The 44,201-nt window shown below is 61.7% G+C and carries 40 protein-coding genes and 1 pseudogene; 28 read left to right on the top strand and 13 right to left on the bottom strand.

The window, feature by feature from the left end; translation table 11 throughout:
- Nucleotides 1–632 (top strand): gamma-glutamyl-gamma-aminobutyrate hydrolase family protein (locus MPJ51_RS00435; protein ID WP_298381021.1); only part of this gene is annotated, 632 nt, incomplete at its 5' end.
- A 33-nt stretch (nucleotides 633–665) separates the two neighbouring features.
- Here MPJ51_RS00435 and MPJ51_RS00430 read toward each other — a convergent pair.
- A complete protein-coding gene (locus MPJ51_RS00430; RefSeq protein ID WP_298381020.1) occupies nucleotides 666–2,906 on the bottom strand; it encodes a molybdopterin cofactor-binding domain-containing protein in 2,241 nt (746 codons plus the stop codon).
- A 3-nt stretch (nucleotides 2,907–2,909) separates the two neighbouring features.
- Complete coding sequence (locus tag MPJ51_RS00425) at nucleotides 2,910–3,374, bottom strand: (2Fe-2S)-binding protein (protein WP_298381019.1); 465 nt, start codon at nucleotides 3,372–3,374, stop codon at nucleotides 2,910–2,912.
- A gap of 100 nt (nucleotides 3,375–3,474) precedes the next feature.
- Between MPJ51_RS00425 and MPJ51_RS00420 the strand changes: the two genes are divergently transcribed.
- Nucleotides 3,475–4,053 (top strand): TetR/AcrR family transcriptional regulator, encoded by a 579-nt coding sequence (locus tag MPJ51_RS00420; protein WP_298381018.1) that lies wholly within the window; start codon nucleotides 3,475–3,477, stop codon nucleotides 4,051–4,053.
- On the opposite strand, the gene kynU is transcribed toward MPJ51_RS00420, so the two are convergent.
- Entirely contained in the window at nucleotides 4,046–5,239 is a 1,194-nt protein-coding gene (kynU, locus tag MPJ51_RS00415; RefSeq protein ID WP_298381017.1) for a kynureninase, read from the bottom strand. The two genes, MPJ51_RS00420 and kynU, sit on opposite strands and share 8 nt — an antisense overlap.
- Nucleotides 5,240–5,416: 177 nt before the next feature.
- Here kynU and MPJ51_RS00410 point away from each other — a divergent pair, with 177 nt between their 5' ends.
- From MPJ51_RS00410 to MPJ51_RS00385, 6 genes are all read left to right on the top strand, one after another.
- Complete coding sequence (locus MPJ51_RS00410; RefSeq protein ID WP_298381016.1) at nucleotides 5,417–5,866, top strand: isoprenylcysteine carboxylmethyltransferase family protein; 450 nt, start codon at nucleotides 5,417–5,419, stop codon at nucleotides 5,864–5,866.
- Nucleotides 5,867–5,996: 130 nt separating this feature from the next.
- On the top strand, nucleotides 5,997–7,568 hold the full coding sequence (locus MPJ51_RS00405; RefSeq protein WP_298381015.1) for a Re/Si-specific NAD(P)(+) transhydrogenase subunit alpha: 1,572 nt from the start codon (nucleotides 5,997–5,999) through the stop codon (nucleotides 7,566–7,568).
- A 13-nt stretch (nucleotides 7,569–7,581) separates the two neighbouring features.
- Nucleotides 7,582–9,036 (top strand): NAD(P)(+) transhydrogenase (Re/Si-specific) subunit beta, encoded by a 1,455-nt coding sequence (locus MPJ51_RS00400; protein WP_298381014.1) that lies wholly within the window; start codon nucleotides 7,582–7,584, stop codon nucleotides 9,034–9,036.
- A 173-nt stretch (nucleotides 9,037–9,209) separates the two neighbouring features.
- On the top strand, nucleotides 9,210–9,566 hold the full coding sequence (locus MPJ51_RS00395) for a VOC family protein (protein WP_298381013.1): 357 nt from the start codon (nucleotides 9,210–9,212) through the stop codon (nucleotides 9,564–9,566).
- Between the two features lie 108 nt (nucleotides 9,567–9,674).
- The gene (locus MPJ51_RS00390) at nucleotides 9,675–10,952 is read left to right on the top strand and encodes a DUF3422 domain-containing protein (RefSeq protein WP_298381012.1); all 1,278 of its coding nucleotides are present in this window, start codon (nucleotides 9,675–9,677) and stop codon (nucleotides 10,950–10,952) included.
- Nucleotides 10,953–11,018: 66 nt separating this feature from the next.
- Nucleotides 11,019–12,155 (top strand): MFS transporter, encoded by a 1,137-nt coding sequence (locus MPJ51_RS00385; RefSeq protein ID WP_298381011.1) that lies wholly within the window; start codon nucleotides 11,019–11,021, stop codon nucleotides 12,153–12,155.
- 5 nt (nucleotides 12,156–12,160) lie between these two features.
- Here MPJ51_RS00385 and MPJ51_RS00380 read toward each other — a convergent pair whose 3' ends face one another.
- The 3 genes from MPJ51_RS00380 to MPJ51_RS00370 form a co-directional block, all read right to left on the bottom strand.
- Nucleotides 12,161–13,141, bottom strand: coding sequence for an ABC transporter permease (locus MPJ51_RS00380; protein WP_298381010.1), 981 nt, complete (start codon nucleotides 13,139–13,141; stop codon nucleotides 12,161–12,163).
- Nucleotides 13,134–14,141, bottom strand: a complete 1,008-nt coding sequence (locus tag MPJ51_RS00375) for an ABC transporter permease (protein WP_170573004.1) — start codon at nucleotides 14,139–14,141, stop codon at nucleotides 13,134–13,136. Before MPJ51_RS00375 ends, MPJ51_RS00380 begins: the two co-directional genes overlap by 8 nt.
- Nucleotides 14,142–14,237: 96 nt before the next feature.
- Nucleotides 14,238–15,944 carry a peptide ABC transporter substrate-binding protein gene (locus tag MPJ51_RS00370; protein WP_298381009.1) on the bottom strand — a complete coding sequence of 569 codons (1,707 nt, stop codon included), beginning with the start codon at nucleotides 15,942–15,944 and terminating at the stop codon, nucleotides 14,238–14,240.
- Nucleotides 15,945–16,228: 284 nt separating this feature from the next.
- Here MPJ51_RS00370 and MPJ51_RS00365 point away from each other — a divergent pair, with 284 nt between their 5' ends.
- From MPJ51_RS00365 to MPJ51_RS00345, 5 genes are read left to right on the top strand one after another with little or no spacing between them, the layout of a single operon-like run.
- Nucleotides 16,229–18,049 (top strand): ABC transporter ATP-binding protein, encoded by a 1,821-nt coding sequence (locus MPJ51_RS00365; RefSeq protein ID WP_298381008.1) that lies wholly within the window; start codon nucleotides 16,229–16,231, stop codon nucleotides 18,047–18,049.
- Nucleotides 18,050–18,054: 5 nt separating this feature from the next.
- Entirely contained in the window at nucleotides 18,055–19,221 is a 1,167-nt protein-coding gene (gene argE, locus MPJ51_RS00360; RefSeq protein ID WP_298381007.1) for an acetylornithine deacetylase, read from the top strand.
- A 22-nt stretch (nucleotides 19,222–19,243) separates the two neighbouring features.
- Nucleotides 19,244–20,410 (top strand): M20 aminoacylase family protein, encoded by a 1,167-nt coding sequence (locus MPJ51_RS00355; RefSeq protein ID WP_298381006.1) that lies wholly within the window; start codon nucleotides 19,244–19,246, stop codon nucleotides 20,408–20,410.
- Nucleotides 20,411–20,426: 16 nt separating this feature from the next.
- Entirely contained in the window at nucleotides 20,427–21,590 is a 1,164-nt protein-coding gene (locus tag MPJ51_RS00350; RefSeq protein ID WP_298381005.1) for a M20 aminoacylase family protein, read from the top strand.
- 22 nt (nucleotides 21,591–21,612) lie between these two features.
- Nucleotides 21,613–22,776: a M20 aminoacylase family protein gene (locus tag MPJ51_RS00345; protein WP_298381004.1), complete on the top strand. Its 1,164-nt coding sequence runs from the start codon at nucleotides 21,613–21,615 to the stop codon at nucleotides 22,774–22,776.
- Between the two features lie 76 nt (nucleotides 22,777–22,852).
- Here MPJ51_RS00345 and MPJ51_RS00340 read toward each other — a convergent pair whose 3' ends face one another.
- Both MPJ51_RS00340 and moaA read right to left on the bottom strand, forming a co-directional pair.
- Nucleotides 22,853–24,145 (bottom strand): 3-deoxy-D-manno-octulosonic acid transferase, encoded by a 1,293-nt coding sequence (locus MPJ51_RS00340; RefSeq protein WP_298381003.1) that lies wholly within the window; start codon nucleotides 24,143–24,145, stop codon nucleotides 22,853–22,855.
- A 10-nt stretch (nucleotides 24,146–24,155) separates the two neighbouring features.
- Nucleotides 24,156–25,163: a GTP 3',8-cyclase MoaA gene (gene moaA, locus MPJ51_RS00335; protein ID WP_298381002.1), complete on the bottom strand. Its 1,008-nt coding sequence runs from the start codon at nucleotides 25,161–25,163 to the stop codon at nucleotides 24,156–24,158.
- A gap of 90 nt (nucleotides 25,164–25,253) precedes the next feature.
- On the opposite strand from moaA, the gene MPJ51_RS00330 reads away from it, so the two are divergent.
- A complete protein-coding gene (locus tag MPJ51_RS00330; RefSeq protein ID WP_298381001.1) occupies nucleotides 25,254–25,670 on the top strand; it encodes a hypothetical protein in 417 nt (138 codons plus the stop codon).
- Here MPJ51_RS00330 and MPJ51_RS00325 read toward each other — a convergent pair.
- From MPJ51_RS00325 to glmU, 4 genes are read right to left on the bottom strand one after another with little or no spacing between them, the layout of a single operon-like run.
- Entirely contained in the window at nucleotides 25,658–26,341 is a 684-nt protein-coding gene (locus MPJ51_RS00325) for a DNA alkylation repair protein (protein ID WP_298381073.1), read from the bottom strand. The two genes, MPJ51_RS00330 and MPJ51_RS00325, sit on opposite strands and share 13 nt — an antisense overlap.
- Nucleotides 26,342–26,343: 2 nt before the next feature.
- Nucleotides 26,344–26,886: a pyridoxamine 5'-phosphate oxidase family protein gene (locus MPJ51_RS00320; RefSeq protein ID WP_298381000.1), complete on the bottom strand. Its 543-nt coding sequence runs from the start codon at nucleotides 26,884–26,886 to the stop codon at nucleotides 26,344–26,346.
- A gap of 3 nt (nucleotides 26,887–26,889) precedes the next feature.
- Nucleotides 26,890–28,713, bottom strand: coding sequence for a glutamine--fructose-6-phosphate transaminase (isomerizing) (glmS, locus tag MPJ51_RS00315; protein WP_298380999.1), 1,824 nt, complete (start codon nucleotides 28,711–28,713; stop codon nucleotides 26,890–26,892).
- Between the two features lie 2 nt (nucleotides 28,714–28,715).
- On the bottom strand, nucleotides 28,716–30,068 hold the full coding sequence (gene glmU, locus MPJ51_RS00310) for a bifunctional UDP-N-acetylglucosamine diphosphorylase/glucosamine-1-phosphate N-acetyltransferase GlmU (protein WP_298380998.1): 1,353 nt from the start codon (nucleotides 30,066–30,068) through the stop codon (nucleotides 28,716–28,718).
- 133 nt (nucleotides 30,069–30,201) lie between these two features.
- Here glmU and MPJ51_RS00305 point away from each other — a divergent pair, with 133 nt between their 5' ends.
- The 3 genes from MPJ51_RS00305 to MPJ51_RS00295 all read left to right on the top strand — a co-directional run bounded on the left by MPJ51_RS00305 (nucleotide 30,202) and on the right by MPJ51_RS00295 (nucleotide 33,454).
- A complete protein-coding gene (locus MPJ51_RS00305; RefSeq protein WP_298380997.1) occupies nucleotides 30,202–30,873 on the top strand; it encodes an HAD-IA family hydrolase in 672 nt (223 codons plus the stop codon).
- Nucleotides 30,874–30,913: 40 nt separating this feature from the next.
- Nucleotides 30,914–32,104: a DegT/DnrJ/EryC1/StrS family aminotransferase gene (locus tag MPJ51_RS00300; protein WP_298380996.1), complete on the top strand. Its 1,191-nt coding sequence runs from the start codon at nucleotides 30,914–30,916 to the stop codon at nucleotides 32,102–32,104.
- A gap of 186 nt (nucleotides 32,105–32,290) precedes the next feature.
- The gene (locus MPJ51_RS00295) at nucleotides 32,291–33,454 is read left to right on the top strand and encodes an isovaleryl-CoA dehydrogenase (RefSeq protein WP_298380995.1); all 1,164 of its coding nucleotides are present in this window, start codon (nucleotides 32,291–32,293) and stop codon (nucleotides 33,452–33,454) included.
- A gap of 45 nt (nucleotides 33,455–33,499) precedes the next feature.
- Here MPJ51_RS00295 and MPJ51_RS00290 read toward each other — a convergent pair whose 3' ends face one another.
- Nucleotides 33,500–34,102 (bottom strand): OmpW family outer membrane protein, encoded by a 603-nt coding sequence (locus tag MPJ51_RS00290; RefSeq protein WP_298380994.1) that lies wholly within the window; start codon nucleotides 34,100–34,102, stop codon nucleotides 33,500–33,502.
- 135 nt (nucleotides 34,103–34,237) lie between these two features.
- Between MPJ51_RS00290 and MPJ51_RS00285 the strand changes: the two genes are divergently transcribed.
- From MPJ51_RS00285 to MPJ51_RS00235, 11 genes and pseudogenes are all read left to right on the top strand, one after another.
- Entirely contained in the window at nucleotides 34,238–35,764 is a 1,527-nt protein-coding gene (locus tag MPJ51_RS00285) for an AMP-binding protein (protein WP_298380993.1), read from the top strand.
- Nucleotides 35,761–36,267 (top strand): hypothetical protein, encoded by a 507-nt coding sequence (locus MPJ51_RS00280; protein ID WP_298380992.1) that lies wholly within the window; start codon nucleotides 35,761–35,763, stop codon nucleotides 36,265–36,267. Before MPJ51_RS00285 ends, MPJ51_RS00280 begins: the two co-directional genes overlap by 4 nt.
- Nucleotides 36,268–36,274: 7 nt before the next feature.
- A complete protein-coding gene (locus MPJ51_RS00275; RefSeq protein ID WP_298380991.1) occupies nucleotides 36,275–37,882 on the top strand; it encodes a carboxyl transferase domain-containing protein in 1,608 nt (535 codons plus the stop codon).
- Nucleotides 37,883–37,960: 78 nt separating this feature from the next.
- The gene (locus MPJ51_RS00270; RefSeq protein ID WP_298380990.1) at nucleotides 37,961–39,892 is read left to right on the top strand and encodes an acetyl/propionyl/methylcrotonyl-CoA carboxylase subunit alpha; all 1,932 of its coding nucleotides are present in this window, start codon (nucleotides 37,961–37,963) and stop codon (nucleotides 39,890–39,892) included.
- A gap of 78 nt (nucleotides 39,893–39,970) precedes the next feature.
- Entirely contained in the window at nucleotides 39,971–40,825 is an 855-nt protein-coding gene (locus tag MPJ51_RS00265; RefSeq protein ID WP_298380989.1) for a hydroxymethylglutaryl-CoA lyase, read from the top strand.
- A gap of 9 nt (nucleotides 40,826–40,834) precedes the next feature.
- A complete protein-coding gene (locus tag MPJ51_RS00260) occupies nucleotides 40,835–41,623 on the top strand; it encodes a crotonase/enoyl-CoA hydratase family protein (RefSeq protein WP_298380988.1) in 789 nt (262 codons plus the stop codon).
- 187 nt (nucleotides 41,624–41,810) lie between these two features.
- Nucleotides 41,811–42,176 carry an NADH-quinone oxidoreductase subunit A gene (locus MPJ51_RS00255; RefSeq protein WP_050602775.1) on the top strand — a complete coding sequence of 122 codons (366 nt, stop codon included), beginning with the start codon at nucleotides 41,811–41,813 and terminating at the stop codon, nucleotides 42,174–42,176.
- The gene (locus MPJ51_RS00250; RefSeq protein ID WP_010442777.1) at nucleotides 42,167–42,700 is read left to right on the top strand and encodes an NADH-quinone oxidoreductase subunit B; all 534 of its coding nucleotides are present in this window, start codon (nucleotides 42,167–42,169) and stop codon (nucleotides 42,698–42,700) included. Before MPJ51_RS00255 ends, MPJ51_RS00250 begins: the two co-directional genes overlap by 10 nt.
- Before the next feature lie 13 nt (nucleotides 42,701–42,713).
- Nucleotides 42,714–43,313, top strand: a complete 600-nt coding sequence (locus tag MPJ51_RS00245) for an NADH-quinone oxidoreductase subunit C (protein WP_298380987.1) — start codon at nucleotides 42,714–42,716, stop codon at nucleotides 43,311–43,313.
- A gap of 5 nt (nucleotides 43,314–43,318) precedes the next feature.
- Complete coding sequence (locus MPJ51_RS00240; RefSeq protein ID WP_298380986.1) at nucleotides 43,319–43,495, top strand: hypothetical protein; 177 nt, start codon at nucleotides 43,319–43,321, stop codon at nucleotides 43,493–43,495.
- Nucleotides 43,496–43,621: 126 nt separating this feature from the next.
- A pseudogene (locus tag MPJ51_RS00235) lies at nucleotides 43,622–44,201 on the top strand (NADH-quinone oxidoreductase subunit D); the annotation flags it as partial.

Genomic DNA, 44,201 nt, shown 5'->3' with positions numbered 1-44,201 from the left:
TCTCGGTCGAGGAGTTGCTGGAGGTTTGTGACGGGTTCCTGCTGACCGGTGGCCGTCCCAATGTCCATCCCGAGGAATATGGCGAAGCTGCCACTGCCGCGCATGGCGAGTTTGATAGGGCGCGGGATGCGATCACCCTGCCTCTGGTCCGGGCCTGCGCGCAGCGGGGGCAGCCGTTTTTCGGGATCTGTCGCGGGTTTCAGGAGGTCAATGTGGCCATGGGCGGCACGCTCTATCCGGAGATCCGTGACCTGCCGGGGCGGCAGAACCACCGCATGCCACCTGATGGCACTTTGGAGGAGAAATTCGCCTTGCGCCATGTGGTTACCCTGACCGACGGCGGCGTGTTCCACCGTCTGTTCGGTGCGCGTGAGGTGATGACCAACACGTTGCACGGGCAGGGGATCAAGACGGTCGGGCAGGATATCGTGGTCGACGGTCATGCGCCCGATGGCACGCCCGAGGCGATTTACATCAAGGACGCTCCAGGGTTCACCCTGTCGGTGCAATGGCACCCGGAATGGGACGCGGCCAATGATCCGGTCTCGCGCCCGCTGTTCGAGGCGTTCGGGGATGCGGTGCGCGCCTGGGCTGGTTGCAAGCGCAAGTCACCCCTGCAGCGGTCCGCCTGACGACCGGCCCGTTTTAGGGGGCGGTCAAATCGGTCATACCAACAGATCGAACTGCTTGTTCAGCGGCAACGCCCGCGCCCGTTCGCCTGTCAGATCGAATAGCGCATTGCCCAGGGCGGGCATCGAGGGCGGAGTTCCGGGTTCCCCAACGCCGCCAAGATGTTTGTTGGTCTCCAGCACGCGCACCTCGGTCACCGGGGTGTTGTGCATGCGCAGGGCGTCGTAGTCAGGGAAATTGTACTGTTCGACCTCGCCATCGGCGAAGGTGATCTCGCCCTGCGCGGCGGCGGACAGGCCATAGATCATGCCACCGATCATTTGCGCCTCGACCGTCGCCGGGTCCAGCGCGAGGCCGACATCGCAGGCAATCCAGGCCTTGCTGATGCGGATGGTGCCGTCTTCATCCACCACCTCGATCACTTGCGCGACCGGAGTTCCAAAGCTGTAGGTCAGCGCCACGCCGCGACCGACGCCAGCAGGGGTCTTGCCGGTCCAGCCTGACATCTCTTTGACCGCCTGAAGGCACCCGGCGGAGGGTGCGTGTTCGCTGCTTGTAAGCTCTAGCCGGAAGTCCAACGGGTCGCGTCCGGCGGCGTGGGCCAGTTCGTCCATGAAGGTCTCGTGGAAGAACCCGTTATGGCTGTTCCCGACCGAGCGCCAGAAGCCCACCGGCACGGTCAGATCGGCGATATGGCCGCTCATGCGGTAGTTCGGCACCGCGTAGGGCTGGTTGAAGAAACCCTCGACCAGTACCTTGTCGGGGCCGCCACCCGGGAAGCCGGTATAGCGTTCCACCGCCTGCTGGGTCGGCGATTGCGATGCGACCTTGCCGTCGATCAGCACCGCTTTGCCGTCTTTGACCGCACCGCGCATCCGCGCCATCGCGCCGGGGCGGAAAAAGTCGTGGCGCATGTCTTCTTCGCGGCTCCACGTGGTTTGCACGGGCGTCCCGGGCAGGGCCATGGCGACCTTGGTGGCGATCTCGCTGAAGTCCAGCTCGCCGCGGCGACCAAAACCGCCGCCCAGATAGGGAGTATGAATCTCGACCGCTTCGGTATCCAGATTGGCCACATTGGCGACACGCATCTGGATCAGGGTCGGGGCCTGATTGCCGCACCACAGGTCCAGCTTGGTGCCGGTGAACAGCGCGGTGGCGTTCATCGGCTCCATCGTCGCATGGGCAAGATAGGGGGCAGAGTATTCGGCGGTGATCTCGGTCGCGCCTTCGGGCAGCACATCAACATCGCCGTCATCGCGCATGGTCGAGTTCGGGGCGTCGTCAAACGCCTTGGCGATCTGGTTGAACAGCCCGTCTGTATCGGGCGGATAGGGGGCCTCGCCCCAATCGACGTCAATGGCCTCGACCGCTTGAATGGCCAGCCATGTGTTGCTGGCGATGACCGCAACGCCGGTGCCCAGATCGACGATCTTTTCAACGCCGGGCATAGCTTCGGCCGTGCTGGCGTCAAAGCCGTTCATCTGACCGCCCAGACGCGGGTTCATGCGGACCGAGGCGAATTTCAGACCTTCGGGCCGGACATCAATGCCGAATGTGGCGGTGCCGGTGGACTTGCCCGGAATATCGACGCGCGGCTGAGGTTGGCCCAGCAGCCGCCATTCGGAAGGGTCGCGCAGTTTCGCCTCGGGTGGTTCGATCTGGCCCGCAGCCTCGGCCAGTTCGGTATAGGGAATGCGGGTGCCGTCGGGCGCAACAACCGCACCGTTTTCGGTCTGCAACTGGTGCCGGTCCACGCCCAGCCGGTCTGCGGCGGCCTGCTTCAGCGTCTCGCGCGCGGTGGCTCCGGCCATGCGCATCCGTTCGAACCCGTCTTTCATCGAGGTCGAACCGCCGGTGACCTGCAGGCTTAGCGTTCTGCCGAGCACGCCCAAGGCCTCACCCAGATTGTGCTGGAAATCCGAGATGTCGTAGCCCTTGTTCGGCAATCCCTCACCGACCAGCGCCGAGTTGTAATAGGCCGCCGCGGCCGGACCGTGCAGAACGCGAATCTGGTCCAATTCCACGTCCAGTTCCTCGGCAATCAGCGTGGCCCATGTGGTCATGACGCCCTGACCCATCTCGGCGCGGGGTGCGAACAGGGTGACGCCCTGCTGGTCGATCAGAACGAACGGGCTGAGCGCGGTTTCGCCCTTGCCCGGTTTCAACGGGTTGGCGGCGGGGCGCGAGACGTAATAGGCTCCAAAGGCCACGCCGCCGACAATCGCGGCCGAGCCGATCAGGAAGGTGCGGCGCAGGATTTTTCCGATGCTGGCCATGGCTCAGACCTCCTTCAGTTTGGCGGCGGCGTCGTGGATCGCGGCGCGGATGCGGGGATAGGTGCCGCAGCGGCACAGGTTGCCCTGCATCGCATCGTCGATATCGGCATCGCTGGGCGCGGGGTTTTCGGCCAGCAAAGCCGCTGCCTGCATGATCTGCCCGGACTGGCAATAGCCGCATTGCGCCACCTGATGATCAACCCAGGCCTGCTGGATCGTGGCCATCGCGTCGGGCGTGCCCAGCCCTTCGATCGTGGTGACATCACCCCAGACATCCGACAGGGCCACCTGACACGACCGCACGGCCTCACCATCGATATGCACGGTACAGGCCCCGCAGGCGGCCACGCCGCAGCCGAACTTGGTGCCGGTCAGGCCGACCTCATCGCGGAGAACCCAAAGCAGGGGAACGTCACCGGGCAGATCGACCTGATGGGCTTGTCCGTTGATCTTCAGGGTGGTCGCCATGGCGCACCTCTTTTTGGCTGTGGCTGGTTCCTGACATATTTAATCGAAAGTGTCAGGGTGTCAATTGACAAAATAAGCAAAAACTGTCAGGGCTGCGGATATGGACAATGTGAGTGACGATCCCCGGCTGGCGGCCATTTTGAATTCGGCCTTTCAGGCCTTTGCGGCCTATGGGTTCCGCAAGACCTCGATGGATGACATCGCCAAGGGGGCGGGGATGTCGCGGCCTGCGGTCTATCTGCACTTCAAGAACAAAGAGGCCATCGTTCGCGCCCTGACCCGGCAGTATTACGACCAGAAGATCGCGCTTGTGGCGCAGGCGCTACAAGGCGACGGCCCGGTGCCACAGGTGCTGGACCGGGCGATTCAGGCGCAGTCCGAGGGCATGGCGGCCATCCTCGCCTCACCCCATGGGCTTGAGATGCTGGACGCCACCAAATCCATGTCCACCGATATCGTGGAACAAGGCGAGGGCGAACTGACCGCGCTTTATGCGGATTGGCTACGTCGAGAGGGCGCTGCGGGGCGGGCACGTTTGCTGATGGGCGCGGATGAAACCGCGCGCACCATCACGGCAGCACTAAAGGGCATCAAGATGACTGCTCCGGGGGCCGAGGAATTCGAACAGAGGATCGCCCAACTGGCCGCCCTGCTGGGCGCGGGGCTGGAGGTCAGGTAACCCGCTGACGTATCTTGTATTCTGGCTTGTCCCATAGGCGATTGGCGATGATATCGGCCAGAATTTCGACCGCCTGTTCCACATCATCTTTGTCGATATACAGCGGTGTGAAGCCGAACCGGATAATATCGGGTGCGCGGAAATCGCCGATCACGCCGCGCGCGATCAGGGCCTGCATGGCCGCGTAGCCTTCCCTGAAGCGAAACGACACCTGACTGCCGCGCCGCAGCGGGTCGCGCGGGCTGGCCAGTTCCAGACCGGGGCAGGTGGCCTCGACCCCGGCGATGAACTGTTCGGTCAGTTCGATGGATCGGGCGCGTATATCGGCCATGTCGGCCATGTCCCAGATATCCATCGCCGAGGACAGCGCCGTCATCTGAATGACCGGCGGGGTGCCGACGCGCATACGCTCGATCCCCGCGCCGGGGCGGTAATCCAGATCAAAGGCAAAGGGCGCTTCGTGGCCCAGCCAACCGGACAGCGCCGGTCGGACCTGACCGGACAGGCGCGGTGCGACATAGATGAAAGCGGGCGCGCCCGGCCCGCCATTGAGATACTTATAGGTGCAGCCCACCGCGAAATCGGCGTTACACCCCGCCAGATACACCGGGATCGCGCCCGCCGAATGGGCCAGATCCCAGACCGTGACCACGCCATTGGCATGGGCCAGCTCGGTCAGCGCCTTCATGTCATGTATACGGCCCGAGCGATAATCGACCTCGGTCAGCATCAGCACGGCGACCTCTTCGGTGATATGCGCCGCGACCTCCTCGGGGTCGACGACGCGCAGCTCATAGTCCGGTCCAAGCGAGCGCAGCAGCCCGTCGGCCATATAAAGGTCGGACGGGAAATTGCCATTATCCGACAGGACCACCTTGCGCCCCGGGTTCATCTCCAATGCCGAGGCGACCGCCTGATAGACTTTGATCGACAGGGTGTCGCCCACGACAACACTACCGGGCTCTGCCCCGATCAACCGCCCGATCCGGTCGCCCAGCCCGGTCGGCAGACCCATCCAGCCCGCCTTGTTCCAGCCGGTGATCAGCATCTGACCCCATTCATCGTTCAGCATCTCTTGCACCCGCGTGCCAACCGCTCGGGGCAGGGGACCCAGAGAGTTCCCGTCCAGATAGATCACCCCTTCGGGCAGGTCGAACATGGCCTTGGTGCGGGTGAAATCGGTCATGGGGCCTCGCGCTGTTATGTGATGCCCCACCGGCCTATCCGATCCGCCCTGACCTGTCCATCTGTGCCGCATTTGGGCCTGCGACACCCTGGGCTTTTGCCTTCCTTGCCTGAAAGCGGTAGGAGGTGATCTGAAAACGACACGGCCTTAGACCCCGTGTCGCAGCAGGAGGCACCCATGCGTCGGATCGACATCCCGCCTGTTTGGCTGATCGGCTTTGCGCTGCTGGCCTGGCTGCAGGCGCGGGTGCTGCCGCTGGGCCTGTCGCTGGAGGGTGCGGTTACCGATCTGCTCAGCGGTTTGCTGATCGGTGGGGGCGTCGTGCTGGCGGTGCTGGCGATTGTCGAATTCCGCCGCCACCGGACCACTGTGATCCCGCACGAGGTGCCCTCGGCCATGGTGCAATCCGGCATCTACAAGCGCAGCCGCAACCCGATCTATCTGGGCGACGTGCTGATCCTGGCCGGGCTGATCCTGCGCTTTGACGCGGTGCTGTCTCTGGTTCTGGTTCCGATCTTTGTCTGGGTGTTGGAACGGCGTTTCATTCTGCCGGAAGAGGACCGCCTGCGCCGCACCTTCCGGGCCGATTTTGCCCGCTACGAACGTCAAACCCGACGATGGATTTGAGCCTGTGTTAAATGTGACACAACGTCAGAAATGCTGCGCTTGCGAAATAATCTTTCGCAAGATAGATCAGGACTTGAAGAACAATACCCACCATATGTGTAATCAGACTGAATATTAGGGGGAAGCGCCGTTGAAAATAGGAACGCCAAAGGAAAGTTTTGACGGCGAGAACCGGGTGGCCATGACCCCGGATTCAGCCCGTCAATTGCAGAAGCTGGGCTATGACTGCCTGATCGAGAAAGGCGCCGGTGCTGCCGCCGGGTTCTCGGACGCAGCTTATGAAGAAGCCGGGGTCGAGGTGGTCAAGACCGCCGCGTCGCTGTGGAAAGCTGCCGACATCATCGCCAAGGTGCGTCAGCCGAATGAGACCGAGCTGAAGCGGCTGACCAAGGACAAGACGCTGATTTCCTTCTTTAATCCTGCCGGGAATGAAGAGGGGATGGAGGCGGCCAAATCCAAGGGCGCCAATGTGATCGCCATGGAAATGGTGCCCCGCATCAGCCGCGCCCAGAAGATGGACGCACTGTCGTCGATGGCAAATATCGCCGGTTACCGTGCGGTGATCGAGGCGGGCAACAACTTTGGCCGGTTCTTCACCGGTCAGGTGACCGCCGCCGGTAAGGTGCCGCCTGCCAAGGTGCTGATCGTCGGGGCCGGCGTTGCCGGTCTGGCGGCCATCGGTACGTCCACCTCGCTGGGCGCGATCACCTATGCGTTCGACGTGCGCCCCGAAGTGGCCGAGCAGGTCGAATCGATGGGGGCCGAGTTCGTCTATCTGGATTTCGAAGAAGAACAGCAGGACGGTGCGGCCACTGGCGGTTATGCCTCGGTCCAGTCCGATGAATTCCGCGAAGCGCAGTTGGCCAAATTCCGCGAGCTTGCGCCTGAAATGGATATCGTCATCACGACGGCGCTGATCCCGAACCGCGAAGCGCCCGAGCTTTGGACCAAGGACATGGTCGAGGCGATGAAGCCGGGCTCGGTCATCGTGGACCTTGCGGCGGAAAAAGGCGGCAACTGCAAGCTGACCGTCGCGGATGAGAAGATCGTGACCGACAATGGCGTGACCATCATCGGCTATACCGACTTCCCCAGCCGGATGGCGGCACAGTCCTCGTCGCTTTATGCCACCAACATCCGTCACATGATGACGGACCTGACGCCCGAGAAGGACGGCCAGATCAATCACGACATGGAAGATGACGTGATCCGTGGCGCGACCGTCACCCATCAGGGTGAGATCACCTTCCCGCCGCCGCCGCCCAAGGTGCAGGCGATTGCGGCGCAGAAAAAGCCCGAGGTCAAGGAACTGACCCCGGAAGAAAAGCGCGCGCAGGAGATTGCGGCGTTCAAGGCGCAGACCAAGCAGCAGTTCACTCTGCTGGGTGTGGGTGGCGCGCTGATGCTGTTGGTGGGGCTGATCGCTCCGGCCAGCTTCATGCAGCACTTTATCGTCTTTGTGTTGGCGATCTTTGTGGGCTTCCAGGTGATCTGGAACGTTTCGCATTCGCTGCACACTCCGTTGATGGCGATCACCAACGCGATCTCGTCGATCATCATCGTCGGGGCGCTTATGCAGATCGGATCGGGGTCGTTCCTGGTCATCTTGCTGGCGGCGCTGTCTGTCTTCATGGCCGGGATCAACATCTTCGGCGGCTTCCTCGTAACCCGGCGCATGCTTGCCATGTTCCAGAAATCTTAAGGAGGCCGGGCACATGGAATTTGGCTTCACCACTGCCGCCTATGTCGTTGCGGCTGTTCTGTTCATCCTTTCGCTCGGCGGTCTGTCGAACCAGGAAAGCGCCAAGCGCGCGGTCTGGTATGGCATCGTCGGTATGGCGCTGGCGGTCTTTGCCACGCTGGTTGGCCCCGGTTCGGGTCTGTGGCTGCTGTCGCTGCTGCTGATCATCGGCGGTGGTCTGATCGGTCAATATGTGGCGCAACGCGTGCAAATGACCGAGATGCCGCAACTGGTGGCCGCGATGCACTCGCTGGTTGGTCTGGCGGCTGTGTTCGTGGGATTCAACGCGCATTTTGAGATCGGCAATGTGGCGCAGGTCATGGCCATCAAGGATAGCGCAGGTCAGGCGGATCTGTCTGATCTGGGCGCGTTTGCCAAGCTGATCGCCAAGAAAACCTCGGCCGAGCTGGCGATCCTGCATGTGGAACTGTTCCTGGGCATCTTCATTGGTGCGATCACCTTTACCGGGTCGGTCGTGGCCTATGGCAAGCTGGCGGGCAAGGTGACCTCGGCGGCGACCAAGCTGCCCGGCGGTCATGCTCTGAACGCGGCGGCGGCGGGTCTCTCGCTGATCTGTCTGATCTGGTACACCTCGACCGGTGGTCTGTTCCCGCTGATCCTGATGACGCTGGCGGCGCTGTTCATCGGCTATCACCTGATCATGGGTATCGGCGGGGCCGACATGCCGGTGGTTGTGTCGATGCTGAACAGCTACTCGGGCTGGGCCGCGGCGGCGATTGGTTTCTCGCTGGGCAATGACCTGCTGATCGTTGTTGGCGCGCTGGTTGGCTCGTCCGGTGCGATCCTGTCCTACATCATGTGCAAGGCGATGAACCGCCACTTTGTCAGTGTGATCCTGGGTGGCTTTGGCGGTGCCTCGGGTCCTCAGATGGAGGTCGAGGGCGAGCAGGTGGCGATCGATGCCGATGGTGTGGCTGCGGCGCTGAATGACGCCGACAGCGTGATCATCATCCCCGGATACGGCATGGCCGTGGCGCAGGCGCAGCAATCGGTGTCTGAACTGGTCCGCAAGCTGCGCGCCAAGGGCAAAGAGGTGCGTTTCGCGATCCACCCGGTTGCCGGGCGTCTGCCGGGGCACATGAACGTGCTGCTGGCCGAGGCGAAGGTGCCGTATGACATCGTTCTGGAAATGGACGAGATCAACGAGGACTTCCCGGAGACGGATGTGGCCATCGTCATCGGCTCGAACGACATCGTGAACCCTGCGGCGCAGGAGGACCCCAACAGCCCCATCGCAGGGATGCCGGTTCTGGAATGCTGGAAGGCCAAGCAGGTGTTTGTCAGCAAACGCGGGCAGGGCACTGGCTATTCGGGTATCGAAAACCCGTTGTTCTTCAAGGAGAACACCCGCATGTTCTATGGCGATGCCAAGCAGTCTTTGGACAAGCTGCTGCCGATGATCGACTGATCTGAGGGTGTAGGCAAGTTGCAAAGGGCGCCTTTGGGCGCCCTTTTCTTTTTGGGTCATGTGGGGGGCTTTGCCCCCTCGGCCTGCGGCCTCACCCCCAGGATATTTATAGCCAGATGAAGCAGGCGGATTGTGATAGGCTGGGTGGGCTTGGAAGATGGTGGGAGGCGGTTATGGAGAAGGTGAATGGCATAGGGGGCGTGTTTTTTCGCGCCCGTGATCCCAAGGCGCTGAGCGCGTGGTATGAGGAACATCTGGGGGTCAGTCACTATGATCCGGTGCCCTGGAAGCAGCGTGAGGGGTATACGGTCTTTGCGCCTTTTGCCGAGGATACCACGTATTTCGGGCGTGCCGAGCAGCAGTGGATGATCAATTTTCGGGTTGATGATCTGGATGCCTTGATCGCGCAGCTGAAGGTCGCCGGAATCGCCGTTGAGACCCGCGCTGAGTGGGACAGTGAAGTTGGTCGGTTCGCTCGTATCCACGACCCTGAGGGGAATCCGATTGAGCTGTGGCAGCCAAATCAATGAGATAGCGGATTTGTATACCGTTGTATCCCTGTAAGTGTATGAAATAAAAAGAGAATTGATATGTCCTGCAGGTCTCGTATAGTGCGCGGGAATGACAGGGGCAGGACAATGACGCCAATTCAGGATCACCCGTTGCGGTATGCGCTGGCCAATGAGCTGCATGCGCGCCCCTTTCCTGTTGCCAAGGCGCCCTGCACGGTGGTGTTTCTGGCGATCAAGAAACCGGTTGCGGCGGCGGCCAGGGATCGGGATCAGGATCTGGCCCATCTCAAGGATTTGCTGGATCGTCACGGGGCGCAGCATCCGCAGCCCGAGGCCACCCATTACGCGGGTCAGATCGGGCGGCACTGGCTGAAATGGGAACAGCATACAGAGTTTGTGACCTATACGGCGATCACGCAGAATGTCAGCGAGCGTGCCTTCAACCCTGCGGATTTCGAGGTGTTTCCCCCCGATTGGCTGATGGCCAGCCCGGGGCAGCGGGTGACCTCGGCCATGGTGCGGGTCAGCGAGTGTCAGGGGGATGAGGCGGTCGGCCGCGCGCTGGCCGATTGGTTCGAACCGGAAAGCCTTGCGGTGTCGCGGGTGCTGGATGACGCGGCCATTTGCGCCAGTGATTTCCGTATCGATCCGGCGGGGCATATGCGGTTTGCGGTATTTGTTTCTCCGGGCACCGGGCGGCGTCGGGTGGGGCGGATCGTGCAGCGCATGTGCGAGATCGAGACCTACAAGGCGATGTCCATGCTGGGTTTCGCCCGCATCAAGCAGTTGACACCGCGCCTTGGGGAACTGGATGCGCAGCTGACCGATCTTATGGAGCAGATGACCGACAACAGCGCCCAGCCCGATGCCTTGTTGCCGCAGTTTCTGTCGGTCTCGACCGAGCTTGAGACCATCTCGGCCCGCAGCACCTTTCGCTTTGGTGCGACCGGCGCCTATGAGGCAATCGTCACCCAGCGTATCGCGGCCCTGCGCGAGGAACGGTTCAAGGGCCGTCAGAGCTTTGCCGATTTCATGATGCGTCGCTATGATCCGGCGATCCGCACCGTGAAATCCACCGAGACCCGTCTGCAGGCCCTGTCCGACCGGGCCATCCGCGCGGGTGAGCTGTTGCGGACCCGTGTCGATGTGGAACGCAGCGCGCAGAATCAGGCGCTGCTGGAAAGCATGGATCGCCGAGCTGATATGGCCCTGCGGTTGCAACACACGGTCGAAGGGCTGTCGGTGGTGGCGATCAGCTATTACGCGGTGTCTCTGGCCAGCTATGTGCTGTATCCGCTGACCACGGCGGGGATCAGCAAGGGGATGCTGACGGCGGCGGTGACGGTTCCGGTGGTGCTGGGCGTCTGGTTTGCCATCCGCACCATCCGCAAACGGCTGGAATAGCCCCTGAGTTGCCAAAGCGCTGCAAGCCTGTAGAACAGGTGACGTATCGCAGGTGAGGGGGTTTCCGTGATCGGTATTGCAGCGGCATGGCGCGCCGTGGCCGCCATGTTCATTCTGAACGGGGCTCTGTTCGGCATCTGGGCCTCGCGCATTCCGGCCATTCGCGACCGGCTGGACCTGACGCACGAGGCGCTGGGCTATGGCCTGTTGTTCATGGCTGCCGGGGCTGTGTGTTCCTTTCCGGTGACCGGGCGATTGACCGACCGGTTTGGGGCGGTCGCCATCACCCGCATCATTGCGGTGCTGTACACTCTGTCGCTGATCCTGTTGGCGCTGGCGGGCGGGTTCTGGGCGTTGGCTGCATTCCTGTTCATCTTCGGGGCTTTTCACGGCTCGATGGATGTGGCGATGAACGCCTGGGCGGCAGAGGTTGAACAGGTCTATGACAAGCCTGTCATGTCCTCATTCCACGCGATGTGGAGCCTTGGGGCGGGGCTGGGTGCCCTCAGCGGCTATGGCGCGGTTCAGTTGGAGTTGAGCGTTCTGACGCATTTCCTGTTGGCGGGCGGTGTGGTGGTGGGCTTGGCGCTGGGCCTGTCGTGGGTGCGCTGGACCTCGCGCAGGTCGGAATTGGCGAAAGGCTCGGTCTTTGCCTTGCCATCCGGTGCATTGGTTCTGGTCGGGCTGACCGCCCTGTGCGGCGCTTTGGGTGAAGGGGCCGTCGCGGATTGGAGCGCCATTTTCCTGCGTGACGTCACGGATGCAACCGAGAGTGTGGCCGCGCTGGGCTATGCTGTGTTCTCTGCAACCATGGTCGCCTTCCGTCTTGCCGGAGGGATCGTGATCACCCGTTTCGGCCCCGTGGCCACCGCTCGGTTCGGCGGTATCTGCGCCGCTTTGGGGGTGTTTTGCGTGGTCTCAAGCACAACGCCCATTTTGGCGCTGGTGGGGTTTGCCGGTATGGGCGTGGGCTATGCCGTGATCATGCCGCTGGCCTTCAGCCGTGCGGCCAGTGATCCGGATGTCCCGCCGGGGCAGGCCATCGCCAGTGTCGCCACTTTGGGGTACGGAGGGTTGCTGATCGGCCCGCCCCTGATCGGGTTTCTCGCCGATCTTCTGACCTTGCGGCTGGCCTTTGCTGTGCTGCTGCCGCTGGCGGTCCTGATTGTTTTGTTGGCCGGTGCGCTGAAACGCACCGGCTGATGTCGTTAGCGTCCGCGAATGCGTGGGTCCAGCGCGTCGCGCAGGCCATCACCCAGATAGTTGACGCTCAGCACTGTCAGTGAGATCGCCAGACCGGGCCAGAACACGCGTTCCGGATATTGCTGCAGGTAATCGACCCCGTCGAACAGCAACCGGCCCCATGTGGGGAAATCGGGCGGAAAGCCGAGGCCAAGGAAGGACAGCGCGCTTTCCGTGATGATCGCGGTGGCAATGCCCAGCGTGGCCGAGACCATGATCGGTGACAGCACGTTGGGCAGGATGTGCCGTGTAATGATCTGCGTGTTGCTGGTGCCGATGGAGCGGGCGGCCAGAACGAACTCTCGTTCCTTGATGGCCAGCACGTCACCGCGCACGATCCGGGCTGTGGGCATCCACGAGGTGATGCCGATGGCACAGACGATCAGGATGAAAATCCCACGCTCCAGCCCGAAAGCGGCCGACAAAGGCTCGCGGAACAGCAGCATCATGACCAGCAGCAATGGCAGCAGGGGCAGCGCCAGGAACAGGTCGGTCAGGCGCATCAGCGGGCCGTCGAGCCGTTTGAAGAACCCGGCGACAACCCCGATCAACGAGCCCAGAAACAGCGCCAGCAGCATGGCGGTGATCCCCACGGAAACCGAGGTCTGCCCGCCCGCCATCATCCGCGCCATGATATCACGGCCCAACTGATCCGTGCCGAACGGATGCGCAAAGCTGGGGCCCTGATTGCGCGACCGGATGTCGATCTGGGTTGGGTCGATGGTCCACAGATAGGGGCCAAGATAGACCGAGGCGACGATGAAGATGAACAGGATCGCCCCCAGCATCGCACCCTTGTGGGTCTTGAACTGATCCCACACGTCGCGCCACTGGCTGCGGGGCGGGGTTGCCAGATCGTCCATCACTCCTGCTGTTGGCAGCGCGGTTGATGCGGGGGCCAGCCCTTCATCGGGGACCAGCGTGTCTGATTTGTCGGTATCAGTCATAGCGAATCCTCGGGTCCAGAATGCCATACAGGACGTCGGCGATCAGGTTGAACAGCACGATCAGCACGGCAAAGATGAAGGTCAGCGTCTGCACCATCGGCAGGTCGTTGGCCTGAATGGCGCCGATCAGCAACTGGCCGATGCCGTTTACCTTGAACACCTGCTCGGTAATGATGGCCCCGCCGAAAATGGCCGGGATACCCAGCGCGATCACGGTAACCACCGGGATCATCGAGTTGCGCAGAACGTGGACCATGACGACGGTATATTCGCTCAGACCCTTGGCGCGGGCGGTGCGGACGTAATCCTGATTGAGATTGTCCAGCATCGAGGCGCGCATGAAGCGGCTCAGCTGTGCGGTGATCTGAAGCGCCAGAACCATGACCGGCATGATCATCTGTTTCAGTTGTACAACGAAACTGTCCCAGCTGTTGACCACATGGGTGGTGTCATAGATCGACGGGAACCAACCCAGTTGGACCGAAAAGATCACGATCACCAGCACGCCCGAGAAGAAGGGCGGGACCGAGAAGCCGACCATCGACACGAACGTGCCCATCTGGTCGAACCACGAATACTGGCGATAGGCGGAATAGATGCCGATGGGCAGGGCGATCAGGATGGCGACCACATAGGCCGTGCCGACAACCCACAAGGTCTGCGGGATACGCTGAACGACGATGTCCATAACGGGCGAGCGGGTCTGCCACGAAATCACACGCAGGTCACCTTCGGAAAAGGTGGTGCCGAACATGTGGTCGACCAGAACCTGAGGTTCGATCCAGAAGAACTGCACGATCCATTTCCAGAACCGGATATGCATCGGCTGACCAAGGCCAAGCGCCTCGCGCATCTTCTCTTTGACTTCGGGCGGAACGGTAAGCGGAACCTGCGCCATCGGGTCGCCGGGTGCGAGTTCGAGGAGCAGGAAGATGACGAGGCTGATGAACAGCAGCGTGGGCACGGCCAGCACCAGTCGTCTTATGGTAAAGTTGAGCATTCAAAGGCGCCTTTGTTGATGCGTCTTTTTGTTGGGATGGTCTGCAAAGGACCGCGCCCCGATCAAGGTCGGGGCGCGGATATGCAAGACTAACGCTTAGGAACCGGTTTTGCGGTACCAGTCGGCTGCATTCCACAGCTCGCTGTCCCAAACGTTCAGGATGACACCACCCAGAGTGTTTGCGTGCGCCGATAGACGGCCACGGTGCACCAGCGGGATCATGCCGCCGTTTTCTACCATGATGTCGTTCAGCTGACGGGCGATCTGGGCGCGCTCATCCGCGCCTGCGGTCTCGGCCAGTTGACCGTGCAGCTTGTCGAATTCAGCGTTGCAGAAACGGCTGATATTCTCACCCTGCCACTGGCTTTCCGGCTTGGGTGCCTTGTCGCACAGGCCGTTGCCCAGATAGGATTGCGGGTCGGTGCCGTTGAAGGTGTTGGCATACATTTCAACGTCGGCATAGAACTTCTGGAAGGTATCGGGCGAGCCCGGGTCACCCCCGAAGAACACCGATGCGTTGATGTTGCGCAGTTCGGTTTCGATGCCGATCTGGTTCCACCACTCCTTGATCAGCGCCTGGAAGTCCTGACGGACCGCGTTGGTCGAGGTCTGATAGACAACTTTCAGCGGCACGCCATCCTTTTCACGCACGCCGTCGCCATCAGTGTCGACGATGCCTGCGTCATCCAGCAGCTTCTTCGCGCCTTCGATGTCCTGCGTGTCGCAGGTGAAGGTGTCCGAATTCACCGCAGCCGGGGCCGGGACCCAGTTACAGGTGACCTTACCGGCCTGACCGTAACCAATCTCAACCAGCAGCGGCCGGTCGATGGCCAGCGACATGGCCTTGTAAACCGCCGGGTCCTGCAGGAACGGGTGAGGATGTTTGGCGGTCGAACGCTCGCCTTCCGGCAATTCGGGCGACGGGTTGGTCTGGTTCAGCATGATACGCTCGACCAGCGGGCCAAAGCCTGCGACCGGGGTGCCCTTGCCGCCTTCCTGCATCTGCGCAATCACTTCGGGCGCGAGCTGCAGGTTCCAGGCATAGTCGAACTCGCCGGTTTCCATGACCGCACGACCAGCAGCCGTCGCATCGCCGCCGCCCTTGAAGGTCACGGTGGCAAAGGCCGGTTTGGCCGGATCACGATAGTTGTCGTTGGCCTTGAAGGTGATCACGTCGTTCGGCTTGAATTCGGTCACCACAAAGGGGCCGGTGCCGATCGGGTTGAAATTCTGCTCGGTGCATTCGGGGGCTTTCGCGCCCATGCAATCCGAAAACTGCGCGGCCTGAATGATCGGGCTTTCGCCACCCACGAACGGGCCATAGGGGAAGGGGGTCGGGGCGTCGAAGGTGACCTTGACGGTCAGATCGTCCACGGCCTCGACATTTGTGACGCCTTCGAATTTGGTCACCTGCGCGCAGCCGCCTTCGGGGTGCATGCAGTAATTGGCGGTAAAGACCACGTCGGCCGAGGTGAACGGCGTGCCGTCCGACCAGGTGATTCCCGGCGCGATTTTCCAGGTGATCGAGGTCAGATCTTCGCTGACACCACCATTGGCAACCGTCGGAATCTCAGAGGCCAGGAACGGCACCATCTCGCCATCCTGATTGTACCGCGCCAGCGGTTCGATCACCAAAGACGCCGATTCCACATCCTTGGTGCCGCCCGACAAAAACGGGTTCAAAATTGACGGAGCCTGCCAATAAATAATGCTGACATTGCCGTCCGATCCACGTTCAGCAAAGGCCGCAGGGGCCAGTGCCGTGGTGGCAATCGCACCAAGCAAAAGGGTTTTGATTTTCATCATACACTCCATGTTGGACACTTGCGTGTCTCGATTTTCTCCGCGAGGCCCGCGGATTAGGCGTGGCCGCAATGGGGTGCAAGGCGCTGATAAAAAACGCAAATGCAATTCACGTTTCGTGTATGCCGCCCTCTCCCAAAAACGGTTACGCCGCGTATCGAAACAGAGTTTCAAAAAATTGCAAGCGTGTCGTGAGGTTCTTTTTCAATCGGTTTGACATTTCCCGTAGCGCGGCCTTAGCGTTTGGCAACCAAAAGAAAAGGCCGCCAAAGGGGAGAGTGCGCGTGCTGGATCAGCCTATTGCCCAGATCAGGAAACTGCGGGTCGAGTTCCAGACCAAGGACGGCCCGGTCGTCGGAGTTGAGGACGTCTCGTTCGAGGTCAACCCAGGCGAAACCGTTTGTATCGTTGGCGAATCGGGATCCGGGAAATCGGTATCCTCGCTGTCGCTGATGCGTCTGGTCGAGTTCGGCGGCGGCGAAATTGCGGGCGGTCAGCTGCTGTTTGACCGGCGCGATGGGGACGAAATGGACCTGTCGAATGCCGATCAAGATCTGATGAAACAGATTCGCGGCAACGAGATCGGGATGATCTTTCAAGAGCCGATGACGGCGCTGAACCCGGTTTTCACCGTCGGTCGCCAACTGACCGAAGGGCTGCGCATCCACAAGGACATGACCCGCGCTCAGGCCGAAGAGCGCGCGCTGGAGTTGTTGCGTCAGGTTCGAATCCCCGAGCCCGAACGTCGCCTGAAACAGTATCCCCACGAGCTGTCGGGCGGTATGCGCCAGCGCGTGGTGATCGCCATGGCTATGGCGTGCGAGCCGCGCCTGCTGATCGCGGATGAGCCCACAACCGCGCTGGACGTAACAATTCAGGCCGAGATTCTGGCCCTGATGGACCGGCTCAAGCGCGAAACCGGTACGGCGGTGATGTTCATCACCCATGACATGGCGGTGGTGGCGCAGATGGCCGACCGTGTGGTGGTCATGTTCCGCGGCAACAAGGTCGAAGAGGGCACCGTTAACGAAATCTTCGAAAACCCGCAGCATGACTACACCAAGGCGCTGCTGGCAGCGGTGCCCAAGCTGGGCGAGATGCAGGGGAAATCCGCGCCCGAGCCGATGAAACTGCTGGGTGTCGAAGGCCAGAATATCGCGCCGATTCCGGGTACCGAAGAGGTGCTGCTGACCGTCAAGAACCTGACCACGCGATTCGCGGTCAAGGGCGGTTTGCTGCGCCGGACGATCTCGAACGTGCACGCGGTTGAGGATGTCTCGTTCACGCTGAACAAGGGGCAGACCCTCAGCCTTGTGGGCGAATCGGGCTGCGGCAAGTCTTCGGCCGGACGGTCGATTCTGCGGCTGGTCGAGCCGATGTCGGGTGAGGTGGATCTGGACGGCGTCGATATCATGAAGCTGGACCCGGGCGGCCTGCGAAAGGCGCGGCTGGACATGCAGATGATCTTTCAGGATCCGTTCGCCTCGCTGAACCCGCAGATGCAGCTGGTCGATCAGGTGGCGGAACCGATGCGCAATTACGGCGTCGCCTCGGGGACCGAATTGCAGGACCGCGTGGCGCAGCTGTTCGACAAGGTGCAGCTGCCGCGCAGCTTCATGCGCCGTTTCCCGCATGAAATGTCAGGTGGTCAGCGTCAACGCATCGCCATCGCCCGTGCGCTGGCCCTGAACCCCAAGCTGATCATCGCGGATGAGGCGGTCTCGGCGCTGGATGTGTCCGTTCAGGCGCAGGTGCTGAACCTGATGATGGAACTGCAATCCGAACTGGGCCTGTCCTACCTGTTCATCAGCCACGACATGGCCGTGGTCGAGCGGGTCAGCCACCATGTGGGCGTGATGTATCTGGGCCGGATTGTCGAACTCGGCCCCCGCGCGCGGGTGTTCGAAAACCCGCAGCACCCCTATACGCAGGCGCTGATGAAGGCGGTTCCGATCGCGGACCCGAACCAGCGTAAATCGGAAAAAGACCTGAATTTCAAACCGATCCCCTCGCCAATTCATCCAATTGGATATGAACCAGAGCCATCGGTTTACCACGAAGTCGAGCCGGGCCATTTCATCCTGACCACCGACAGCGGATACTGATCCCGATGGCAGAGCGTCTGAGCCCGCTTGAGATCATGACCAAACTGATCTCATTCCCGACGGTGAGTCGCGAGACCAACCTGCCACTGGTCGATTGGGTCGAAACCTATCTGCGCGGTCACGGGATAGAATCCCATCGCTGGCCCGACCCGGATCAGCCGCACAAGGCGGCGATTTACGCCCATGTCGGCCCAATGGAGGAGGGCGCGGTGATCCTGTCCGGCCACACCGATGTGGTGCCCGTGGACGGCCAACCCTGGGACACCGACCCGTTCACCGTGACCGAAAAGGACGGCAAATATTTCGGACGCGGCACTTGCGACATGAAAGGCTTCGACGCGCTGGCCATCTGGGCTCTGGTCGAGGCGCATTACGCAAGCGTCAATCGCCCCCTGCAACTGGCGCTTAGCTTCGATGAAGAGGTCGGCTGCACCGGCGCCCCGCCGATGATCGCGGCGATGCAGGACGTGCTGCCCAAAGGATCGGCGGTCATCGTGGGGGAGCCGTCGATGATGCAGGCAGTCACCGGCCACAAGGGTGGGTTCGGCTATGACACGCATGTTGTCGGGTTCGAGGTTCACAGCTCGATCATGCATACCGGCGTCAATGCGATCATGGCCGCAGCCCCGTTGATCGACTGGGCCAACGCGCAGAATGCGGCAAATCAGGCGACTGCGCCCAGCGACGTTGCTGCCGTGTTCGACCCGCCGTGGACCACCTGCCATGTGGGGATGATCGAAGGCGGTACTGCGCATAACATCACTGCCAAGGATTGTCGGTTCATGATGGATTTCCGTACCGTGCCGGACGAAAAGCAGGCTCAGTGGCGCGACGCCTATCTGCAGCAGGTCAGTCAGGCCGAGGCGCAGATGCAGGCGACCCAACCCGAGGCGCGCATCGAGATATCGGAACATTTCTCGATCCCAGGTCTGGTCCCGGAACTGGATGGTGAGGCCGAAGCGCTGGTGCGGGCCCTGACCGGCGACAATGCCAGTCACGTCGTCAGCTATGGCACCGAGGCCGGACAGTTTCAGGAGGCCGGGTATTCCGCCGTGATCTGCGGCCCCGGCGACATTGCACAGGCGCATCAGCCCAACGAGTTCATTACGATTTCTCAATTCAACGCAGGCCAAAAGTTCATGGAACGTCTGGTAGAAAGGCTCTGCGAATAACACCGCAAAGGGGAGGTCAAAGATGCCCGTCAAAAACCGGCTTGCCGAAATGCATGGCGAGATCACCAAATGGCGTCGTCACCTGCATGCCAACCCGGAACTGATGTATGACGTCCACGAAACCGTATCTTTTGTGGTGGATCGTCTGAAGGAATTCGGCGTCGATGAGATCACGCCGGGGATCGGCAAGACCGGCGTCGTGGCGGTGATTAAGGGTCGAACGGATACCAAAGGCCGCGTCATTGGCCTGCGCGCGGATATGGATGCGCTGCCGATTGAGGAGGCGACGGGGCTCGATTACGCCTCGACCGTTTCCGGCAAGATGCATGCCTGCGGGCATGACGGTCATACCTCGATGCTGCTGGGGGCGGCGCAATATCTGGCGGAGACGCGGAATTTCGACGGCACCGTGGTGCTGATCTTTCAACCGGCCGAGGAAGGCGGGGCAGGTGGCCTTGCCATGTGCCAGGACGGCATGATGGACCGGTGGGGCATTCAAGAGGTCTATGGCATGCACAACATGCCCGGAATGCCGGTCGGCGAATTCGCGATCCGACCCGGCGCGCTGCTGGCCTCGTCCGATGAGTTCAAGATTGTGGTGACCGGCAAGGGCGGCCACGCGGCGGCCCCGCATGAGGCGGTGGACACCACGCTTGTCGCCTCTCATATCGTGGTGGCGTTGCAATCGGTGGTGGCGCGTACCGTTGATCCGATCAAATCCGTGGTGCTGACGGTGGGCACGTTTGAGACCGACAGCGCGGCCTCGAACGTTATTGCCCATACCGTTCGGTTGCAGGGCACGGTCCGAACGCTGGACCCCGAATATCGCGCCATCGCCGAGAAGCGTGTGCGCCGGATTGCCGAAGATACGGCCTCGGCCTTTGGGGCCACGGCTGAAATGACGTGGGAGCCCGGCTATCCGGTGACGGTGAATTCCGAGGCCGAAACCGGCTATGCAGCCGAGGCCGCGCGGGCCGTCGCGGGTAAGGTCAATGACAGCACCGACCCGATCATGCCGTCGGAAGATTTCGCCTATATGCTTGAAGAACGGCCCGGCGCGTACATCTTTATCGGCAACGGGGACACGGCCATGTGCCATCACCCCGAATATAATTTCGACGACGAGGCCATCCCCGCCGGCTGCAGCTGGTTTGCCGAGCTGGTGGAACGACGATTGCCCGTCGCCTAATAAACGGAGGAATGACATGCCGATCAAGAACCGTCTTGCAGAGATGCACGCAGAGATCACCGGCTGGCGGCGTGACATTCACCAACACCCTGAAATCCTTTACGAAACCCACCGCACCAGCGCTCTGGTTGCTGACAAGCTGGCCGCGTTTGGTTGTGATGAGGTGGTGACCGGCATCGGGCGCACCGGTGTGGTCGGTGTGATCCGGGGCAAGACCGACACGCAGGGCCGTGTGATCGGGTTGCGCGCCGACATGGATGCGCTGCCGATGCAGGAACAGACGGGGCTGGACTATGCCTCGAAAACCGATGGGGCCATGCATGCCTGTGGCCATGACGGACACACGGCGATGGTGTTGGGGGCCGCGAAATACCTGGCCGAGACGCGCAATTTTGATGGCACTGCCGTGGTGATCTTTCAGCCCGCTGAAGAGGGCGGCAACGGGGCCGAGGCGATGTGCAAGGACGGTCTGATGGACCGCTTCGGCATTCAGGAAGTCTATGCCATGCACAACGTCCCCGGCGTGCCGACCGGCCAGTTTGCCATCCGGTCTGGGCCACTGTTGGCGGCGGCGGATGAGTTCGACATTCATCTGGAAGGCCGCGGCGGCCACGCGGCGAAACCGCAGGAAACCGTGGATACGACGGTGATGCTGTCGCAACTGATCGTGGCGCTGCAGACCATCGTGTCGCGCAATGCCGATCCGATCCTGCAGGCGGTTTTGTCGGTTACATCGGTCGAGACCTCGTCCAAAGCCTTCAACGTGATCCCGCAATCGGCGCAGATACGCGGCACGGTGCGGACCCATTCCAACGCCATGCGCGGGCTGATCGAACAGCGGCTGAGCGAGGTGGCTCAAGGTGTCGCGGCCACCTTTGGCGGCACCGTTCAGGTGATCTATAAACGCGGCGTGCCGGTGACGATCAATGCCGAGGAACAGACCGGCTATGCCGCCGAGACCGCCATCGCCGTCGGCGGCAGCTGCGCCGAGGCGCCGATGGTGATGGGGGGCGAGGATTTCTCGTTCATGCTGGAAGAGCGCCCCGGTGCCTTTATCGTGCTGGGCAATGGTGACAGCGCCGGGCTGCACCACCCCGAATACAATTTCAACGATGAGATCATCCCCGTAGGGTGCTCATGGTTTGCCGAAATGGTCGAACGCCGGATGCCCGCCGTTTGAATGATCGCAGGAGAGAGAAGAGATGCCAGTCAAGAACCGCTTTGCCGAATTGCAGGATGAAATCACCGCGTGGCGACGGGATATCCACGAAAACCCCGAGATTCTGTTTGAAACCCACCGCACCAGCGCCCTGGTCGCCGACAAGCTGAAAGAGTTCGGCTGCGACGAGGTGGTGACCGGTATCGGACGCACCGGCGTGGTGGGTGTCATCAAGGGCAAGGCCGACAGTAAAGGCAAGGTGATCGGTCTGCGCGCCGATATGGACGCGCTGCCGATACATGAGGCGACGGGGCTGGATTATGCCTCGAAAACCGATGGGGCGATGCATGCCTGCGGCCATGACGGGCATACGGCGATGCTGCTGGGTGCGGCGAAATACCTGTCGGAGACGCGGAATTTCGACGGCACCGTGGTGGTGATCTTCCAGCCCGCCGAAGAGGGTGGCGGTGGCGGTCGAGAGATGTGCGAGGACGGCATGATGGACCGCTGGAACATTCAGGAAGTCTATGGCATGCACAATTGGCCCGGCAAACCGGTGGGCAGTTTCGCCATCCGTCCGGGTTCGTTCTTTGCGGCGACCGATCAGTTTGACATCACCTTTGAGGGGCGCGGTGGTCACGCCGCCAAGCCGCATGAGACCGTGGACACGACCGTGATGACGGCGCAGGCGGTGCTGGCTTTGCAGACGATTGCCGCGCGCAATGCCGATCCGATTGATCAGGTGGTGGTGTCGGTGACCTCGTTCGAGACCTCCTCGAAAGCGTTCAACGTCATCCCGCAGACGGTGCAGATCAAGGGCACCGTGCGCACCATGAGCAAGGAGATGCGCGATCTGGCCGAGACGCGGATCAACGAGATTTGCAACGGTGTGGCGGCGACCTTCGGGGGTAAGGCGGATGTGACCTATATCCGCGGCTATCCGGTGATGGTGAACAGCGACGACCAGACCGAGTTTGCCGCCGACGTGGCGCGGTCCGTGTCCGGTGATTGCGAGACCGCGCCCTTGGTCATGGGCGGCGAGGATTTCGCGTTCATGCTGGAGGAGCGTCCGGGGGCTTACATTCTGGTCGGTAACGGTGATACTGCGGCGGTGCATCACCCGGAGTATAATTTCAACGATGAGGCCATTCCGGCCGGGTGTAGCTGGTGGGCTGAGATTGTCGAGCAGCGGATGCCTGCGGCTTGATTGAGAGGTTGGGGTGCGAGGGGCCAGCCCCTCGCGCTCCCCGGGATATTTTTGGCCAGATGAAGGGTGGACCCCGTTATGGGGTGAGGTTGAGGGCCTGGCACAGGGTGTCGGTGACCTTGTCCAGTGCGGTGGCTTGGGTGTTGACGCAGGATTTGGCCGCGGCGCGGGCGGTGGTGAGGGCGGTTTCGTCGGAAAGCCAGTGCGCGACGGCAGTTGAGAGGTCGTCGGCTGAATGGATTTCGACTGCGCCGCCGGATTTGACGAGCGGGGCGAAGGTTTCTGCGAAATTGAAATAGCCCGGACCGGTGATGACCGCTGCCCCGGCTTGTGCGGGTTCGAATGGGTTGTGGCCGCCGATTTCTTTCAGGGAACCACCGAGAAAGACGATGGGGCAGAGGGCGTACCAGGTGCCAAGTTCGCCCAGTGTGTCGGCCATGTAGACTTGGGTTTGTGCGGTGATGGGGTGGTCTTTGCTGCGCAGGGCGCCCGTCTGGTTTGTCTGGGTGATCAGGGCTGTGACCTCATCTCGCCGCTCGGGGTGGCGGGGGATCAGCAGCAGCAGCAGGTTGGACCAGCGTTTCAGGAGGTTGGCATGGGCGGCGAGGATGGTTTCCTCTTCCCCCGCATGGGTCGAGCTTGCGATCCAGACGGGGCGATCCCCGATCTGCGACTTTATCGTGGTCATGGCGGTTTTGTCGACCGGCAGCGGCTCGGACATGGCTTTGAGATTGGTGCCGGGCTGGACCCGATCCGAGGGCGCGCCCATGGACAGGAGGTTGGTGGCGGTTTTGTCGTTTTGGGTCAGGAACAGGCGGAACTTGTTCAGGATGAACCGCGCGGTTTTGGGGCGTTTTTGCCATCCGGCGACGGATTTCTCCGACAGCCTTGCGTTCAGCAGCGCCAGCGGAACGCTGCGGTCTGCGCTTTCGATGATCAGGCGCGGCCAGATTTCGCTTTCGACGAAGATCCCGGCATCGGGGCGCCAGTGATCCAGAAACCGGCGTACCGGGCCTGCGGTGTCCAGCGGCGGGTATTGGTGCCGTGTACGCGGTGGCAGGCGTTTTTCGATCAGTGCGGCGGAGGTTGGTGTGCCCGAGGTGATCAGGAATTGCGCGTCAGGCAGGCGGGTGCCCAGACGTTTGATCAGGCTGAGGACCGAGAGGCTTTCACCAACGCTGGCGGCGTGGAACCAGATCAGTTGTCCGTCGGGGCGGGGCAGGCTGGCATACCCCAGCCGTTCGCGTTGCCGTTTGGGAGGCACGCCCGCAGCCTGCAATTTCTTATGCACCGTGCGCCACAGCAGCGGCGACAGTAGGGCGGTGGCGGCACGATAGGCGTGGTAGATCAGCGTCGGACGCGCGTCCATGGCGGGGATCTCAACCGCCCGTGTGGCTCATGTGGCGGCTCATCTGGCCATCGACCGCCTGACGGGAATAGTCGAAATCATGCCCCTTGGGTTTGAGGTTGATGGCCATGCGGATGGCGTTCTCCAGCGGTTCTTCGGTTCCTGGGTGATCACGCAGGGCGCCGCGCAGGTCGGCCATGTCCTCTTGGCCCAGGCACATATACAGCTCACCGGTGCAGGTCAGACGCACGCGGTTGCAGCTTTCGCAGAAATTATGCGACAGCGGCGTGATGAAGCCGATCTTCTGCCCCGTTTCCTCAAGCCGGACATAGCGGGCCGGGCCGCCGGTGCGCTCGGCCAGATCGGTCACGGCGTAGTGGTTTTCGTACTCCCGGCGCACGTCCTTCAGCGACCAGTATTGATCCAGCCGGTCTTCGTTGCCGATATCGCCCATGGGCATGACCTCGATCCAAGTCAGGTCCATGTCCCGTTCGGCACACCATTGCGTGATGCGGGGCAGTTCGGGTTCGTTGAACCCTTTCAGAGCCACCGCGTTGATCTTGATCCGCAGCCCGGCCTTTTGCGCGGCATCGATGCCGTTCAAAACCTGTTTCAGGCGGCCCCAGCGGGTCACCTTGGCGAATTTGTCATCGTCCAGCGTATCCAGCGAGATATTCACCCGCCGCACCCCCGCCGCATAAAGATCATCGGCAAAGCGATGCAATTGCGAGCCATTGGTGGTCAGCGTCAGTTCCTTCAGCGCGCCGCTGTCCAGATGGCGGGTCATGGCATTGAAAAACGTCATGATATTGCGGCGCACCAACGGTTCACCCCCGGTGATGCGCAGTTTCTCCACACCCATCTTGACGAAGGTCGAACACATGCGGTCCAACTCCTCCAGCGTCAGCAGGTCTTTCTTGGGCAGAAAGGTCATGTTTTCCGACATGCAATAGACACAGCGGAAGTCACAGCGATCCGTGACGGAAACGCGGAGATAGGTGATGGCGCGGGCAAACGGGTCGATAAGCGGAGCTGTCATGGCCCATAGGTAAAGCGGCGACCCCTCAGCGGCAAGGGTGATCTGCGCTTTGCTCTGGTACAGATGGGCGCAGGACGTTAGGTATCGGGCATGAGATTTGCACTGTTCTCCCTGATTGTCCTGCTTGCGGGCTGTGATGCGATCCGGTCGACCTCGGACCGGTGGTTCGGTGGGGCTGAGCCGCAGCCCGCGCCGGAGCCTGTCGTGGCCGAGGTTGAGCCTGAGGAGCCACCTGCGACTGCAACGCAAGCTGGCTGGGTCGGGGCTCGGACCACGATTGCAGGGCTGGGCGACCCCAACACGCCGGGTCGCTGGCTGGAAACGCCACTGGTCGAGGCCGAGATCAACGGGCGCATCGTGGTGCCCAAGACCGGTGCGCAAGCTTACGTGACGCTGGTGCCCGCGTCAGGCCCCGCCGGGGGTGGCAGCCGGTTGTCGCTGGAAGCGATGCGGGCGCTGTTGCTGCCCTTCGATGAGCTGGTGGAGTTGGACGTCTACTCTGACTGATCCCGCAGATACTTCCCGGCTTCTTTGCGGGCGAAGGGCTTCATCGCCGCGCCGTGCTGGTCCAGAAATGAGATCACCCGCGCCGGGTCATGTTTCGACAGCTCGCGCAGCCACCATGCGATGGCTTTCTGGATGAACCAGTCGCGGTCCGGCACATATCCAGCGGCCCAGCCCAGAATACGGTCGCGATGGGCCAGATCCTCGGGCTTGGGGTGGTTTTGCTTGGTCCAGGGCAGGGTAGAGACCAGCACTGCGCGGCGGGTCCACATGTGGTCGGAGGTCGTCCACGCCTCGACCTGATCCAGTCGCGCAGGGTCTGCCGTCAGGCGTTTCTGCATCGCCATGCAGGCGTGATCGGCCACTGCCCAGGCGTCGAAATCCGGCAGCCAGCTTTGCAGCAGGTCCCAAACCCCGTCATCCGGGCGGATGCGGGCCTGCGTCAGCAGTTTGGCGGCGGCCAGACGCGCCTCGTGGATATTCGTGTCCCACAGCGCCCGGGCCAATGAGACCCGTTCCGGCACCGTCAATTGCTGTCGCCAGGTCTTGGTCAGGTCGTTCAAGACCGGATTCGCGACACCCAGATGGGGGCGATCCACCTTGTGATAGGCGGCCATTTGCGCCGCCCGATCGGCGTCGGCATGGGCTTTGATCTGATCCAGATAGGCGTCCATCATCAGCCCGGAACACCGGTGGGCTTTCCGTCGATCGTGTGTCGGTTCTTCTTGGTCCAATAGGCGCGGATGTCGTCGTCCGATTTGTCATCGACCCATTTCTGCATCGTATCCCGATCAGAGACATACTCCATGAACGGCACCGCATAACCGCAGGAGGTCTGCACCAGATCAATCGACAGATCGTAAATCTGCCGTGCGCTGCGGTGGTCGGGGAACAGGCCGGATAGATCATCCCAGCCGTCATCCCCGACATGCAGCGTATGTGCCGTGCCATAGGTGCGCAGGATCATCGGCCGTGTGGTGAAAGAACACCACATCAGCGTCATCCGGTTGACCTCACGCAGATGACCCGCCGTTTCATTGCCGCTGCCGGTCAGGTTCATCCAGACAATCCGGTTCGGCCCCAGAACCCGCAGCGAATCCATACCTTTGGGAGAGATGTTCACCCGACCCTCTGGCGCCGCCGTACCGACGAAGAACATGTGCTGATCTTCGATGAATTTCTGATGGGCGTCGGACAGGTCAGGGAACTGCTTCGCCATGGGCTACTCCACCGTCACGGATTTCGCCAGATTGCGCGGCTGGTCCACATCCGTGCCCTTGGCCACCGCCGTATGATAGGCCAGCAGTTGCGCGGGTACGGAATAGAGGATCGGCGTCAGGCTGTGGTGGATATGAGGCATGCGGATCGTGCTCCAGACCCCGTCCTGCGCCTCATCAATGCCGTCATCGTCCGACACAAGGATCACCTTGCCCTTGCGCGCCATCACCTCTTGCATGTTCGATACGGTCTTGTCGAAAACCGTATCGCGCGGGGCCATGACGACCACCGGCATATGCTTGTCGATCAGGGCGATGGGGCCGTGTTTCAACTCACCCGACGCATATCCTTCGGCGTGGATATAGCTGATCTCCTTGAGCTTCAGCGCCCCTTCCAAAGCCAGCGGATACATCAAACCCCGGCCCAGAAACAGCACATCGCGCGCCTCGGACAGGCGCTGGGCGGATTTCTGGATCGCGCGGTTCTGGTCCAGCGCCGTGTTCAGGACCGAGGGCAAGCCGCGCAGCGCGGCGGCGTGGTCGGCCAGTTCCTCGTCGCTCAGGGTGCCACGGTCGGCGGCAGCCTTAAGCGCCAGCATCAGCAGCACGCTGAGCTGGCAGGTGAACGCCTTGGTCGAGGCAACGCCGATCTCAACCCCCGCATGGATCGGCAGCGCAATGTCGCTTTCCCGCGCGATCGAGCTTTCGGGGACATTGACGACCGAGACGATCTTGTCCGCCTTGCCCTCGCAATAGCGCAGCGCGGCCAGCGTGTCGGCGGTTTCGCCTGATTGGCTAACGAACAAGGCCAGCGTGCGGTCGGTGATCGGCGGTTCGCGATAGCGGAACTCGGACGCGATATCGACCTCAACCGGCATCTTGGACAGTTGTTCGAACCAGTATTTGGCGGTCAGGCAGGCATAGAACGCGGTGCCGCAGGCCACCATGGTCAGGCGGTCCAGCTTGGTGAAATCCAGATCATCCCCCGGCAGCACGACCTGATGACCGCCGGTCGGCAGGTAGGAGCGGATCGCCTCGGCCACCACAACCGGTTGTTCGGCGATTTCCTTGGCCATGTAATGCTTGTGCCCGGCCTTGTCGGCACGCGCCTGATCCAGCTTGATGCGGCGGATCTCGCGGTTGGCGATCTCGCCCGCCTCGTTGCGGATTTCCAGCGAGGTGCGGGTCAGCACCGCCCGATCGCCTTCCTCAAGATAGGTGATCCGGTCGGTCAGCGGGGCCAGCGCGATGGCGTCCGAGCCCACAAACATCTCTCCGTCCCCGTGACCCACGGCCAGGGGCGAGCCCTTGCGGGCGGCAACGATCAGGTCCTCTTCGCCGTCAAACAGGAAGGCCAGCGCAAAGGCGCCCTCCAGCCGGTCGATGGTCTTGAAGGCGGCGTCGACCGGGGACAGGCCGGTTTTCAGGAAATGCTCGGTCAGCAGAGCGACGGTTTCGGTGTCGGTTTCGGTCTCGAACCCGATGCCATGTTCGGCCAGTTCCGCGCGCAGTTCGCGGTAGTTTTCTACGATCCCGTTATGCACCACCGCCACCGGCCCGGCCTTGTGCGGATGGGCATTGGTGACCGAGGGCGCGCCATGGGTGGCCCAGCGGGTGTGCCCGATGCCGGATTTGCCGGGCAGCGGTTCATGGACCAAAAGGTCACTGAGGTTGACCAGCTTGCCGACCGCACGCCGCCGCTCCAACTGGCCCTTGTTGACGGTTGCGATCCCTGCGCTGTCATAACCCCGGTATTCCAGCCGCTTGAGCGACTCGACCAGAATGGGTGCGGCTTCGTGCTGCCCCAATACGCCTACAATTCCACACATGTTCAGGCCCCTTTATCGCGGCGAGCCTTTTTCGCCTTTAACATTTGAAACAATTTACTCGCATATCCCGCTTTGTTCTCTTGCCGTGAACGGGCCACGGCGAGTGAGTCGGGCTCAACATCCCGCGTCACCACCGTGCCGGTAGCAGTCATCGCGCCGTCGCCCACGGTGACCGGGGCGACCAGCATGGTGTTCGAACCGATGAAAACGCCTTCGCCAATCGTCGTGCGATGCTTCATCACCCCGTCATAATTGCAGGTGATCGTCCCCGCCCCGATATTGGTCGCCGCCCCGACCGAGGCGTCGCCGACATAGCTGAGATGATTGACCTTGGCGCCTTCGGCGATCTCGGCATTCTTGATTTCGACAAAATTGCCGATGCGGGTGTTTTCCGCCAGTTCCGCGCCCGGGCGCAACCGGGCATAGGGGCCGACAATGGCGCCCCGGCTGACATGGCAGCCCTCCAGATGCGAAAAGGCGCGGATCGTGGCGCCGCTTTCGACGGTCACGCCGGGGCCGAAGACCACGTTGGGTTCGATCACCGTGTCGCGGCCAATGATCGTATCGGCAGCCAGATAGACGGTTTCGGGGGCCATCAGGGTCACGCCAAGCTCCAGCAACTCGGCGCGCGCGCGGGTCTGGAACACCGTATCGGCGGCGGCCAGATCGGCGCGGGAGTTGACGCCCAGCGTCTGCGCCTCGTCACAGGCGACGGCGGTGACCTTCAGGTCACGATTGCGTGCGATTTCAACCACATCGGTCAGGTAATACTCGCCCGAGGCATTGTCGTTGTCCACCGCGTCGATCAGGGAAAACAGCGTCTCGGCATCGCAGGCCAGAAGGCCCGAGTTGCAGAAGGTTATCGCGCGTTCCTGATCCGAGGCGTCCTTGAACTCGACGATCCGTTCCAGCGTGTTGCCCTGCATGATCAGACGGCCATAGCGGGCAGGATCGGCGGCTTCGAACCCCAGAATGACCAGATCATTCTCGGCCCGCGCGGCGATCATCCGTTCCAGCGTGTCGGGCTGTAGAAAGGGCGTATCGCCATAGAGAACCACGATATCGCCCGAAAACCCCTCAAGCGCCGCGCGCGCCTGCGCGACCGCATGGGCGGTGCCCAGCTGTTCTTCCTGAACGGCGATCTGCGCGGTCTCATCCTCGGCCACGGCCACTTTGCCGACCGCCTCGGCCCCGTGACCGGTGACGATGACGGTGCGTTCGGGCGACAGGATCGCGCCTGCGCGCATGGCGTGCACCAGCATGGGGGCCTGCGCGATAGGGTGCAGCACTTTGGGAAGATCCGAATTCATTCTGGTGCCTTTCCCGGCGGCCAGAATGACAAGGGCAATACTCATGAACTCGTTTTCTCTTTTGTTTTGATGCGGTCCGTTTTATCCGCTGGGGTCAAAGGCGCAAGCGGTTCGACCATCAAAGAAGATTGCCGTTTGCAACAGATACAGGCGAAAACCCGCCGGGATTGGAGGCAGAATGCGCAGTGTGATCTTTGATCTGGATGGAACTCTGGCGGATACGTCGGGTGATTTGCTGGCCGCCGCAAATCATTGTTTTCGCGAAATGGGCCATGGCGATGTGCTGATCCACGGGCAGGATGCCGGGGTCGCCCTGCGGGGCGGGCGGATGATGCTGACCCATGGGCTGAAACGGGTGGGGGCCTATTCCGAGGATACGGTGAACGACTATTATCCCGTGCTGTTGGAGGCCTATGCGCAGGACATTGACACCCACACCGTATTCTACCCCGGCGCGCTTGAGGCGGTCGATGCCTTGCAGGCCGCAGGCTACGGCGTGGGCATCTGCACCAATAAGCCCGAAGGTCTGGCCGATCTGCTGCTGACCCGTCTGGGTGTGCGGGATCGGTTCGTGTCACTGGTCGGCGCGGACACGCTGCCGGTGCGCAAACCTGACCCCGAACCGCTGCGCGAGGCCGCCCGCCGCGCCGGGGGGCACCCGGATCACTGCGTGCTGATCGGCGATTCCGATACCGACCGCAACACGGCGCGGGCGGCAGGGGTGCCCTCGGTTCTAGTCACTTTTGGTCCGTCGGGTGAGGATATGGCGGCGCTGGAGCCCGAGGCGTTGCTGCATCATTTTGATGATTTGCCGGAAATTGTATCCGGTCTTATCGGAGTGGCCGCATGATCCCTTGACCCGGGTCCGCATGCGCTCCACTACATGGATCATGACAGAGAATTTCACGGGTAGCTTTACCCAGCAGGAACCCATCCCCGAAGACGCGATCGAGGCCGCCCTGGCCGTGCTGCGCCATGGCCGCTTGCACCGCTACAATGTGGCTGAAGGTGAGTTGGGTGAAACCGCGTTGCTGGAACAGGAATTCGCCGCGCAGATGGGGGCGAAATATTGCCTTGCGGTGGCCTCGGGCGGCTATGCGATGGCCACATCGCTGCGGGCGGTGGGCGTGCAGCCCGGTGATGCGGTGCTGACCAATGCCTTTACGCTGGCCCCGGTGCCCGGCGCAATTGCCTCGGTCGGGGGTAAGCCGGTTTTTGTCGGCGTGACCGAAGACCTGACTATCGATCTGGACGATCTGGAGGCCAAGCTGCCGCTGGCCCGCGTTCTGATGCTGAGCCATATGCGCGGGCATCTGTGCGATATGGACCGGCTGATGCAGATGTGCGACGCGGCAGGTGTCGTGGTGATCGAGGATTGCGCCCATACGATGGGGGCTGCGTGGCGGGGGCAGGCCTCGGGCCGGCAGGGGGCTATCGGGTGCTATTCGTGCCAGACCTATAAGCATGTTAACTCCGGTGAGGGCGGCCTTTTGGTCACCGATGATGAGGATTTGGCGGCCAAGGCGACGATGCTGTCGGGGTCCTATATGCTGTATGAACGCCACCTGGCTGCGCCGGACCCCGAGGTTTTTGAGCGGGTCAAATACACCACGCCCAACGTGTCGGGCCGGATGGACAACCTGCGGGCGGCTATTCTACGTCCGCAGCTGCGCGATCTGGACCGGCAGGTGGAACGTTGGAATGAGCGCTACGTCGAGATCGAGACGGGCCTGCGCGGTACGCCGGGGTTGAGTGTCGTGGAGCGCCCCGAGGCCGAGACCTATGTCGGCTCATCCATCCAGTTCCTGTTGCTCGACTGGGCACCTGAGCAGATCGCCGAGGTGATCCGCCGCTGCGCCGCGCGCGGGGTCGAGTTGAAGTGGTTCGGCGGGGCCGAGCCTGCCGGGTTTACCTCTCGCTATGACAGTTGGCGTTATGCAGAAAGTGCGCCGATGCCTGCCAGCGACCGGGTGTTGGCGTCGATCATGGACATGCGGGTGCCGCTGACCTTCTCGCTGGAGGATTGCCAGTTGATCGCCCGCATCATCCGGGCCGAGGTTGGGGCTGTCTTCCAGTCGTAATCCAGCGGAGTGCGCCTGCGGCGCACACTTTATCCTTTGAAAAATGCCGCCCCCGAACGGGGCGGCATTTTGCGTTTCCCGCATGGGGATTTTGCAAAGATTGACCGTTTGGGGATTCGCTGGTATTCAGTTATTGAACACTTGTTCATTAAAGCGACATGCGATGATGCGAAGGGGAGAGCGCGGATGTTCACGGCGGTGATGCAATTCGATCTGGGTGAGGATGTGAATGCCCTGCGCGAGGTGGTCCATCGCTGGGCGCAGGAGCGGGTCAAGCCGATGGCGGCGCAGATCGATGCTTCGAACGCTTTTCCCAACGAGTTGTGGGCGGAGATGGGCGAGTTGGGCCTGCTGGGCATCACCGTGCCCGGAGAGTTCGGCGGCGCGGGAATGTCCTATTTGGCGCATACGGTGGCGGTGGAGGAGGTGGCGCGCGCGTCGGCCTCGGTTTCGCTGTCATACGGGGCGCATTCGAACCTGTGCGTCAATCAGATCAAGCTGAATGGGACTGACGAGCAGAAGCGGAAATACCTGCCGCGCCTGATCTCGGGTCAGCATGTGGGCGCGCTGGCGATGTCCGAGCCGGGGGCCGGGTCCGACGTTGTGTCGATGAAGCTGCGCGCGGAAAAGCGCAATGATCACTACCGGCTGAACGGTAACAAATACTGGATCACCAACGGGCCGGACGCGGATACTCTGGTGGTGTACGCAAAGACCGACCCGGATGCGGGATCGAAGGGGATTACCGCCTTTCTCATCGAGAAAGAGATGGCGGGGTTTTCGACCTCGCCCCATTTCGACAAGCTGGGGATGCGGGGGTCGAACACGGCAGAACTGATCTTTGAGGATGTGGAGGTGCCGTTCGAGAATGTTCTGGGCGAAGAGGGACGCGGTGTTGCCGTTCTGATGTCCGGGCTGGATTATGAACGCGTGGTGCTTGCGGGCATCGGCACCGGCATCATGGCGGCCTGTCTGGATGAGGTGATGCCCTATCTGGCCGAGCGTAAACAGTTCGGTCAACCGATTGGCTCATTCCAACTGATGCAGGGCAAGATCGCCGATATGTACACCGCGATGAACTCGGCCCGGGCTTATGTCTATGAGGTCGCCAAAGCCTGTGACCGGGGTGACGTGACCCGTCAGGATGCGGCGGCTTGTTGTCTCTATGCCTCGGAACAGGCGATGGTACAGGCGCATCAGGCGGTGCAGGCCATGGGCGGCGCTGGCTTCCTGTCGGACGCCCCGGTCAGCCGTATTTTCCGCGACGCCAAGCTGATGGAGATCGGCGCGGGCACCAGCGAAATCCGTCGGATGCTGATCGGGCGGGAAATGATGAACAAGATGCTGTGAGGATACCCCGCGGCTGCAAAACCGCGGGGCGCAGCGATCAAAGGATCAGAAACGATGGACGTAGGATACGCCGATCAGCCAAGGATCGATCTCGGCCGTGCCGATATTGGCACCATTCAGCGTGACGTCCGAGTCGATGTCGAACCAGCGCACGTTCAGACGCACGGCGCCTTTCTCGGTGATCATGTAATCCAGACCGGCCTGCAGCGAGACCCCAAGGGAGTTGTCGACCTTGAGATCGCCCGCTGCGGTCTGCTCATCAAAGAAGATCGTGTAGTTCAGACCGGCACCGACATAGGGCTTCCATGCGCTGTTGGTGGGGAAGTGATAGTTCAGCGACAGGGTGGGTGGCAGGTGTTTGACGGTGGCCGCGTCGCTGCCATTCAGGGCGACGGTGTGCTTGAAGGGCGTGGCGGCCAGCAGCTCGATCCCCAGATTGTCGCGGATGAAATACTCGGCAGTGAAGATCGGGCGGACATCGGAATCGATGGTGGCATTGGCACCCGCAAGCGTGCCGTTGTCGGATTTCGGGTTCAAATAGCCGACCCCAATGCCGAGGGTCCAGTCGCCCTGCGATTGCGCCAATGCAGGCGCGGCCAACGCAACCAGCGCGGTGGACAGGGTCAAAGCGGCGAGGTTCTTAGTCATATGCATGCCTTTGCTTTCGTTAATGCGTCCCTTTTGACGGGCGCTGGCACAGGCGACTCTGATCTGCATCAAATGCATGAGGTTTCTGGGGGCTGGAAACAGGTGAAGGTATCATGAAAACAAGGGGTTGCTGCGATGGTTCCCGCTGAGCGCATACCGTGTCTGCGCCCTGAGGGTGGCTGGGATGTGCCTGCCCGCCTGAACATGGCGCGGCAGTGTCTCGATCATCGCGCCGATCAGGTGGCCGTGATCGACCTTGCGGCGGCAGAGGCGACCTCTGTCACATATGGGCAGTTGTCCCGGATGACTGATGGGTTGGCCCGGGCTCTGTTGCGCCGGGTTCAGCCGGGGGATCGGGTTGGAGTGCTGCTCAGCCAATCGCCGTGGTGTGCGGCGGCGCATTTGGCGATCTGGAAGATCGGGGCGATTTCGGTGCCCTTGTTCAAGCTGTTCCAGCAGGGCGCGCTGGCCTCTCGTATCGGCGATGCGGGCGCGCAGTTGGTTCTGACTGATGCCGAGGGTGCAGCACAGTTGGGTGATCTGGCCGAGCCTCTGCTGGTGGATCAGATCGGCGAGGCCGGCGACCCGGTCCCTTTCGCGGATACCGGACCCGAGGACCCGGCGGTGCTGATTTACACCTCGGGCACCACCGGCAGCCCCAAGGGGGCGCTGCACGGGCACCGGGTGCTGACCGGGCACCTGCCGGGTGTCTCGATCAGCCACAACCACCTGCGCGATGGCGATTGCCTGTGGACCCCCGCCGACTGGGCCTGGATCGGAGGGCTGTTTGACGTACTGATGCCCGGTCTGGCGCTGGGCGTACCTGTCGTTGCGGCGCGTTTGGACAAGTTCACGCCCGAGACTTGCGCCGAGGTGGTGGCGCGCGGTGGTGTGCGGAATGTGTTCTTCCCCCCGACGGCGCTGAGGATGCTCAAGGCGGCGGATCAGGCGATCCCCGGTTTGCGCTCGGTCGCGTCAGGGGGAGAGCCTCTGGGGGCCGAGATACTGGCCTGGGGGCGGCAAGCCTTTGGTCTGACCATCAACGAGTTCTACGGCCAGACCGAATGCAACATGGTCGTGTCCTCCTGTGCCGAAGATTTCCCGGTGCGTCCCGGCTGCATCGGCAAACCGGTGCCGGGGCACGAGGTTGCGGTGATTGATGAGCAAGGCCAACCGACGGATGAAGAGGGCGACGTAGCCATCCGGCGCGGTTCGGCCTCGATGCTGTTGGAATATTGGAACCGGTCCGAGGCAACCGCCGACAAGTTCCGAGGCGACTGGCTGATCACCGGAGACCGCGGCGTGTGGGAAGGCGACTATCTGCGCTTCGTCGGCCGCGAGGATGACGTGATCACCTCGGCCGGCTACCGCATCGGCCCGGCTGAGATCGAGGATTGTCTGCTGACCCATCCGGCAGTGGCGACCGTAGGCGTGGTCGGCAAGCCCGACCCGATGCGGACCGAGATTGTGAAGGCTTATGTGGTGTTGAAACCGAGGGCAGAGGTGTCAGAGGCGGAGTTGCAGGGATGGGTCAAGGACCGTCTGGCGCAGTACTCCTATCCGCGTGAGGTGGCGTTTCTGGAGGAACTGCCGATGACGGTGACGGGGAAGGTTATTCGGAAGGAATTGAAGCGCTGGGCGGCGGGGGAGGTTAGTCAATGAAAGCAATTGTAAAAATACTGCTCTTAACAGTATTGGGCTTTGTTCAGATGTCTGGCGCGCTGGCTGCCAATGAGGACAAACTCAGCGTCACTACCCTTCTGCAATTTTGTTCAAACAGTATTCCAAATACTGAGTTGGCGAGTATCATGGACGGGGAGTGCGCTAGCCACGCTCGCAAAATGTGCGAATATGCATTCGACTTAGAGAAGAACGAATATTGTCTTGTTGAGGTCACAAATTGGATGCGGCGTGATGCTGACATCCGATGGCAGCGAATTCCTGACGAGCGCAAGTTAGGTTTCGAAGCCCTTCCTACGGCAAAAGAAATCTTTGAAAGCAAAATTGGTCTTGGACCTATTTTGCCGCTGCCTGATTGCAAAAAAATTGACGTTGAGGACATCTCAGAAGCAGCAGTATGTTCTTATACCGATGCTTTGGCAGGCTGGCGCGCGGCGCGGATAGTCGAACGGGCTTGGTTATCCGAAAATGAAAATACTGAATAGGGGTGCCATGAAACTCATATCCAAAGCCATGTCCGCTTCCGAGGGCTTCAAGGCGAACCGCACTGCCCATCTAGACGCGCTGGCACAAGTCTCCGTCGCAGCCGAGGCCGCCCGCATGGGCGGGGGAGAGAAATCCCGGGCGCGGCACGTCTCTCGGGGCAAGATGCTGCCGCGTCGGCGGGTGGCGAACCTGTTGGACCCGGGGTCTCCGTTTCTGGAAATCGGCGCGACAGTGGCGCATGGGATGTACGGGGACGCTGCTCCTTGCGCCGGGGTCATCGCGGGGATTGGCCGGGTGCAGGGGCGCGAGGTCATGGTGGTGTGCAACGACGCCACCGTGAAGGGCGGCACCTATTACCCGATGACCGTCAAGAAACACCTGCGGGCGCAGGAGATTGCCGAGGAAAACCATCTGCCCTGTATCTATCTGGTCGACAGTGGCGGCGCGAACCTGCCCAATCAGGATGAGGTCTTTCCCGACCGCGACCACTTTGGCCGCATCTTCTACAATCAGGCGCGGATGAGCGCGAAGGGGATTGCTCAGATCGCGGTGGTGATGGGGTCGTGCACGGCGGGTGGGGCCTATGTGCCTGCGATGTCGGATGTGACGATCATCGTCAAGGAACAGGGCACGATCTTTCTGGCCGGACCGCCTCTGGTCAAGGCCGCGACGGGTGAGGTTGTGAGTTCCGAGGATCTGGGTGGTGGCGACGTGCACACTCGTCTGTCCGGCGTGGCGGATTATCTGGCTGAGGATGATGCGCATGCGCTGGCTTTGGCGCGCCGCGCGGTGGGGTCGTTGGGCGGTGCCGGGCTAAAGCCCGGCCTACGGTTTGAGGCCTCCGAGGAGCCCGCGTATGATCCTGAGGAAATTCTCGGCGTCGTCCCCGCCGATCTGCGCACGCCGTATGATATCCGCGAGGTGATTGCGCGTCTGGTCGATGGCTCTCGGTTCGATGAATTCAAGCCGCGCTTTGGCGAGACTCTGGTGACCGGGTTCGCCCATGTCAAAGGGTGCCCGGTGGGGATTATCGCCAACAATGGCGTGCTGTTTTCCGAAGCCGCCCAGAAAGGTGCGCATTTTGTCGAGCTGTGTTCGCAGCGTAAAACGCCGCTGGTCTTTCTGCAGAACATCACCGGGTTCATGGTTGGGCGGAAGTATGAAAACGAAGGTATCGCACGGCATGGGGCCAAAATGGTGACGGCTGTTGCGACGACCTCGGTGCCCAAGATCACCATGCTGGTTGGTGGTTCGTTCGGGGCGGGGAACTATGGGATGGCGGGCCGCGCCTATCAGCCTCGGTTCCTGTGGACATGGCCGAACTCGCGCATTTCGGTGATGGGGGGCGAGCAGGCCGCAGGCGTGCTGGCCACCGTCAAACGCGACGGGATCGAGCGGCAGGGAGGCACCTGGTCGCCCGAGGAGGAGGCCGAGTTTAAACGCCCGACGCTGGATATGTTCGAGGAACAGTCGCACCCGCTCTATGCCTCGGCCCGGCTTTGGGATGACGGCATCATCGACCCGCGCAAATCGCGCGATGTGCTGGCTTTGTCGCTGAGCGCCGCGCTGAATGCCCCGATTGAGGAAACACGTTTCGGCGTGTTCCGGATGTAATGATGGCAGAGAATTTTCGTCGAAAATTCTCACGTAAAATCCTTCGTCGAAGGATTTTTCACCGAGGAGGCAAAGATCGTGTTCAATAAAATTCTGATCGCCAATCGGGGTGAGATAGCGTGCCGCGTCATGGAAACCGCACAGGCGATGGGGATCTCCTGCGTTGCTGTCTATTCCGATGCGGATGCTGCCGCCAAACACGTGCAGATGGCGGATGAAGCCGTCCATATCGGTGGTGCCGCTCCGGCGGAGAGTTACCTGAAGGGCGACATGATCATTCAGGCGGCGCTCGACACAGGTGCGCAAGCGGTCCATCCGGGCTATGGGTTCCTGTCCGAAAACCCGGATTTCGTGGACGCGGTCGAGGCCGCTGGGTTGATCTTTATCGGCCCCTCGGCGGATGCGATCCGCAAGATGGGTCTCAAGGATGCCGCCAAGGTGCTGATGGAGCAGGCGGGTGTGCCCGTGGTGCCCGGCTATCACGGTGACAATCAGGACCCTGAGCATTTGGCGGGGGCGGCTGAAACCATCGGATATCCGGTGCTGATCAAGGCTGTCGCCGGTGGTGGCGGCAAGGGGATGCGGCTGGTTGAACGGCCCGAGGATTTCTCAGCGGCGCTGGACAGCGCGCAGGGCGAGGCACGTACGGCCTTTGGCAATGACGCCGTTCTGGTCGAAAAGTTCGTCGCCAAGCCCCGCCATATCGAGGTTCAGGTCTTTGGCGATGGCACCCATGCGGTGCATCTGTTCGAACGTGATTGCTCGCTGCAGCGGCGGCATCAGAAGGTGATTGAGGAGGCTCCGGCCCCTGGCATGACCGCTGAGATGCGCGAGGCGATGGGGCAGGCGGGTGTGCGCGCGGCTGAGGCGATCGGGTACAAGGGCGCGGGCACGGTTGAATTCATCGTTGATGCCTCGGACGGGCTGCGCCCGGATCGGTTCTGGTTCATGGAGATGAACACGCGCCTGCAGGTGGAACATCCTGTGACCGAGGCGATCACCGGTATCGACCTTGTGGAATGGCAATTGCGGGTTGCCTCGGGTGAAGTTTTGTCGAAGCGGCAAGAGGAATTGTCGATCAACGGCCACGCCTTTGAGGCGCGGCTTTATGCCGAGGATGTGCCCAAGGGCTTTCTGCCTGCGACAGGGACCCTGACGCATTTGCATTTTCCAACCGGATGCCGGGCCGACAGCGGCGTGCGCGCAGGAGATACGATCAGCCCCTGGTATGATCCGATGATCGCCAAGGTGATCGTGCATGGACCCACGCGTGCGGTTGCGTTGAACGGGCTTTATCGCGCCCTGCAAAGAACGGAAGTTGCCGGGACCGTCACCAATCTGGCCTTTCTCGGTGCGCTGACGCGGCATGCGGGCTTTGCCTCGGGCGACGTGGATACCGGGCTGATCGGGCGCGATCTGGACGGGCTGGTGCAAGAGCCCCCGCATTCGGCGGCCGTCAGCGTGGCGGCGGCGATGACGGCCTTGGGATTGGTTGAGACTGACGCGGAAACCGGGTTCTCGCTCTGGGCCCCGCTGCATCGTGCGGTCCAGCTGCGACAGGGGGATGAACTTTTCGATCTGGATGTGCAGGTCGAAGGACCGGTTCGGCAAATCTGGCAGGTCGGAGAGGACAGGCTGGTGGCTGAACGCAAAGCCGGAAGGTGGCTGATCGACGGCCAAGTGATGCCGCCTGTTGCCGTCAGTGGTGCCGAGATCACTGTTTTCGAAAACTACGGCCAGAGCTTTGGGATTGTTGATCCGCTGGACCGCGACACCAGCGCCGCAGGGGACACCAATGTGATCGAGGCCCCGATGCCCGGTCTGGTCAAGGCCGTCTTCGCCTCTGCCGGGCAAACGGTGCAGGAGGGTGATCGGCTGGCCATTCTGGAGGCGATGAAGATGGAACACTCTCTGCTGGCCGCGCGCGATGGCGTGGTGGCTGAGGTGCTGGCCGAAGCGGGCGCTCAGGTCGAGGCCGGCGCGGCGCTGGTGCGGTTGGAGGAGGAGTGATCTATCGCGACCGCACCGTCTGTGGCACGGTCGGGTCAGCCGTATTTGAAACGAGAAGAAGCCGGGAGGGGCGCTGAAATGGGCGAACGGGTCGAAATATTCGAGGTTGGTCCGCGGGACGGGTTGCAGAATGAGAAACGCGACATCCCGGTGGCCGAGAAAGTGGCGCTGGTGGATTGCCTGTCGCGCGCCGGGTTCAACCGGATCGAGGTGGCAAGTTTTGTCTCGCCGAAATGGGTGCCACAGATGGCAGGCAGCGCGGATGTGCTGGCGGGGATCACCCGGGCCGAAGGTGTTCGCTATGCGGCGCTGACGCCCAATATGCGAGGGTATGAGGATTCGCTGGCGGCCAATGCGGACGAAATCGCTGTGTTTGCCTCGGCCTCCGAGGGGTTTTCGAAAGCCAACATTAACGCCTCGATTGCCGAATCCATCGACCGGTTCACCCCGATCCTTGAGGCCGCGCGCCATATTGACCTGCCGGTACGCGGCTATGTCTCCTGCGTGACCGACTGCCCTTATGATGGCCCGACACCGCCAGAAAAGGTGGCCGAGGTTGCGGATCGGCTGTTCTCGCTGGGCTGCTATGAAGTGTCGCTGGGGGACACGATCGGGCAGGGTACGCCGGATACCGTCGCACATATGCTGCTGGCGGTGCGCGAGCGGGTCCCGGTGACCCGGCTGGCGGGGCATTTCCATGACACCAATGGGCGGGCCATCGACAATATTGATGCCGCCCTTGCGCTGGGCGTTCGGACTTTCGATGCGGCGGTTGGTGGTCTGGGTGGGTGCCCTTATGCGCCGGGGGCCGCAGGGAATGTCGCAACCGAAGCTGTGGTGGCGCATCTTGAGCGGCTTGGTTATCAGACCGGCCTCGACCCGGCGATTGTGGAAGAAGCGGCACAGATGGCGCGCGCCCTGCGGGCATCATGAGGGGCGCATATGTTTGAAACCATTTCGCTGAACACGGACACGCGCGGCGTCACGACGCTGACACTGGATCGTGCGGACAAGCACAACGCAATGTCGGCCAGGATGATTTCCGAACTGACACAGGCGGCCCAACAGTTGGGCGCCGACGATGCGGTCCGGGTTGTGGTGCTGACCGGTGCAGGCAAAAGTTTTTGCGCGGGCGGTGATCTGGGCTGGATGCAGGACCAGATGGCCGCCGATCCGGACACGCGGTTCACCGAGGCGCGCAAGCTGGCGGAAATGCTGCAGGCGTTGAACACCATGCCCAAGCCGTTGATCGGTGCCGTTCAGGGCAATGCGTTTGGCGGAGGCGTCGGGTTGGCCGCGGTCTGTGATGTGGCCATCGGCGTGGACAGCGTGAAAATGGGTCTGACCGAGACCCGTCTGGGCCTGATCCCGGCCACGATAGGCCCCTATGTGATTGCCCGCATGGGCGAGGCGCGCGCGCGGCGGGTGTTCATGTCGGCCCGGCTGTTTGATGCGACAGAAGCCGTCGATCTGGGCCTGCTGGCCAAGGTGGTGCCTGCGGCGGGTCTTGCCGATGCGGTTGAGGCCGAAACCCTGCCTTACCTGTCCTGCGCCCCGGGTGCTGTGGCCTCGGCCAAGGAACTGGTGCGGGCGCTTGGGCCGCGTATTGACAACACCGTCATCGACCACACGATCCGGGCACTGGTCGAACGCTGGGAGACGGATGAGGCGAAAGAGGGGATCGCGGCCTTTTTCGAGAAGAGAAAACCTGCATGGAATAGTCAGGTTTAACATGATGTTCCGCCCCGGGGGATTCGCCAAATTCGTGACCCGGTCGGGACCCTTGGCAAGCCCAGAATTAGCCCCTCGCGCGCCTGAGTTTGGTTGACCCTCTGACCCCGCGCGGATAGAGAATGTCCTGTCAACACGCCAATTGACGGCGCGCCCGCTTGGGATATGCGCAGGAAAGGAGCTATTCGTGGAAGACCTGTTGCGGGAATATCTCCCGATCCTGGTGTTTCTGGCCGTTGCTGTAGGCCTTGGAATCGTCTTGATTCTAGCGGCTGTGGTGCTTGCCGTCCGCAATCCCGACCCCGAAAAGGTCAGCGCATATGAATGCGGTTTCAACGCTTTCGATGATGCACGGATGAAGTTCGATGTCCGATTCTATCTGGTCTCGATTCTCTTCATCATCTTCGATCTGGAAATCGCCTTTCTGTTCCCCTGGGCCGTGGGCTTCAAGGACATCAGCGATGTGGGTTTCTGGTCCATGATGGTGTTCCTGGGCGTATTGACCATCGGCTTTGCCTATGAATGGAAGAAGGGGGCCCTGGAATGGGAGTGATGACGGGTGCAAACACCGCCGGCGTCGACAAGGAAGTCGCCACCCAGGCCCTGAATGCCGAGCTGCAGGACAAAGGGTTTCTGCTGACCTCGACCGAGGACATTATCAACTGGGCCCGCACCGGGTCCTTGCACTGGATGACCTTTGGTCTGGCCTGCTGCGCGGTTGAGATGATGCACACCTCGATGCCGCGTTACGATGCGGAACGGTTCGGGATTGCCCCGCGCGCCTCCCCGCGTCAGTCGGACGTGATGATCGTGGCCGGGACGCTGACCAACAAGATGGCCCCCGCGCTGCGCAAGGTCTATGACCAGATGCCCGAACCGCGCTATGTGATCTCGATGGGCTCCTGCGCCAATGGCGGCGGCTATTATCACTATTCCTATTCGGTGGTGCGCGGCTGTGACCGCGTGGTTCCGGTGGACATCTACGTCCCCGGCTGCCCTCCGACCGCCGAGGCGTTGCTGTACGGCCTGATGCAGCTGCAACGCAAAATCCGCCGCACCGGCACCATTGTCCGCTGAGGGGAGAGAGCTGATGAGCGAAGCACTCAAGGAACTCGGCGCGCAGCTGGAGTTGAAACGGACCGATTGCGTTCTGTCCTGGGACGTCACCCATGGCGAGTTGAACGTGGATGTGGCCCCGTCGAACCTGGTGGAATTCATCGAATTCCTGAAAAACGACCAGACCTGCAAATTCTCGACCCTTGTGGACATCACTGGCGTTGACTACCCAGAACGCGCGAAACGGTTTGATGTGGTCTATCACTTCCTGTCGATGTACCAGAACCAGCGCATCCGCCTGCGGGTCTCGATCCGCGAGGAAGACATGGTGCCCTCGATCGTCGACGTTCACCCCTCGGCCAACTGGTTCGAGCGTGAGGTGTTCGACATGTTCGGCATCCTGTTCTCGGGCCACCCGGACCTGCGGCGCATCCTGACCGATTATGGCTTCCGCGGTTATCCGCTGCGCAAGGATTTCCCGACCACCGGTTATACCGAGGTCCGCTATGACGAGGCGCAAAAGCGCGTGGTCTACGAGCCGGTCTCACTCGTGCAGGAATACCGTCAGTTCGATTTCATGTCCCCGTGGGAGGGCGCGAACTACATTCTGCCGGGGGATGAGAAACAGGAGTAACCATCATGTTCGAGTTCCTGATCTGGATCATTCTGGTCGTGGCGACAGTTGTGCCAATGCTCAAGCTGCTGCCACATTTCGGGATCAACAAGAACTGGGCGTATGCGTGCGTCATCTCTCCGGTGGTCATTGTCCTGCTGTGGCTGATGGCGATGAACCTGCAAGAGATGGAGCGGCGCTGACATGATGGGCGAACTGATCATTTTGGGCGCTTTGGGCGTCTTGCTTGCAGGGGCCGCTGCGAAAGCGGCCGAAGCCGAAAAGGTCCGGGTCCGGGCTGAGGCGAAGAAGAACAAACGGGGGCGTTGATGGACGGCTCAAGATACGATGACGGCAGCACGGACGCGCTGAGCGGAGAACAGAAGATCCGCAATTTCAACATCAACTTCGGCCCGCAACACCCTGCGGCACACGGGGTTCTGCGTCTGGTGCTTGAGCTGGACGGCGAGATTGTCGAGCGCTGCGATCCGCATATCGGCCTGCTGCACCGTGGCACCGAAAAGCTGATGGAAAGCCGGACGTATCTGCAGAACCTGCCGTATTTCGACCGTCTGGATTATGTGGCGCCGATGAACCAGGAACACGCATGGTGTCTGGCCATCGAAAAGCTGACCGGGGTTGAGGTGCCGCGCCGGGGTTCGCTGATCCGGGTGCTGTATTCCGAGATTGGGCGCATCCTGAACCACCTGCTGAACGTGACCACGCAGGCGATGGACGTGGGTGCTCTGACCCCGCCTCTGTGGGGCTTCGAAGAACGCGAAAAGCTCATGGTGTTCTATGAGCGTGCTTGTGGTGCCCGCCTGCACGCCGCCTATTTCCGCCCCGGTGGTGTGCATCAGGACCTGCCGCCGGAACTGCTGGACGATATCGAGGCGTGGAGCCACGAAT

Origin of the sequence: Ruegeria sp. (assembly GCF_028066395.1) — a bacterium.
Taxonomy (GTDB): domain Bacteria; phylum Pseudomonadota; class Alphaproteobacteria; order Rhodobacterales; family Rhodobacteraceae; genus Ruegeria.
Note: the sequence above shows the minus strand (reverse complement) of the source record. Positions and strands in the feature narration are given on the sequence as shown.

Coding starts and splice junctions, on each gene's coding strand:
- MPJ51_RS00320 (WP_298381000.1), bottom strand. CDS start 26,886: ATGGCGAAGCAGTTCCCTGACCTGTCCGACGCCCATCAGAAATTCATC.
- MPJ51_RS00260 (WP_298380988.1), top strand. CDS start 40,835: ATGTTTGAAACCATTTCGCTGAACACGGACACGCGCGGCGTCACGACG.
- argE (WP_298381007.1), top strand. CDS start 18,055: ATGGCAGAGCGTCTGAGCCCGCTTGAGATCATGACCAAACTGATCTCA.
- glmS (WP_298380999.1), bottom strand. CDS start 28,713: ATGTGTGGAATTGTAGGCGTATTGGGGCAGCACGAAGCCGCACCCATT.
- MPJ51_RS00375 (WP_170573004.1), bottom strand. CDS start 14,141: ATGCTCAACTTTACCATAAGACGACTGGTGCTGGCCGTGCCCACGCTG.
- MPJ51_RS00300 (WP_298380996.1), top strand. CDS start 30,914: ATGACAGAGAATTTCACGGGTAGCTTTACCCAGCAGGAACCCATCCCC.
- MPJ51_RS00370 (WP_298381009.1), bottom strand. CDS start 15,944: ATGAAAATCAAAACCCTTTTGCTTGGTGCGATTGCCACCACGGCACTG.
- MPJ51_RS00285 (WP_298380993.1), top strand. CDS start 34,238: ATGGTTCCCGCTGAGCGCATACCGTGTCTGCGCCCTGAGGGTGGCTGG.
- MPJ51_RS00430 (WP_298381020.1), bottom strand. CDS start 2,906: ATGGCCAGCATCGGAAAAATCCTGCGCCGCACCTTCCTGATCGGCTCG.
- MPJ51_RS00245 (WP_298380987.1), top strand. CDS start 42,714: ATGAGCGAAGCACTCAAGGAACTCGGCGCGCAGCTGGAGTTGAAACGG.
- MPJ51_RS00265 (WP_298380989.1), top strand. CDS start 39,971: ATGGGCGAACGGGTCGAAATATTCGAGGTTGGTCCGCGGGACGGGTTG.
- MPJ51_RS00355 (WP_298381006.1), top strand. CDS start 19,244: ATGCCCGTCAAAAACCGGCTTGCCGAAATGCATGGCGAGATCACCAAA.
- MPJ51_RS00425 (WP_298381019.1), bottom strand. CDS start 3,374: ATGGCGACCACCCTGAAGATCAACGGACAAGCCCATCAGGTCGATCTG.
- MPJ51_RS00390 (WP_298381012.1), top strand. CDS start 9,675: ATGACGCCAATTCAGGATCACCCGTTGCGGTATGCGCTGGCCAATGAG.
- MPJ51_RS00240 (WP_298380986.1), top strand. CDS start 43,319: ATGTTCGAGTTCCTGATCTGGATCATTCTGGTCGTGGCGACAGTTGTG.
- kynU (WP_298381017.1), bottom strand. CDS start 5,239: ATGACCGATTTCACCCGCACCAAGGCCATGTTCGACCTGCCCGAAGGG.
- MPJ51_RS00275 (WP_298380991.1), top strand. CDS start 36,275: ATGAAACTCATATCCAAAGCCATGTCCGCTTCCGAGGGCTTCAAGGCG.
- MPJ51_RS00420 (WP_298381018.1), top strand. CDS start 3,475: ATGGACAATGTGAGTGACGATCCCCGGCTGGCGGCCATTTTGAATTCG.
- moaA (WP_298381002.1), bottom strand. CDS start 25,163: ATGACAGCTCCGCTTATCGACCCGTTTGCCCGCGCCATCACCTATCTC.
- MPJ51_RS00400 (WP_298381014.1), top strand. CDS start 7,582: ATGGAATTTGGCTTCACCACTGCCGCCTATGTCGTTGCGGCTGTTCTG.
- MPJ51_RS00350 (WP_298381005.1), top strand. CDS start 20,427: ATGCCGATCAAGAACCGTCTTGCAGAGATGCACGCAGAGATCACCGGC.
- MPJ51_RS00325 (WP_298381073.1), bottom strand. CDS start 26,341: ATGGACGCCTATCTGGATCAGATCAAAGCCCATGCCGACGCCGATCGG.
- MPJ51_RS00340 (WP_298381003.1), bottom strand. CDS start 24,145: ATGGACGCGCGTCCGACGCTGATCTACCACGCCTATCGTGCCGCCACC.
- MPJ51_RS00305 (WP_298380997.1), top strand. CDS start 30,202: ATGCGCAGTGTGATCTTTGATCTGGATGGAACTCTGGCGGATACGTCG.
- MPJ51_RS00380 (WP_298381010.1), bottom strand. CDS start 13,141: ATGACTGATACCGACAAATCAGACACGCTGGTCCCCGATGAAGGGCTG.
- MPJ51_RS00410 (WP_298381016.1), top strand. CDS start 5,417: ATGCGTCGGATCGACATCCCGCCTGTTTGGCTGATCGGCTTTGCGCTG.
- MPJ51_RS00330 (WP_298381001.1), top strand. CDS start 25,254: ATGAGATTTGCACTGTTCTCCCTGATTGTCCTGCTTGCGGGCTGTGAT.
- MPJ51_RS00395 (WP_298381013.1), top strand. CDS start 9,210: ATGGAGAAGGTGAATGGCATAGGGGGCGTGTTTTTTCGCGCCCGTGAT.
- MPJ51_RS00295 (WP_298380995.1), top strand. CDS start 32,291: ATGTTCACGGCGGTGATGCAATTCGATCTGGGTGAGGATGTGAATGCC.
- MPJ51_RS00345 (WP_298381004.1), top strand. CDS start 21,613: ATGCCAGTCAAGAACCGCTTTGCCGAATTGCAGGATGAAATCACCGCG.
- glmU (WP_298380998.1), bottom strand. CDS start 30,068: ATGAGTATTGCCCTTGTCATTCTGGCCGCCGGGAAAGGCACCAGAATG.
- MPJ51_RS00250 (WP_010442777.1), top strand. CDS start 42,167: ATGGGAGTGATGACGGGTGCAAACACCGCCGGCGTCGACAAGGAAGTC.
- MPJ51_RS00280 (WP_298380992.1), top strand. CDS start 35,761: ATGAAAGCAATTGTAAAAATACTGCTCTTAACAGTATTGGGCTTTGTT.
- MPJ51_RS00290 (WP_298380994.1), bottom strand. CDS start 34,102: ATGACTAAGAACCTCGCCGCTTTGACCCTGTCCACCGCGCTGGTTGCG.